General features: G+C 47.9%; 56 protein-coding genes and 2 pseudogenes (1 of these 58 running past the window's edge). 14 read left to right on the top strand and 44 right to left on the bottom strand.

The window, feature by feature from the left end:
* Positions 1–268: 268 nt before the first annotated feature.
* Positions 269–1,153, bottom strand: a complete 885-nt coding sequence (locus tag BXO87_RS18160; protein ID WP_038457378.1) for a nucleotidyltransferase-like protein — start codon at positions 1,151–1,153, stop codon at positions 269–271.
* Positions 1,154–1,355: 202 nt separating this feature from the next.
* Between BXO87_RS18160 and BXO87_RS18165 the strand changes: the two genes are divergently transcribed.
* On the top strand, positions 1,356–1,709 hold the full coding sequence (locus BXO87_RS18165) for a YgzB family protein (protein WP_007408568.1): 354 nt from the start codon (positions 1,356–1,358) through the stop codon (positions 1,707–1,709).
* Between the two features lie 34 nt (positions 1,710–1,743).
* Here the strand turns inward: BXO87_RS18165 and perR are convergent, their stop codons facing one another.
* Positions 1,744–2,181, bottom strand: a complete 438-nt coding sequence (gene perR, locus BXO87_RS18170) for a peroxide-responsive transcriptional repressor PerR (RefSeq protein WP_003155465.1) — start codon at positions 2,179–2,181, stop codon at positions 1,744–1,746.
* Positions 2,182–2,305: 124 nt separating this feature from the next.
* Positions 2,306–2,779, bottom strand: coding sequence for a thioredoxin-dependent thiol peroxidase (bcp, locus tag BXO87_RS18175; RefSeq protein WP_003155466.1), 474 nt, complete (start codon positions 2,777–2,779; stop codon positions 2,306–2,308).
* A 158-nt stretch (positions 2,780–2,937) separates the two neighbouring features.
* On the opposite strand from bcp, the gene BXO87_RS18180 reads away from it, so the two are divergent.
* A complete protein-coding gene (locus tag BXO87_RS18180; protein WP_038457375.1) occupies positions 2,938–4,227 on the top strand; it encodes a glutamate-1-semialdehyde 2,1-aminomutase in 1,290 nt (429 codons plus the stop codon).
* 210 nt (positions 4,228–4,437) lie between these two features.
* The gene (locus tag BXO87_RS18185) at positions 4,438–5,502 is read left to right on the top strand and encodes an aromatic acid exporter family protein (RefSeq protein WP_003155468.1); all 1,065 of its coding nucleotides are present in this window, start codon (positions 4,438–4,440) and stop codon (positions 5,500–5,502) included.
* Between the two features lie 79 nt (positions 5,503–5,581).
* Here BXO87_RS18185 and BXO87_RS18190 read toward each other — a convergent pair whose 3' ends face one another.
* From BXO87_RS18190 to fabL, 5 genes and pseudogenes are all read right to left on the bottom strand, one after another.
* A complete protein-coding gene (locus BXO87_RS18190; protein WP_032872417.1) occupies positions 5,582–7,324 on the bottom strand; it encodes an ABC transporter ATP-binding protein in 1,743 nt (580 codons plus the stop codon).
* A gap of 82 nt (positions 7,325–7,406) precedes the next feature.
* The gene (ntdP, locus tag BXO87_RS18195; RefSeq protein WP_003155475.1) at positions 7,407–7,937 is read right to left on the bottom strand and encodes a nucleoside tri-diphosphate phosphatase; all 531 of its coding nucleotides are present in this window, start codon (positions 7,935–7,937) and stop codon (positions 7,407–7,409) included.
* A gap of 135 nt (positions 7,938–8,072) precedes the next feature.
* Positions 8,073–8,339, bottom strand: coding sequence for a YgaB family protein (locus BXO87_RS18200; protein WP_003155476.1), 267 nt, complete (start codon positions 8,337–8,339; stop codon positions 8,073–8,075).
* A gap of 158 nt (positions 8,340–8,497) precedes the next feature.
* Positions 8,498–8,650: pseudogene (locus tag BXO87_RS18205) on the bottom strand (gamma-type small acid-soluble spore protein); the annotation flags it as partial.
* An 84-nt stretch (positions 8,651–8,734) separates the two neighbouring features.
* The gene (fabL, locus tag BXO87_RS18210) at positions 8,735–9,487 is read right to left on the bottom strand and encodes an enoyl-[acyl-carrier-protein] reductase FabL (protein WP_003155478.1); all 753 of its coding nucleotides are present in this window, start codon (positions 9,485–9,487) and stop codon (positions 8,735–8,737) included.
* 81 nt (positions 9,488–9,568) lie between these two features.
* On the opposite strand from fabL, the gene BXO87_RS18215 reads away from it, so the two are divergent.
* The gene (locus tag BXO87_RS18215; RefSeq protein ID WP_013351495.1) at positions 9,569–9,793 is read left to right on the top strand and encodes a hypothetical protein; all 225 of its coding nucleotides are present in this window, start codon (positions 9,569–9,571) and stop codon (positions 9,791–9,793) included.
* 6 nt (positions 9,794–9,799) lie between these two features.
* Here the strand turns inward: BXO87_RS18215 and mutY are convergent, their stop codons facing one another.
* Positions 9,800–10,897, bottom strand: a complete 1,098-nt coding sequence (gene mutY, locus BXO87_RS18220; protein WP_038457371.1) for an A/G-specific adenine glycosylase — start codon at positions 10,895–10,897, stop codon at positions 9,800–9,802.
* A gap of 225 nt (positions 10,898–11,122) precedes the next feature.
* Between mutY and BXO87_RS18225 the strand changes: the two genes are divergently transcribed.
* Entirely contained in the window at positions 11,123–12,106 is a 984-nt protein-coding gene (locus tag BXO87_RS18225) for a metal-dependent hydrolase (protein WP_003155481.1), read from the top strand.
* On the opposite strand, the gene BXO87_RS18230 is transcribed toward BXO87_RS18225, so the two are convergent.
* The 6 genes from BXO87_RS18230 to BXO87_RS18255 all read right to left on the bottom strand — a co-directional run bounded on the left by BXO87_RS18230 (position 12,103) and on the right by BXO87_RS18255 (position 18,118).
* Positions 12,103–14,688 (bottom strand): YfhO family protein, encoded by a 2,586-nt coding sequence (locus BXO87_RS18230; protein WP_038457367.1) that lies wholly within the window; start codon positions 14,686–14,688, stop codon positions 12,103–12,105. The two genes, BXO87_RS18225 and BXO87_RS18230, sit on opposite strands and share 4 nt — an antisense overlap.
* A 36-nt stretch (positions 14,689–14,724) precedes the next feature.
* On the bottom strand, positions 14,725–15,705 hold the full coding sequence (locus BXO87_RS18235) for a glycosyltransferase family 2 protein (protein WP_032872409.1): 981 nt from the start codon (positions 15,703–15,705) through the stop codon (positions 14,725–14,727).
* A 210-nt stretch (positions 15,706–15,915) separates the two neighbouring features.
* Complete coding sequence (locus BXO87_RS18240) at positions 15,916–16,776, bottom strand: alpha/beta fold hydrolase (protein WP_038457364.1); 861 nt, start codon at positions 16,774–16,776, stop codon at positions 15,916–15,918.
* Positions 16,769–17,104 (bottom strand): SdpI family protein, encoded by a 336-nt coding sequence (locus BXO87_RS18245; protein WP_017419152.1) that lies wholly within the window; start codon positions 17,102–17,104, stop codon positions 16,769–16,771. Before BXO87_RS18245 ends, BXO87_RS18240 begins: the two co-directional genes overlap by 8 nt.
* Positions 17,105–17,189: 85 nt before the next feature.
* Positions 17,190–17,717: an SH3 domain-containing protein gene (locus BXO87_RS18250; protein ID WP_038457362.1), complete on the bottom strand. Its 528-nt coding sequence runs from the start codon at positions 17,715–17,717 to the stop codon at positions 17,190–17,192.
* A 131-nt stretch (positions 17,718–17,848) separates the two neighbouring features.
* The gene (locus BXO87_RS18255) at positions 17,849–18,118 is read right to left on the bottom strand and encodes a YfhJ family protein (RefSeq protein WP_003155492.1); all 270 of its coding nucleotides are present in this window, start codon (positions 18,116–18,118) and stop codon (positions 17,849–17,851) included.
* Between the two features lie 123 nt (positions 18,119–18,241).
* Here BXO87_RS18255 and BXO87_RS18260 point away from each other — a divergent pair, with 123 nt between their 5' ends.
* From BXO87_RS18260 to BXO87_RS18270, 3 genes are all read left to right on the top strand, one after another.
* On the top strand, positions 18,242–18,394 hold the full coding sequence (locus tag BXO87_RS18260; protein WP_003155495.1) for a small, acid-soluble spore protein K: 153 nt from the start codon (positions 18,242–18,244) through the stop codon (positions 18,392–18,394).
* Between the two features lie 146 nt (positions 18,395–18,540).
* Positions 18,541–19,452, top strand: a complete 912-nt coding sequence (locus BXO87_RS18265; protein WP_032867735.1) for a trypsin-like serine peptidase — start codon at positions 18,541–18,543, stop codon at positions 19,450–19,452.
* Positions 19,415–19,804 (top strand): DUF2606 family protein, encoded by a 390-nt coding sequence (locus BXO87_RS18270; RefSeq protein ID WP_039062791.1) that lies wholly within the window; start codon positions 19,415–19,417, stop codon positions 19,802–19,804. The genes BXO87_RS18265 and BXO87_RS18270 overlap by 38 nt, the downstream gene beginning before the upstream one ends.
* Before the next feature lie 39 nt (positions 19,805–19,843).
* Here BXO87_RS18270 and BXO87_RS18275 read toward each other — a convergent pair whose 3' ends face one another.
* From BXO87_RS18275 to recX, 3 genes are all read right to left on the bottom strand, one after another.
* Positions 19,844–21,037, bottom strand: a complete 1,194-nt coding sequence (locus BXO87_RS18275; protein ID WP_025284446.1) for an MFS transporter — start codon at positions 21,035–21,037, stop codon at positions 19,844–19,846.
* A 144-nt stretch (positions 21,038–21,181) separates the two neighbouring features.
* Positions 21,182–21,496 (bottom strand): YfhH family protein, encoded by a 315-nt coding sequence (locus BXO87_RS18280; protein ID WP_007408553.1) that lies wholly within the window; start codon positions 21,494–21,496, stop codon positions 21,182–21,184.
* Between the two features lie 6 nt (positions 21,497–21,502).
* Positions 21,503–22,294, bottom strand: a complete 792-nt coding sequence (gene recX, locus BXO87_RS18285; RefSeq protein ID WP_015239427.1) for a recombination regulator RecX — start codon at positions 22,292–22,294, stop codon at positions 21,503–21,505.
* 91 nt (positions 22,295–22,385) lie between these two features.
* On the opposite strand from recX, the gene BXO87_RS18290 reads away from it, so the two are divergent.
* From BXO87_RS18290 to BXO87_RS18300, 3 genes are all read left to right on the top strand, one after another.
* Positions 22,386–23,285, top strand: coding sequence for a TIGR01777 family oxidoreductase (locus BXO87_RS18290; RefSeq protein WP_076851429.1), 900 nt, complete (start codon positions 22,386–22,388; stop codon positions 23,283–23,285).
* 57 nt (positions 23,286–23,342) lie between these two features.
* Positions 23,343–23,453 (top strand): YfhE family protein, encoded by a 111-nt coding sequence (locus BXO87_RS18295; protein WP_003155504.1) that lies wholly within the window; start codon positions 23,343–23,345, stop codon positions 23,451–23,453.
* Positions 23,454–23,523: 70 nt separating this feature from the next.
* Entirely contained in the window at positions 23,524–23,715 is a 192-nt protein-coding gene (locus BXO87_RS18300; protein ID WP_007408550.1) for a YfhD family protein, read from the top strand.
* Positions 23,716–23,754: 39 nt separating this feature from the next.
* On the opposite strand, the gene BXO87_RS18305 is transcribed toward BXO87_RS18300, so the two are convergent.
* The 3 genes from BXO87_RS18305 to mprF all read right to left on the bottom strand — a co-directional run bounded on the left by BXO87_RS18305 (position 23,755) and on the right by mprF (position 27,965).
* Positions 23,755–24,339 carry a nitroreductase family protein gene (locus tag BXO87_RS18305; protein WP_007408549.1) on the bottom strand — a complete coding sequence of 195 codons (585 nt, stop codon included), beginning with the start codon at positions 24,337–24,339 and terminating at the stop codon, positions 23,755–23,757.
* 76 nt (positions 24,340–24,415) lie between these two features.
* Positions 24,416–25,300: a PhzF family phenazine biosynthesis isomerase gene (locus BXO87_RS18310; protein ID WP_007408548.1), complete on the bottom strand. Its 885-nt coding sequence runs from the start codon at positions 25,298–25,300 to the stop codon at positions 24,416–24,418.
* 94 nt (positions 25,301–25,394) lie between these two features.
* The gene (gene mprF, locus BXO87_RS18315) at positions 25,395–27,965 is read right to left on the bottom strand and encodes a bifunctional lysylphosphatidylglycerol flippase/synthetase MprF (protein ID WP_007408547.1); all 2,571 of its coding nucleotides are present in this window, start codon (positions 27,963–27,965) and stop codon (positions 25,395–25,397) included.
* Between the two features lie 168 nt (positions 27,966–28,133).
* Between mprF and BXO87_RS18320 the strand changes: the two genes are divergently transcribed.
* Both BXO87_RS18320 and BXO87_RS18325 read left to right on the top strand, forming a co-directional pair.
* Complete coding sequence (locus BXO87_RS18320; protein WP_003155512.1) at positions 28,134–28,616, top strand: MarR family transcriptional regulator; 483 nt, start codon at positions 28,134–28,136, stop codon at positions 28,614–28,616.
* 108 nt (positions 28,617–28,724) lie between these two features.
* The gene (locus BXO87_RS18325) at positions 28,725–30,317 is read left to right on the top strand and encodes an MFS transporter (RefSeq protein ID WP_038457351.1); all 1,593 of its coding nucleotides are present in this window, start codon (positions 28,725–28,727) and stop codon (positions 30,315–30,317) included.
* On the opposite strand, the gene bstA is transcribed toward BXO87_RS18325, so the two are convergent.
* The 5 genes from bstA to BXO87_RS18350 all read right to left on the bottom strand — a co-directional run bounded on the left by bstA (position 30,277) and on the right by BXO87_RS18350 (position 35,489).
* Positions 30,277–30,819 carry a bacillithiol transferase BstA gene (gene bstA / locus BXO87_RS18330; RefSeq protein WP_038457349.1) on the bottom strand — a complete coding sequence of 181 codons (543 nt, stop codon included), beginning with the start codon at positions 30,817–30,819 and terminating at the stop codon, positions 30,277–30,279. The genes BXO87_RS18325 and bstA overlap by 41 nt on opposite strands.
* Before the next feature lie 25 nt (positions 30,820–30,844).
* A complete protein-coding gene (locus BXO87_RS18335; protein WP_007408543.1) occupies positions 30,845–31,117 on the bottom strand; it encodes a ribonuclease inhibitor Barstar in 273 nt (90 codons plus the stop codon).
* A gap of 22 nt (positions 31,118–31,139) precedes the next feature.
* Complete coding sequence (locus tag BXO87_RS18340) at positions 31,140–33,551, bottom strand: PEP/pyruvate-binding domain-containing protein (protein ID WP_038457347.1); 2,412 nt, start codon at positions 33,549–33,551, stop codon at positions 31,140–31,142.
* A 256-nt stretch (positions 33,552–33,807) separates the two neighbouring features.
* On the bottom strand, positions 33,808–34,896 hold the full coding sequence (locus BXO87_RS18345; protein WP_038457345.1) for an acyltransferase family protein: 1,089 nt from the start codon (positions 34,894–34,896) through the stop codon (positions 33,808–33,810).
* The gene (locus tag BXO87_RS18350; protein WP_032872373.1) at positions 34,887–35,489 is read right to left on the bottom strand and encodes an NAD(P)H-dependent oxidoreductase; all 603 of its coding nucleotides are present in this window, start codon (positions 35,487–35,489) and stop codon (positions 34,887–34,889) included. The genes BXO87_RS18345 and BXO87_RS18350 overlap by 10 nt, the downstream gene beginning before the upstream one ends.
* Before the next feature lie 233 nt (positions 35,490–35,722).
* Here BXO87_RS18350 and BXO87_RS18355 point away from each other — a divergent pair, with 233 nt between their 5' ends.
* Positions 35,723–36,274: a PadR family transcriptional regulator gene (locus tag BXO87_RS18355; protein ID WP_012117104.1), complete on the top strand. Its 552-nt coding sequence runs from the start codon at positions 35,723–35,725 to the stop codon at positions 36,272–36,274.
* Between the two features lie 37 nt (positions 36,275–36,311).
* Here the strand turns inward: BXO87_RS18355 and cyoE are convergent, their stop codons facing one another.
* From cyoE to BXO87_RS18445, 18 genes and pseudogenes are all read right to left on the bottom strand, one after another.
* On the bottom strand, positions 36,312–37,259 hold the full coding sequence (gene cyoE / locus BXO87_RS18360; RefSeq protein WP_038457344.1) for a heme o synthase: 948 nt from the start codon (positions 37,257–37,259) through the stop codon (positions 36,312–36,314).
* Between the two features lie 137 nt (positions 37,260–37,396).
* Positions 37,397–37,489: pseudogene (locus BXO87_RS21105) on the bottom strand (hypothetical protein); the annotation flags it as partial.
* A gap of 131 nt (positions 37,490–37,620) precedes the next feature.
* Positions 37,621–38,478, bottom strand: a complete 858-nt coding sequence (gene catE, locus BXO87_RS18370) for a catechol 2,3-dioxygenase (RefSeq protein ID WP_038457341.1) — start codon at positions 38,476–38,478, stop codon at positions 37,621–37,623.
* Positions 38,479–38,494: 16 nt separating this feature from the next.
* A complete protein-coding gene (locus tag BXO87_RS18375) occupies positions 38,495–38,899 on the bottom strand; it encodes a DoxX family protein (protein WP_007408534.1) in 405 nt (134 codons plus the stop codon).
* A 166-nt stretch (positions 38,900–39,065) separates the two neighbouring features.
* Positions 39,066–40,883, bottom strand: a complete 1,818-nt coding sequence (locus BXO87_RS18380) for an ABC transporter ATP-binding protein (RefSeq protein WP_038457339.1) — start codon at positions 40,881–40,883, stop codon at positions 39,066–39,068.
* A complete protein-coding gene (locus BXO87_RS18385) occupies positions 40,864–42,597 on the bottom strand; it encodes an ABC transporter ATP-binding protein (protein ID WP_038457336.1) in 1,734 nt (577 codons plus the stop codon). Before BXO87_RS18385 ends, BXO87_RS18380 begins: the two co-directional genes overlap by 20 nt.
* A gap of 294 nt (positions 42,598–42,891) precedes the next feature.
* Positions 42,892–45,219, bottom strand: a complete 2,328-nt coding sequence (locus BXO87_RS18390) for a peptidase G2 autoproteolytic cleavage domain-containing protein (RefSeq protein WP_038457334.1) — start codon at positions 45,217–45,219, stop codon at positions 42,892–42,894.
* Positions 45,220–45,395: 176 nt separating this feature from the next.
* Positions 45,396–46,982, bottom strand: coding sequence for an alpha-glucoside-specific PTS transporter subunit IIBC (locus BXO87_RS18395; protein WP_038457331.1), 1,587 nt, complete (start codon positions 46,980–46,982; stop codon positions 45,396–45,398).
* A gap of 16 nt (positions 46,983–46,998) precedes the next feature.
* The gene (locus BXO87_RS18400) at positions 46,999–47,760 is read right to left on the bottom strand and encodes a MurR/RpiR family transcriptional regulator (RefSeq protein WP_038457328.1); all 762 of its coding nucleotides are present in this window, start codon (positions 47,758–47,760) and stop codon (positions 46,999–47,001) included.
* A gap of 68 nt (positions 47,761–47,828) precedes the next feature.
* Positions 47,829–49,178 (bottom strand): maltose-6'-phosphate glucosidase, encoded by a 1,350-nt coding sequence (gene glvA, locus BXO87_RS18405; protein WP_038457327.1) that lies wholly within the window; start codon positions 49,176–49,178, stop codon positions 47,829–47,831.
* A 170-nt stretch (positions 49,179–49,348) separates the two neighbouring features.
* Positions 49,349–49,531: an H-type small acid-soluble spore protein gene (locus BXO87_RS18410; RefSeq protein ID WP_003155535.1), complete on the bottom strand. Its 183-nt coding sequence runs from the start codon at positions 49,529–49,531 to the stop codon at positions 49,349–49,351.
* Positions 49,532–49,596: 65 nt separating this feature from the next.
* Positions 49,597–51,405, bottom strand: a complete 1,809-nt coding sequence (locus BXO87_RS18415; protein ID WP_038457324.1) for a sigma-54-dependent Fis family transcriptional regulator — start codon at positions 51,403–51,405, stop codon at positions 49,597–49,599.
* 106 nt (positions 51,406–51,511) lie between these two features.
* Positions 51,512–52,891 (bottom strand): dihydrolipoyl dehydrogenase, encoded by a 1,380-nt coding sequence (lpdA, locus tag BXO87_RS18420; RefSeq protein WP_038457322.1) that lies wholly within the window; start codon positions 52,889–52,891, stop codon positions 51,512–51,514.
* A gap of 14 nt (positions 52,892–52,905) precedes the next feature.
* Positions 52,906–54,105 carry a dihydrolipoamide acetyltransferase family protein gene (locus tag BXO87_RS18425; protein ID WP_038457320.1) on the bottom strand — a complete coding sequence of 400 codons (1,200 nt, stop codon included), beginning with the start codon at positions 54,103–54,105 and terminating at the stop codon, positions 52,906–52,908.
* A gap of 14 nt (positions 54,106–54,119) precedes the next feature.
* A complete protein-coding gene (acoB, locus tag BXO87_RS18430) occupies positions 54,120–55,148 on the bottom strand; it encodes an acetoin:2,6-dichlorophenolindophenol oxidoreductase subunit beta (RefSeq protein WP_038457318.1) in 1,029 nt (342 codons plus the stop codon).
* 1 nt (position 55,149) lies between these two features.
* A complete protein-coding gene (acoA, locus tag BXO87_RS18435; RefSeq protein ID WP_003155540.1) occupies positions 55,150–56,151 on the bottom strand; it encodes an acetoin:2,6-dichlorophenolindophenol oxidoreductase subunit alpha in 1,002 nt (333 codons plus the stop codon).
* A gap of 256 nt (positions 56,152–56,407) precedes the next feature.
* The gene (locus tag BXO87_RS18440) at positions 56,408–56,908 is read right to left on the bottom strand and encodes a DUF6884 domain-containing protein (RefSeq protein WP_038457317.1); all 501 of its coding nucleotides are present in this window, start codon (positions 56,906–56,908) and stop codon (positions 56,408–56,410) included.
* A 144-nt stretch (positions 56,909–57,052) separates the two neighbouring features.
* Positions 57,053–57,671 carry the 3' portion of a tRNA dihydrouridine synthase gene (locus BXO87_RS18445; RefSeq protein WP_038457315.1) on the bottom strand. Its footprint extends 365 nt past the window's final position, so 619 of the gene's 984 nt are visible here — the last part of the coding sequence; its start codon lies off the right edge, out of view; it ends in the stop codon at positions 57,053–57,055.

The raw sequence follows: 57,671 nt of genomic DNA on the forward strand, positions 1-57,671 counted from the left end.
CAGCGTTCGTCCTGAGCCAGGATCAAACTCTCCGATAAAGTAGTTTGACTGACTACGCACATCGCTGTGCGATTTATTTAAAACTTTGAATTAACAGGTACGTTTTGTCTTGTTTAGTTTTCAAAGATCATTTCAACCTCATCTCGAGGCGACTTTTTTCAGTATAACATTTCAGCGAGTTGCTGTCAAATGTTTTTTTGTTTTTATTTCTCCGCCGCTGTGAGCTTTTTGTTGAAGCGCATCAGCGACGTTTAATAATATACCATGCCTATGATTCAGCGTCAACACTTTTTTTGAAAGAATATCCTCGATGATATACTTCCTGCCCTTTGGTCTCTATTTGAGATACTTCAACAAAGCCTTTTTCCGTCAGGTAATCAAGCATGACACCGAGATCTTGGGTGAAGTACACCAGTTCAGGGTGCTGAAGCAATTCTCCAAACTGCCACATTTCTTTTTCTTTCATCACTTGAAAAAGGTGCGCAGAACCGATTTCAGCTTTTGAATGGATGAGAAAATCATTTGCTAAGAATAATAATTCGAGCCTTTTCTCCAAACTTTCGTGACTCTCGACAAGTTCGGAATATAGCTTATATACCTGCGGCTCAATGTGACGGACCTGGTTCCAGACTGTCGTTTCGGGATAAAACCCCCGGTCAATCACTTCTATGCGGGCCAAGTGGTGAAGAGCATGCACTACCGCATAATATGCATCCAGAAAATGATCAGCTTCAAAAAACGCTTTTCCTTCTACAAATCTTCTGATCAGCTTGCCGTATTCCATTCCGATCTTTAATTTCCGCTCGGCGAAAGGAAAAGTGCTGAGCCGGTCATTGAGTTCAGATATATATTCATTGCGGTCAAAAAGTACTTTGCCGTTGATGATCCAATCTATGACTCTTCTATTGGTCCCAAGCAGAATCCATTCCTGAAGCAGAGCATCCGTTACAATATGTAAAGAAGCGGTTTTTTGTTCGAATTCATAATGCTTTATAAAAAGAGGTTCATCAGCCTGTTTGACAATGACAAGCATGACCGCATCAAAGTTATCCGTGATGGATGATGCTTTACTCCTTCTCTCAATCATAAGGACGGCCAGCGTATCGGGATGACTTGCTCTTTCTTGGTAAATTGGACGGAGAAGATTGTCCATTACGATTCCTCCAATGCGATTGTTTCACTAGCTATTGTTTCTACATTTCTATGATAAAACATGAAAGTCCTTTTTTCTAAACACATTGCACTATTATAACAAATTTCCTTTCAGGTGCCATATTTATTCTTCCCTTTTCTTACGAAAACATGAAGAATATGCCATCTGTTTTGTGCTATAGTTAAACGAGAGGGGGATGGACATGGCGAAATACTCAAGCAAAATTAATAAGATCAGAACGTTTGCGTTAAGTTTGGTTTTCGTTGGGTTTATCATTATGTACATCGGGCTGTTCTTTAAGCAGTCTGTTTTGCTTGCCAGCTTGTTTATGATTCTCGGCCTGCTGTCGATCGGGCTCAGCACCGCCGTTTATTTTTGGATCGGCATGCTGTCCACAAAAGCGGTCCGGGTGATGTGCCCCGCTTGCGAGAAAGAAACGAAGATTCTGGGCAGAGTGGATATGTGCATGCATTGCAGAGAGCCGCTCACATTGGATAAAGGATTGGAAGGCAAAGCGTTCGATGAGTCTTATAACAGAAAAAACAGTGTAAAATAAACGAAGCTGACCGTATCAAAGCGGTCAGCTTCGTTTAGTGGTTTTCTTTTTTGGAACATTCTTGGCAGACGCCGTAAATCTCCAAACGGTGGTGGCTTACCTTAAACCCCGTAACGTGAGCCGCAAGCTGTTCCACTTCGTCAAGCCCGGGATAATGGAAGTCTACGATTTTTCCGCAGCTTTCACAAATGGCGTGATAATGGTCAGAGGTGACAAAGTCAAACCTGCTGGACGCATCTCCGTACGTCAGTTCCTTTACAAGCCCCGCTTCCCGGAATACACGCAAATTGTTATACACTGTCGCAACACTCATATTAGGGAATTTCCCTTCCAAAGCTTTATATATATCGTCCGCTGTCGGATGTGCCATAGAATCCACGAGATATTCCAGAATGGCATGACGTTGAGGAGTAATCCGGACTCCCGTATCCTTCAACGTGTCTAAGGCTTCTTTTAATTCATGTGCAGCCATCCGTCATGCACCTCTCTTCTAAAAAAGATTCTTACTTTATAATGTTTATAATTAGTGTACATCTTTTTCCGGTCTCCTGTCAAATGTAATCTGAAGAAAACCCCGTGAGTTCAGCATTTGTCCATTAATTAGACGCAATTTGTTCCAATTCTCGAAGCGCCTCGGCAACGTGATCTTTCACTTTTACCTTTCTCCACTCCTTCACAAGACGGCCTTCTTTGTCTAACAAAAAAGTGGATCGCTCGATACCCATATATTCTTTCCCAAAATTCTTCTTCAGCTTCCACACATCAAAAGCTTCCGCCAATTTGTGCTCATCATCAACGAGGAGCTGGAAAGGAAGATCGTGTTTTTGCTTAAATTTTTCATGTTTGTCACGGCTGTCAGGGCTTACTCCGATGATAACGGCATCAAGTCCCGCGAAACTTTCGTGCTGATCACGGAAATCACATGCTTCCGTCGTGCATCCTGGTGTCATGTCTTTCGGATAAAAATAGAGAACGACATACTTCCCTTTAAAATCCGTCAATGCTACTTCTTCACCGCTGTCATTCACTAATTTCATATCCGGTGCTGTTTGTCCGATTTCAATCGTCATTTCTTATACCTCCGGGTTTTTTATTAAGCGTATCCAATTCACGTTAAGATTACAACCGTTATCCCCCCGCTCTTTTCTGGAAGCATGAACCCGTTGTGCTCGCAATGAAGCATGCTACAATAGAACATGATGTAAGGAGATATTAGGAGGGTCATTTTTTGTATACAAAATCAGTTGAACTTCATAAGGAAGCATTAGAGCATATCGTCGGAGGCGTGAACAGCCCGTCCAGATCCTATAAAGCGGTAGGCGGCGGTTCACCCGTTGCGATGGAAAAAGCGAACGGCGCTTATTTCTGGGATGTAGACGGGAATCAGTATATTGATTATTTAGCGGCTTACGGCCCGATTATTACCGGACATGCCCACCCGCATATTACTGAAGCGATTAAAACAGCGGCTGAAAACGGTGTGCTGTACGGGACGCCGACCAAACATGAGGTCACTTTCGCCAAAATGCTGAAGGAGGCCATTCCTTCACTTGATAAAGTACGATTCGTAAACTCAGGCACTGAAGCGGTAATGACAACGATCCGGGTTGCACGCGCTTATACAGGCCGGACAAAAATCATTAAATTCGCAGGCTGCTATCACGGCCATTCTGATCTCGTACTTGTCGCTGCGGGTTCCGGTCCGTCTACGCTCGGCACCCCTGATTCCGCCGGCGTGCCGAAAAGCATCGCCAATGAGGTGATTACCGTTCCTTTCAATGACATTGAAAGCTACAAAGCCGCGCTGGATAAATGGGGTTCGGAAATTGCAGCGGTTCTCGTCGAGCCGATCGTCGGCAACTTCGGCATCGTTGAACCTGAAGAAGGATTTTTAGAACAGGTAAATGAATTGACCCATAAAGCGGGTGCGCTCGTCATTTATGATGAAGTGATCACGGCGTTCCGTTTTATGTACGGAGGCGCGCAGGATCTTCTTCAAGTGAAGCCTGATTTAACGGCGCTCGGTAAAATTATCGGGGGCGGCTTGCCGATCGGCGCTTACGGAGGCAAAAAAGAGATCATGGAGCAGGTTGCTCCGCTCGGCCCGGCATATCAAGCCGGCACGATGGCCGGAAACCCGGCATCTATCCTATCAGGCATCGCCTGCCTGGAAGTGCTGAAGGAAGAAGGCGTTTATGAGCGGCTTGATGAGCTCGGCGCCAGACTTGAGCAAGGCATTCTCGCCCATGCGGAGACACATGGCATTACCATCACCGTCAACCGTTTAAAAGGCGCGCTCACGGTTTACTTCACTGATGAAAAGATCGTCAATTACGAGCAGGCGGAAAATACGGACGGAGAAGCATTCGCCAAGTTCTTCAAACTGATGCTTGAGCGCGGCATCAATCTCGCTCCATCGAAGTATGAAGCTTGGTTTATCACAACCGCACATACTGAAGAGGATATCGACACCACTTTACAAGCCGTTGAAGATGCGTTCAGACATATGAAAAAATAACTGCTGAAACAAGCGGGAGCCCGGGGCTTCCGCTTGTTCTTTTTGTCCGATTTGTGAGATAATGGTTTTTTCAAAAAAAAGACCTTGAATAATTGGTATGATCCCTGTATATTACTTTATTGTTTAGCAAATCAGCCGACAGGGAAATGTAAGTGTCAGCCGTTCGTTCGGCACATAATTTATTAGAGAAAGGAATGCACGCACAAACCAATGAAACTTGGTGCCCGCATTTTTAAAACAGGGATTGCGATTACGCTCGCGCTCTACTTAGCATCATGGATCGGACTTCCGTCGCCGATCTTTGCCGGGATTGCAGCTATATTTGCCATACAGCCCTCTATTTACAGGTCTTTTCTTATTATTATTGATCAGGTTCAGGCAAATATCATCGGCGCTGTCATCGCTACGGTATTCGGACTGATTTTCGGACCGAGTCCGATTATGATCGGATTGACCGCAGTGATTGTCATCACGATCATGTTAAAACTGAAAATTGAACACACCATTTCGATTGCACTCGTGACGGTTATCGCGATTTTAGAAACACCGGGAAACAGCTTCCTGACGTTCGCTCTGATACGAACAAGCACCGTTATTTTAGGCGTGCTGTCTTCTTTTATTGTGAACCTTGTGTTTCTTCCGCCGAAATACGAAACGAAGCTGACTCATCATACGGTTGAATATACCGATGAGATCATGAAATGGATCAGGCTGACGATGCGCCAGTCCACGGAACACTCGATATTGAAAGAGGATATTGAGAAGCTGAAGGAAAAGATGATGAAGCTTGATCATACGTACCTTCTTTATAAAGAGGAGAGAAGCTACTTTAAGAAAACGACGTATGTAAAGTCGCGCAAGCTTGTTTTATTCAGACAGGCGATTATTACGGCGAATCGGGCGCTTGATACGCTGAAAAAGCTGCACCGCTATGAAAACGAGATTTATCATATGCCGGAGGAATTTCAGGAGACGCTGACAGAAGAAATTGATTATCTGCTTCATTGGCACGAAAGGATTCTGATGCGGACGGTCGGCAAGATCAAACCGCATGATGACGATGCTGAAGAAAGCATAAGATATAAACAGCTTTTGACGAAGTCTTTCTTGAAAAATCAGCAGAACTGCGAGGATGAACTGCTTGATTACAATATGCTCAGCATTATGGCTGCGGTTGCGGAATACCGCGAGCAGCTGGAGCATCTCGATACATTAATTACGAGTTTTCAGACGTACCACCCGAAAGACAGCGAATTAGAAACAGACGAAGAGTAACCCGGTGCTTCCGTAAAACCGGGTTTTTTTGCATTCAAAAAAACTTATGCCGCCCATTCGGACGGCATAAGTTTTTGTATCAGTTCAAATTCTGAATCGTAAATAAGTGTCTGTACTGGCCGCCTTGGGCCATTAATTCCTCGTGCGTGCCGGTTTCGACGACGGCGCCGTTTTCCATGACGACAATTTTATCCGCATGCGTAATCGTGGACAGCCTGTGGGCGACGATAAATGTCGTCCGGTTTTTCGCAAGCTTTTCCATCGCTTCCTGAATGTAGTGTTCACTTTCAAGATCAAGAGCCGATGTCGCTTCATCCAAGATTAACAGCGGCGGATTTTTTAAGAATACACGCGCGATGGAAATCCGCTGTTTCTGCCCGCCTGACAATTTGACGCCCCGTTCGCCGACTTTGGTTTCGTAGCCTTCGGGGAAATTCATAATAAATTCATGGGCATTTGCCGCTTTCGCAGCCGCAACCACCTCATCCAGAGACGCTCCCGGTTTACCGATGGCGATATTTTCACGAATCGTCTCACTGAACAGAAACGTATCCTGAAGCACCATTCCGACTTGATTGCGGAGGCTCCTCGCTTCATACTCGCGAATATCCGTGCCGTCAATCAGCAGGCTGCCGCCGGATACATCATAAAAACGCGGTATGAGGCTGACAAGCGTCGATTTTCCGCCGCCGCTCATCCCGACGAGCGCGACGGTTTCCCCTTTTGTCACCTTTAAGGAAACGTCCTGCAAAATCGTTTCTTTTCCTTCCTCATAACGGAACGAGACATTTCGGAATTCGACTTCGCCCTTAATGTCGTCAGCTTTTAGTGCATTCGGTTTATCAGTCAGTTCATACGGCTCGTCGATAAATTCAAATATGCGATCCATTGAAGCGATCGACTGGGTCAGCGTCGTCGATGAATTGATCAATCTTCTGACCGGATTGTACATTCTGTCAATATAGCCGACGAACGCAACCATCGTCCCTACCGTCAGCGGACCGTTTATGACAAAATAACCCGCAAACGCGATAACAAGCAGCGGCGCCAAATCCGTAATGGTGTTCACGACTGCAAACGTTTTTGCGTTCCAATTCGTATGACGGATCGCTCTGTCCAGAAAATGTCCGTTTTTTTCATCAAAATTGGCTTGTTCATAATCTTCAATGGCGAAACTTCTGATAACGGGCATCCCCTGAACTCTTTCGTGCAAATGTCCTTGAACTTGGGCGAGTGCCTGAGAACGCTCACGTGTCAGTTTTCGGAGGCGGCCGTAAAAATATTTCACTGAAATTCCGTATAACGGAAACAAAATGACAGATATCAATGTCAGCTTAACATCGAGTGTAAACATAATGCAGATGACGATCAGCACCGTCATCATATCAAGCCAGATATTCATCAGTCCCGTTATGACAAAGTCTTTTGTCTGTTCGACATCATTTATCACCCGGGAAATGACTTCGCCCGTTCTCGTGTTGGCATAAAACCTCAGGCTCAATTTTTGAATATGATCAAACAATACCCCCCTGATATCGTAGAGCACCCGGCTGCCCGTCCATTGAGCGAAGTATTGCCGATAGTACTCTACCGGGGGACGCAGAATTAAAAACAGCACGAACATGATGCCCATTATCGTGAATAGCGATGATGTTTTAGCGCTTGCCGTTCCGCTCCCTTGAATAATGTCATCGACCACGTATTTTAACAGAAGCGGGAGAGCCAGCGGGATGGAGAATTTTATGATGCCGATTAACACTGTGATAAAAATTTGTTTTTTATAAGGTTTTACAAATTGCATATAGCGTCTGATTACGCCCACACTTTATCCCCCTCTCTCTTTAAGGCGTGTGAGCCCATGTGAAAAACCTGTTGACACCCCAACAGGTTTTTTATTGTATTCTTTATTTTGTATAGCGCAGATACCGTTCATACCACATATCAACAAATTCCGGAGCAAACGGTCCTTTCCGCTGATGAATCCAGTGCAGCAGCGTATTCAGATACTCCTTCAGAATGCTGTCGATCTCTTTAGGGTAATTCATTGATTTGCGGTGGTCATCGTATTCATCCTCGTCAAGAATGTTATACGTCATATCCGGAAACACCTTGACATCCAAATCGTAATCAATATATTTGATGGCCTCTCCGTCATAAGCGAACGGCGAGCTGATGTTGCAATAATAGTGCACCCCGTCATCTCTCAGCATTCCGATGACGTTAAACCACTGACGGGCATGAAAGTAGCAGATCGCCGGTTCTCTCGTCACCCACGTCCGTCCGTCGGATTCCGTCACCATTGTCCGGTCGTTGGCTCCGATGATACACAATTCCGTACTTTTTAAAATCGTCGTTTCATTCCAAATTCGATGAAGCAGCCCGTTATGCTTATAGCTGTGAATTTGAATGGTTTCTCCTTCCTTGGGATACCCCATATTTCTCCCCTACTTTCTGTAAAGCCCTGCAGTCAATGCAGCCGCAATTGCTTTCCGACAAGTCTTTTCACTATTATAACGTTACGAATTAAAAAATGAAAATAAAAGAACCACTCCGCTTCCGGAATGGCACATTCATTTCTGCACATAGGAAGACGGCTTTTCCGTGCTGCGATAAGACTGGATGACTTGCTCTGTCTGCCTTTGGAATAACTCCTGTATGCCGGCCAGGTCTTTTCGCTTTGTCGCAATTTCGTCCTGTACATTGTCCAGCTTTGCATCTCTTTCCAGACTGATGAGTTCCGCTTCCACCTGCCGGCAGCGGTCAAGTTCTGACTGCAGCTCGAGAAGCTGATCCATGATTTTCATCTGTTCACTTACAAGCTTTTCAAACTCTGACATCGGGTTCCTCCTTAGGCTTTTAGGTTGATACTCCTTACCATTTCGATTTTCCGCCGGAAAACCCTTTGACTCATTCTGTAGAGGAATCACAAGTTTTGTCGTTTTAGCAACAAAAAAAGCACTTCATCCGAAGATGAAGTGCTTTTTCGTTTCAGTGATTAGCTGTTTTGTTGTTTGTTTTGTTCAGCAGATTGGTTTTGCTTTCTTACCTGCTGCACATCAGTTTCACTGCCGAATTCAGTGCCGAATTGACCCTGACCGGAAGCTGATTGCTGGTTTTGTTTTTTCACCTGCTGAACGTCTGTTTTGCTGAATTTTGAGTTTGCCATTGTTATCACCTCCACGCACTTTAGAATGCGCAGGAGACGATAAGGCTATTCATCTTTTTTTAAAACTTATACGAGCAGAGAACGTCCGCCGTCAATAATGATGGTCTGGCCGCGGATCATGTCCGCTTTTGAAGAAACTAAAAACTCCACCGTATCAATCATATCTTTAATTTCGACCATTCTGCCGGCCGGCGTATTTTGGCGGGCATCTTCCAGCAGTTCATCTCTGTTAGGGAAATGCTTCAGCGCGTCCGTATCAATCGCTCCGCCTGACACCGCGTTTACGATGATATTTTTCGGAGAAAGCTCAACCGCCAGATAACGGGTTAACGATTCTAAAGCGGCTTTTGAGACACCGACCGTCGTATAGTTTTCAAGATAGCGGATGCTGCCTAGCGAGCTGATGCTGACGATGTGGCCGCCTCCGTTTTTCTCCATCATCTTTGCCGCTTCCTGGGCGCAGAAAAGCAATGCTTTCGCATTGATATTCATCGTCCAGTCCCAGTGTGTTTCTTCGAGTTCCATAACCGGTCTCAGCACGCCTGAAGCCGCATTATTGACGAACACGTCCAGTCTGCCGAATGTTTCGTCAATCTGGCGGAACATGTCTTTGATTTTTGCCGGCTGGCCGACATTGGCTTTAATGACGAGCGTTTTCACGCCGAGTTTTTCAATTTCTTCGGCGGTTTCTAATGCGGCTTTTTTACTGCGGGCGTAATTGATGACGATGTTGTATCCTTTTTCCGCGAGTCTGATGGCGGCTGCTTTCCCGACACCGCGGCTGCTTCCCGTGATCAGTGCGCATTTATTTTGTTCCATTTTTCCTCAGCTCCTTGCTGTGTATAGTTCTTTTCATTCAACAAACAATAAAAGCAATATGTGTTGAAAGGGGTCTTTTATATGTATGTCGGACGTGATATGGGCGAATTGGCCATGATGCCCAAAAAAGATTGGAAAGATTCAGAGCTCGCCTATTTTCATCATGCCTTCCAGCAAATTATGCCGTATTTAAACGAAGAAGGCCAGTCCAAATACCGGGAACTGATTCAGGAAATCGAAGCCCGCGGCGGACTGAAACGGAATGAAGCGGATTACGGCCACGGCACTCGCGTCAGCTATGACTGACGCTTTTTACAGGCGGCCGCTTTCTTCCGCCATTTTCCATATCTTTTGATGGGAAACGGGAAATGCGTATTCCTTGAGCTCCTCTTTTGTGACCCGTATGAATTCCGTTCTATCCGACACTTGTTTTACTTTACCGAAAAAGACCGAAATATTCCAGACGAGATGGGTGAAAACATGTTCTACTATGCCTTCCAGCTCCCCGATTTCAGCGGTTGTTCCCATCTCTTTTTCTAAATAGGCTTCAAGCTGCTCTCTTTCGGTTTTGATTCCTTTCTGGGTTTCGGTATTCGGAAACTCCCACAAGTTGGCGAGCAAGCCTTTTGGCGGCCGTTTATGAATATAGACATCGCCTTGATCGTCTGTCAGCACAACGGCTGCCATTGTTTTTATTCCGGGCTTTTTCTTTTTGCTTTTAACGGGCAGCTCCCGCTCGGTCCCTTCCGCAAATGCCGAACAGTGCTTTTGTACGGGGCAAAGCAGGCAGGACGGCGATTTCGGGGTGCAGATGATCGCGCCGAGCTCCATTAAACCCTGATTGAATTCAGATGGTTTTTCATGAGAAATGAAAGCTGATACCGCCTGTTCGAAAATGGTTCTGGTTTTAGGTTTTGCGATATCGTCCCATATGGAAAGAATTCTCGACATGACACGCATCACATTGCCGTCAACGGCGGGAATCGGTTTGTTGTATGCGATGCTGAGCACGGCGCCTTTTGTATACGGGCCGACGCCTTTCAGTCCGCCAAATTCCTTTTCCTCGGCAGGGACGACTCCCCCGTATCGCTCATGCACTTCTTTTACGGCGCTTTGCAGATTTCTTACACGGGAGTAATAACCTAGCCCTTCCCAGGCTTTGAGCACTTTTTCCTCATCGGCTTCAGCGAGCGCTGAAACGGTCGGAAATTGCTCAACAAACCGCCGGAAATAAGGAATGACGGTATCTACGCGCGTCTGCTGCAGCATCACCTCTGACACCCACACCCGATACGGGTCCTGATTTTCTCTCCACGGCAGAATTCTCTGTTCTCTTTCGAACCATGTAATTAAGTCCTCGCGAAATTTGTCTATATCTTTTTGTTTCATTTTTTCTTCAAGTGCGTTCATATCTTCTCCTCAGATGTTTCGGGTTCCGCTTTTCTTGACACCGTATTTTGGTGTAAACTTAGGGCACGTTACGATAATATGTTACATTAAATAGTGATAAAGAAAAAGCGGAAACATATGAGAACGGCGGATAAACGCCATGATTGGGCAAACAGAAAATGGGGAATATCTTATAATGCGAAATATGCGGGCGACTGATTGTTAACGCCTGCTAGGAGGTCAACAATGGATACTGGCACTCACGTTGTCATGGGTATCGCGCTTGGCGGAATCGCAACTCTTGATCCTGCCGTCGGCATGCACACCCCCATGTCTCAGGCAGTTATGATCGCCGCTCTTGCCGGCTCTCAGGCACCTGATATTGATACCATATTGAAACTGAAAAATAATGCCGTTTATATTCGAAATCATAGAGGGTTCACGCACTCCATTCCCGCCGTTTTATTTTGGTCCGTTCTGATTCCGGGTATTTTGTTTATGTTTTATCCGGAAGCGAACTTTTTGCACCTGTGGCTGTGGACGCTCCTCGCTGTCGTGTTGCATGTGTTTGTTGACATTTTTAACGCGTACGGCACACAGGCCATCCGCCCGTTTTCGAGAAAGTGGATCGCTCTCGGTTTAATCAATACCTTTGATCCGTTTATTTTCGTCAGCCATTTGGCCGCGATTGCTGTGTGGTATATCGGAGGTCATCCGGGCGTGACCTTTCTGATGCTTTATATCATCCTCGCAGGATATTACGCCGTCCGTTTTTTGATGCAGCTGCGGATAAAGCGAAGGCTGCGCGAAATGATTGAAGAGGAGATTGAAACCATCATTATTTCGCCGACGATGAAATTCAGGCAGTGGCGTATCGCCGTGACGACGGCGCATGCCTTTTATGTCGGCAGAAGCCTTGACGGCCATGTCGTGATATTGGATACATTCAACCGCGTGCCCGTTCCGGAAACCGATGTGATGAAGGCCGCGAAACAGGACGAAAATATTGCAGCCTTTCTTTCATTTTCCCCCGTTTACAGGTGGGAGGTCGATACCTTTAAAGATCATTATGAGGTGCGCTTTATTGATTTGCGCTACCGGAGCAAAGGCCACTATCCTTTTGTCGCCATCGTCCACCTCAGTCATGATTTAGAGCTTCTCTCTTCTTACACGGGCTGGATTTTCAGCGAGGAAAAACTGCAGAAAAAATTAAAGCTCGGCTCTGTTTAAGAGCCGGGCTTTTTTTGTCTTCTCACATATATAGCCGCAAACACGAGGCTGATCACCGATAGAGCGGCCGCGGGTTTAAAAAACGGCGGGTAATACGTTAATTGAATATCGTTTTTTCCTTTTTGCGCTTTAAATCCGATGAAGGAATAATCCGCTTTTTCAATCTGCTCCTGTCTGCCGTTTATCTTCAGCTCCCAGCCTTTTTCATATGGAATCGGGAGCATGATATACGGCGCGCGGGTTTTGTTTTCATACGAGATATGAAGCGTATTCCCGCGCCAGCTGAGATCGGCCGGCGGTTCTTTTTCCGCTTTTCGGTATGCGTTTTTCAGCGTATTGTACCGTTCTTCATAAAGCGCCAGTCTGTCAAGCTGATACGATCCTTTCGGCAGACGGATTTGGATGTTTTTTGTTTTCGGCACTCTGACAGTAAGATCGTTGACACCTGTTTTGTAAATAGATTGATTCGATTTTCTCGTTGTCGTGTAATCGTTCACTTTTAATGTAAAGCCCTGGTCCTTCGCTTTATTCTTCAAATAAAAGCTGACGTAATAATCGCCGCCGTCCATCTTAGCGGCTTGCGGCGTAATGATCAGGCCGCCGCCGTCTTCGTTTACCGTCAGGATGCCGTTATGATAATCGCCATGTTTGGCCGCTACCTCTGCATGGCGGATCATATTTTTCGCCTCAGGCGCTTTTTTCGTGTTGATTGTGCTTGATTCCATGACGATCCCGTCAAGCATCGCCCGTTCCCTGGCAAGGGCGGGCGCTTTTTTCAGGCCGCCCTCGTTATATACGCGATCGGCTATCCGTACGAACGGAAGCATATATTGATTTTGATAAACCGCATAATGGGATGATTCCATGATTTTTTTGAACCCGTACGGCACGCCGGCCTCGTTTGTTTTTTCCGTCATATAATATTTTCCGTAAAGCAGGCTGTATAAATTAGCCCTGTTTCCTAATGTCGCATAGCGGCTGACGCTTTCTCTGCCCATGTCAATCTGGAGGTCGTTCCAGTAAAAGGACAGCAGATTACGGTTCAGTATGCTTGAGTATACGCTGAATCCGTTGAACCCGTATATGATCGGGGTGTTATTGAAAACACCGTTCATCCAATCTAAACGGGCAAACGGATCAGGGTCTTTTTCTTTCAGACGCTGAATGAGCTCCGATTGTTCTTTGCCTTTATAGCCAGCACCCGTCATAAATGTATGCGATACCGTATAAATCTTCCCGCCTTCTGATAAAGCATATTTTTCATATGTATTAGCCGTAAGCACAGCCGTAAGCAAAATGACGGCATAGACGGCGGGCACCGCGCCTTTCAGTCTTGTCTTTGCTGCAAAGAAAGCGGCTATGCTCAGCACCAGAAGAAGGATGACGGGCAGGTTGGCGTGATCAGAAATATCCAGACTGTACCGCCTCACCTGGCTCCAATAGAGCAGAACGACGAGTACGGCGGACATCAGCATACTCTTGATGCTGATGTCTGAAAGCTTAGAAAGCCCGGCTGAAACCGTTCCGGCAATCGTGAAGCACAGGACGTATTCAAACCTGTTCTGCGGAGCTGAAAAACCGTTAAAGGCACTTGCCGCGAACGGACTGAAGTGAAACAGAATATACAGCAGACTGATTCCCGCAAACAGCCGGAACAAGCGGTTTTTATATAAAGTAAATGTAAATAGAAAAAGCAAAAAAGCCGCCGGCAGGATGATAATCCGGCTAGAAAATAAAATGTTATCGGAAAAATCAAGCCATGCAATATGCTCTGAATACGGCGGCCGCAGATTATGAAGGTATCCGTATACGACAGGAATAAAGGAAACTGCGCTTATGCCGAACCCGAGAAGACCCGACAGAATAAATATCCTGCATTGAGTGAGCCTTTTCGCCTCATTGCCTTCAAGGGGGATCACCCACCTGAATAAGATATAAATGCCGATGAAAATCAGATTAATATACGCAAAATAAAAGTTGTTGATCAATGTCAGCGCACAGGCGAAGATAAACCACGCCGGCTTTTTTTCCCGGATGATTTTTTCCGCGCCCAACACAAGCAACGGCAGCCACACCATACTGTCAGTGAAAAAGTCCCAATATACCTCATGCCGGAAGTAGATAATCGAGACCCCGTACAACACGGCGCCGGCAAAAGCAGGCACCGTCCGTTTGACGAAATAACGGAACACACACGCCGCCGTGAATATGATAAAACTCTGCTTGGCAATGCTGATAAAAACGGAGGCCTGCGCCCAAAACAGCGCATCAGCCTCACCCGTCAGCTGAATAAGCTGCAAAAAGCGGACAGCGGCGGAGATAAACAGGAATAGAAAAGAAGTAGAGAAATAATAGCCGAGCTGACTGTACACTCCCCCGCCCAGTCCGAACGAATAGCTGTAAAACAGCCTGCCGTTCATATATTGATCAAACAGCAGCTTTTTGAAGACCGCCATTTGGGCGATCCCGTCTCCAGACCCCGTCATATAGCGGCCTGCCGACCACTCTTTCAAGAAAAAAATATGAGCGGCTGCCGCAGCCAGCACACAGGCTGCCGGCAAGATCCATTTATTTTTTTTCATACAACGTCCCCAGACCCTGCGCACAGCGGCGGCTGTTTAATGGTTCCACTTGCGCTTTTTTGTATAATTCGTTTCATTTTGTTCTCCGTATGTTATATTCGCTTCTTTAATTAAATAGTGCGGGCGTTTTTTTGTTTCATAGTAAATCCGGCCGATGTATTCTCCGATGATGCCGAGACTCAAAAGCTGGATGCCCCCTAAGAACAACACGGCGGAAATAATGGTGAAATATCCGGGTACGGACACGCCGTGTGTCAGAATCTGAACAAAGGTCGTTACAATATAAACCATCGACAGAAGCAATATCAGAATACCGGTGAAAAAGCATACCCTCAGGGGCTTGTTGTTGAAGGAGACGACACCGTCCATTCCGTAGTTGAACAGATTGCTGAATGACCATTTGGACGTGCCGTTCTTCCTTTCGACATTTTCATAAAATACGATTTTCTGGTCAAACCCGATCCAGCAGAACAGCCCTTTCGAGAAACGGTTCCCTTCACTCAGCTTCAAAAGGGCATCAACGGCCTGCCGGCTCAGCAGGCGGAAATCTCCGACCCCGTCACGCAGGTCCACTTCGACGGCTTTGTTGATAAATTTATAATACAGGGAAGAAAGCACGGAACGCACAGGGCTGTCCCCTTTTCGGTTGCGCTGCGCGATGACTTGGTCATACCCTTCTTCATAGCCTTGAATGAAGTCTTTCAGCAGATGGGTCGGATGCTGCAGATCGGCGTCCATCACGATTACCGCTTCGCCCTGCACGTGTTCAAATCCTGCCAGAATGGCCGCTTCTTTCCCGAAGTTGCGGGAAAAAGATATGTATTTGACGCGATGGTTTCTGGCGGCCAGTTCTTTAATCTGCTGAAGGGTGTCATCCGCGCTTCCGTCATTGATGTAGAAAATTTCATAGTCATAATGAATCGTCTGAAACTCTTTTTTTAAAGATTCATGGATGAGCTTGACATTGTTCCCTTCATTGTAAGACGGAATAATAATTGAGATTAACCTTTGTTTCATGAAGGCACCTTCTTTGTATTATTCTTTTTTTAGGACGGCCTTAAAGGAATTGTCCGCAAAACTTCAGTAAGGCTTTTCCTTTTTTTAATGACGTTTAAACCCTTTTTTTGTTACACGGGCAGAAAATTTTTTCTGCATATGATTTATATTTTGTCATGTTTTTCGGCAGATATGAGAAAAAAAAGAAAAAGTCTGTACGCGGGACAGACTTTATTGCTGAAGGTATTCATGAATCAAATGGCTGACGATGCGCGGTTTTTCGTGAATGACCCAATGTGAGGCATCGTCTATAAAGATTAAGTCGCCGTTTGGAATCATCCGTTTTGTTTCCTTGGCGAGCTTTTTGCTCAGCGCGCGGTCATTGACGCCCCATATTAATCGGTACGGAACGGGCATTTCAAGCGGAACGGCAGGGCCTAAACCGCCGGCTCTGATCGCCCGGTACCAGTTCAGCATCGCCGTGAGCGCTCCTTTTCTGCCCCATGCCTGTTTGTAGCTGTCGACATCTTCCCGTGAAAAAAGCGCCGGGCGTTCGGATAAGCCGATCGCGTGATCCAATACGCGGTAATCGTCTTCAGATAATCTCCGTTCCGGCTTTTCCGGAAGCTGAAAGAACGCGATATAAGAGCTTTTCTTCCACTGCGGCGGGTAGAACGGTGTGACCTTCCGCATAACCGCCGGGTGCGGGATATTGACCGCGATCAATTTTTCAACGTATTGCGGCCGCGTGGATGCCAAATGCCAGGCCACGGCTCCTCCCCAATCGTGGCCGATGACGACGGCTTTGTCATCTGTAAAATGAGTGATCAGCCCGATAATGTCGTCTCTGAGCGTATCAATGGTATAGTTTTCAAGGCCCTCCGGTTTGTCACTGAGATTATAGCCGCGCTGATCAGGCACGACAACATGGTATCCGGCATCCGCCAGCGGTTTGATCTGGCTCTTCCAGCCGTACCAGAATTCCGGAAACCCGTGCAGCAGCACCGCCAAAGGACCGTCTTTCGGACCGGCTGAAGCCGTGTGCAGCGTCACTCCGTTTGTTTCGATCATGTGAAACGTAATGTCATTCATCGATTCTCCTCCCCGTTTGTTTCAATCTTCTTTCTGTTAAGACGATGATCAGTACGCTGATCGCAATCAACAATACGGCCTGAACGATCAGGGCGAACGGCTGAGTCAGCCGGATAAGCAGGCTGCCCGCAAATCCAGCTGCCGCCGAAATAAGGCCGAACAAAATCATGAGGAGCGCACTGAATCGATTGCCTTCTCTCCACTGCGACTCATCCGCCATAGAGCGCTTCGTCCGATATCCGTACAGGCTGTTGATCGACTTCGGCGGAAAAAATGTGACTAAAATGCCGGCCGCAGCCATCAGAAGGCCGCCGATTACCATTATCATATCCGTCACTCTCCTTTTCATCTTTTACGAAAGGAAAGGCGGAAGGTTTCAGAAAAAAAGCCGGCTCATTCGCCTGCCTGAATCTTTATTTTTGAGTTAAGTCGGCCGTTTTCACATAACCTGCTTTCCCGCCGTATGTGACGTACGCCCATTTACGGTCAAACCCTCCGTCTTGGCTGAACCCCCAGCCGAGCACATTGACGGTTTCACCCGCTTTAACGGACCCTTTTTTGCCGGTTTCCAAAGTCGGCGTATAAAAAGCGGTTTGTTTCGCGGTCACCGCCTTCACCGGCTGCTTCATCAGAAAATGCGTGGAAATATAGGCTTTGTGACCTTTGTAGTCAATTTCAGCCCAATCTGCTCCTTGAAGCCGTTTAACCTTTACGGAATCCTCTGAACGAAGCGTGCCGATAATCGACCCTTGTTTATTTGGTTCTTTGCGGACGTTAAGTTCTCCTGCTTTCACGATATATGTATCTGCTGCAGTGTCTATTTTTGTCTGGTGAACTGCTGCGGCATTCGCTGCCGGATCGAAAAAAACGGTGCCTGCGGCTAAAAATAAGCAAAGTCCTGCGGCCGGAATAAATGCGGTTAACCCCTTTTTCATGTTCATTGTGGTTCCTCCCCGCTATTTTATAAGTTATTACACATTTCCACATTCCGCCGGTCGCCAAACATGATTTTTCTATTTCTTTTATAAAAAGTAAAAACCGCCGGACGATATCCGGCGGGCGAACTGCTATGTTAATGCAGGAGACCCCTGCTTTGATCCAAATAATGAGAAACGTCTTCCCGAACGCTCTGGAACATATGGAGCTTGCTGCCGTATGATTCGATCCATTCCTTGACGACGCGTTCCGTCATTTGCTCTCCTTGATACGGGCGGCCGGCTTTTGCGTAAGTCGCTTCGAAATCTCCCCATAAAAGCTCAACCCAAGTTCGCGCTTGCAAATAGCTGAGCATGTCATTTTTCTCAAGCAGCAAATTCGTCAGTTTGTCGATATATGTATTCATCTCTCTGTCTCCTTTCCTTGGGAAAACCTGCTGCTTTTACGCAGCTTGTCACAGGCATATACTAACTTTACGTCTTCAGTCCAGAAGGCGCAACCTTTTGATATTGGCCGAGGGGGAAAACAAATGGTCCGGAACAAGGCAAAAGGATTTCCTAATCAGAACAATAATAAGTTTGAAGGCGAACCGCGGGCAAAGGATGACTACGCTTCTAAACGGGCGGACGGTTCAATTAATTCGCACCCGCAAGAACGCATGAGAGCTTCAGGCAGACGATAACACACACACCGTAAGAGACCGGGAATGACCCGGTCTTTTTTTTGCGGAAAAAAACATCCTTTTGCGGTCATAACGCTAAATAAATTCCATAATATGTTAAATGTTAAAACGAAAGCCGGTAGACAAAAAAGGAGGGGTTTTATAAAATGAAGACAGTTTCAAAACGATTGCTGAGCCTTACCGCATTCTTACTGTCAGTTTCATTATTTGCTGTTTCAGCTGAAGCAGCGGGCAGCCCGCAGACATCTGTATCAAACAGCGGTGAGGAGTTTGACGCACATCAGAATCAGCCTGTACAAACAACACAGACATCCCCCGCTTATGAAGGAACGGGCCTCATCAAAAGACAGCTTGCACAAAACAGCAAAGCTGACATCAAGTCATTAAAGCCTTCCAGTATTATTGGGACAGACGAACGAATCAGAATTTCTCCTACAACATCATTTCCATATCGAGCGACAGCACAGCTGACCGTTACATACAGCGGCAGCACAAGCACCTACGGATGCACCGGTTTTTTTGTCAATGCCGACACGATCGTTACGGCGGGACATTGCGTGTATGACCAGAAAAACGGCTGGGCATCAAAAATTACGGCAGCTCCCGGCCGCAACGGATCATCGTACCCGTACGGCTCTTATTCAGGCAAGACATTCTACAGTGTCAAAGGGTGGACAGAAAACGGTGACACAAACTACGACTACGGCGCAATCAAAGTAAACGGGTCGCCCGGGAATACTGTCGGCTGGTACGGCTACCGGACGACCAACAGTTCCAGTCCGGCCGGGCTTTCCTCAACCGTGACAGGATATCCGTGCGACAAAGTGTCCGGTTCCATGTGGTCAGACAGCAAGCCGATTCGTTCTGCCGAGACATATAAACTCACTTATACGACAGATACGTTCGGCTGCCAGAGCGGATCGCCCGTTTACCGCAATTACAGCGACACCGGCCAGACCGCCATTGCCATTCATACAAACGGCGGGTCGTCTTACAATCTGGGAACAAGGGTGACAAACAGTGTATTCGACAACATTCAATATTGGTCAAATCAATAAAGCTTTTGTTTTCTTTCTCGCGGCGGCCGTTTTATGCGGATGCGGCAAAGCGGATGATTCCGCCGCCAAAAAAGCATTGCCCGTTACGCTCCATGTTGAGGATGCAGAAGGCTCACCGGCGGCCGGTGTGACGGTCACCGTGATGAAAGCGGCGGAGTCAGATCATCAGCCGAATATAGACCGCGGAGAGATAATAGGCAAGACTGATCACCACGGCGAGATTGCATGGAAAAGCGGCGCGAAAGGAACCTATGCCGTCGTTTTTGAAAAAGACGGAGTACCGGAAACCCGGAATATTTCCTTAGCTGAGAGTGATAAACATACGGTGATCAGCATTACATTGAAACACTGAAAAAAGCTTGCAGGCGGAATATCCCCTGCAAGCTTTTTGTTATCCTTTATGCACTTGGTATTCATAAACATCTTTCTTCTCAGACAGATGAGCGAACGTGGAAAGCACAAGGCCGAGAGCCGTCATCAGCGCACCGCCGGCAAACAGCCATGAGTAAGATCCCGTTCCCCCGAGAATCAATCCGCCGATCCAGGCGCCGAGCGCGTTTGCCAGGTTAAAGGCGGAAACGCTCACCGCAGCGGCGATTGTCGTGCCGTTTTCTGAGGAAGAAATAACCTTGGTCTGCAAAAGCGGCGGCGTGCCGAACGCACATGCGCCGAATAAAAATGTCGCTGAAACCGCGGCGGCGGGAAAAACAGCGATATAAGGGAAAATCGCCAAGACGCCGATCAAGCCGATCATCACACCGATCATCGTGCGTGTCAGCAGTTTGAGCGGCACTTTCCCCGCGAAGAAATTCCCCGCCACTCCGCCGAGACCGTAGGCAAATAATGCGCCTGTGATGCCGACTGTGCCGAACCCCGCTGAATCTCTTAAAATCGGCTCAATAAACGTGTAAGCGATAAATACGCCTGAGTAGCCGAGAATGGTGATCGCAAAGGAAAAAATCACTTGCTTATGCTTAAAGACACTCCATTCATTCATCAGCATCGGAATCACTTTCGGTTTCCGGTTCGGTACGACCAGCATCAGTCCGATCAGCCCGATCATGCCTAAAACGGAAATAATGAAAAAGACGGCCCGCCAGTTAAGGGCATCTCCTAAATAAGAGCCGAACGGGACACCGAGCATCAGCGCCACGGTTAATCCGCCGTTCATGGAAGCCGCGGCGGCGGAACGTTTTTCAGGCGGCACCATTTCACTCGCAAACACCATGGCGATCGCAAAAAAAGCTCCGTGGATGGATGCGGATAAAATTCTGGAAATCGCCAGCACGGCGAAGTTTGGCGCAAAGACGCTCATCAGGTTGGCAAGGACGAAGATGCCCATTAACCCTAGCAACACCGGCTTTCTTGGCAGCTTAACCGCGATAATGGTTACGATCGGGCCCGTCAGGCAGACGCTCGCCGCGTACGCCGTAACAAGCATGCCCGCTGAAGATACATGTATATGAAAGTCATCGGCAATCGACGTCAGAATACCCATGACAGCATATTCCGTATACCCGATGGAAAATGTGCAAATCATTAACACAAAAATCATTAATTTCACAGATGGCTGTTTCATTTTGATATTCAACGCAAATCGCCTCCTTTTTATTTAAAAAACAACGAATTCCATCTTAAAAGATATCAAAAATGAATTCAATCATTTTTTACTGAAAGGTTGAAACGAATGTGCCCGAAAAGAAAAAGAGGCCGGAACCGGCCTCTTTTGTTATTTTTTTTCTTTTAAAACGGAAATCGGCAGTGCTTCTTCCCCGTCAGACGGGGAAGATCTGTGTCCCCAGGCGAATACGCCGTTGATGTAATCAATGCGGAAAGTGTCATCAGAACCTTCTATCTGATACACCCCGCCGGGCCGAAAGTCTTCCGGGTTCAGCATGTAAGCTTTGGCCATCGTAATTTTCCGTTCAAGCACGGCCAGTTCATTTACAATGCCCATCTGTTCCGCTTTTCGCGCTTTTTCCGTCAGTCCCGCAATTTCTGTCTGTAGTTCATGAGGCGTCATTTGACTGTATCGTTTGTCCATTTCAGTTTACTCCTCTTCCTGCAAGAATTGATCAATATCGTCAATCGAGAATCCTTTTCTGAATAAGTACTGTTTGACCTTCATTCCGCTTTCATAACTGCCGTCATAGCGGTATTTCCTGATCGCTTTTTCCGCATGAGCCTTCAGAGCTTCCATCTCGGCTTCATCATCATTTTCATACTCCGTCTGTTCCAGAGCGGCATTGATGACGTCGAAAGGGAAACCTTTTCGCTGAAGCTGCATCTGCGCCCGCTGTCTGATCTCTTTTGTGGACAGCTTTTTGTCTTTTTTCAGGATTTTGCCGATATGTTTCAGCGCTTCTTGTATCTGCTCATCAAATGTAAACGCACTGAGCGTCTCCTTGATGGTATCGTCGTCTATTCCTTTCGCTTTCAGCTCGCGGAACAGGACGTCAGGGCCTTTGCCGTTTGTTTTTTTGTGGGTGCTCGCATAGGCTTCGGCAAATTCTTTGTCATTTAAGTAGCTGTAATCGTACAGTTTATGGATGACTTCAGAAATGACCATGTCCGGTGTTTCTTTTTTCTTCAGATGATCCCGGACTTCTTTTTCAGAGCGCATCCGGTATGATAAAAATTCTACGGCGCGGTTAAAGGCTTTTTTCACGTCATCGCCGTACTGGATTTCAAGAATGTCAAGCTCGTCCAGTTCTTTCCCTTTTTTCAGGTCAAAACGCACAAGCACGTCGGCGTCGACGCTGAATGCATATTTCTCATCAAGAAAGATGTTGAAGCGCTCGGTATTTTTCTTTTGGGTCGATATTTTTGTAATAAACGGCATCCCGGTCTCCTTTCCCGCCCCGATGTTCAGGCGTTTTTCTTTTTGGCAAATGAGGTACAGTATATGTATCAACGTGTAAGGAGAGATGGATATGAATATCGCGATGACAGGCGGCACTGGTTTTCTGGGCCGGCATCTGACAGGTGTGTTTACCCGCCGGGGACATCATGTCTATATTTTATCAAGAAAACAGAGAGAAACCGAACAAAAAAATGTGACATATGTTCAATGGCTGGCCGAAAACGCGGCGCCTGAGCGCGAGCTTCCCCCTATTGATGTATGGGTGAACCTCGCCGGCAAATCCATCTTTGACCGCTGGACGGACACAACGAAGGAACAAATCATCTCAAGCAGAATAGAAGCGACGAGAGAAGTCAGACGGATTATGAAGCAGCAGCCGAAAAAACCCCGGGCTTTAATTCAGGCAAGCGCCGTCGGCATTTACGGCACAAGCACAGAAAAAACGTTCACCGAACAGTCAGATACGTCAAATGAAGATTTTCTCAGTCATACGGCTCATATGTGGGAACGTGAAGGCCAGAAAATTGAAGCGCTCGGCATCCGGACGGTATATGCCAGATTCGGGGTGATGCTCGGTGAAAAAGGCGCCCTGCCGCTCATGGTTCTCCCTTATAAGCTGTTAGCCGGAGGCACCGTCGGCTCTGGACGGCAATGGCTGTCATGGGTTCATGTCGATGACGCCGCGGAACTTATTGCTTTTGCGGCGGAGCATGATGACTTGTCCGGTCCCATGAATGTGACATCGCCGAACCCCGTAGAAATGAAGCAATTCGGAAAGACGATCGCAAGTGTCCTGCACCGCCCCCATTGGATTCCCGTACCGGAATTTTTTCTGGAGAAGGCCTTGGGAGAAATGAGCCTGCTGATCGTAAAAGGCCAGCGCGCCCTGCCTAAGCAGGCGCTGACATCCGGTTTTCAATTTACGTATGAAGAACTTGATTTGGCTTTAAAGGATCTCTTATCTGCATAAAAACGGAAATAAAAGCCAATCCTATTGGTATTCTGTTTTGAAGGAGGGTCTTCTTTTATGGAAAAGAAGCGCGAAAAACATCAGCAGGGAGCCAATCTGAAAAAAATGCAGGAAGTCCTTTATTCCGGTGAATTCAAAAAAGCGGAAAGAGCAGCCAAACGGAAATAAACTGAATAAAGATCGGGACCGGGCAGATACTATGTTTGTTTGATATCACTTTTTTCAGGGGGCGATTGATATGGGCAGAAATCATACTCACAAAAACCGTGATAAAAACAAACAAAAACTTCCTCAAGTTCCGGATGCTTTGAAACACGAAACAGACGGCACGTACGAGGAATATTCAAGCGAGCTTGCTGATTCCGCTGACCGCGAAGCGCAGGCGCGGATGAAAGCCGCTGACAACAGAGCTAAAAGCAAAACCCGTTAATACGAAATCCCCGCCTCTGTATAGAGACGGGGATTTTTTTTACAGTTCGGTAAACAGGCTTTTTGCCGGCGTCCGTTCTTTCGCCTTAGGCTGTTCATCCGGATAGCCCGTTTGAATGATGGCGGCAAAGCGCTCATTGTCAGCAAGGCCGAAGTCTTGGTGCACCTGTTTGTCATACATAATGCGGCCGCTTTTCCAGACCATGCCGATGCCGTTTTCATGTGCGAGAAGCTGAAGGTTTTGAATCATGCCGCTCAGCGCCGCGAAATCATCGTTTCTCGTAAATTCATTTTCATCTTCTTTTAAGACGACCAGCAAAAATCCCGGAACGGCGCTGAGATTTTTTCTCATGTTCCGCTCTTTTTCCTCGTTGAAATCATCTTTTATCTTTTTGAAAAATGAGACGTAGCTGTCCGCAAGCTTTGCTTTTCCCGCTTCGCTTGCTGCGTAGATAAAACGCCATGGCTCCGTCAGTCTGTGGTTCGGTGCGTAAACGGCCGTTTCAAGCATATCTAATATGACTTCAGAAGGTACGGTTTCCGGTTTAAACGACCGGATGGATCTTCTGTTTCTGATTGTATGTGCAAGACTTTCGTTTTGCTGTAATTGTTCGGTTTTCGGCATGCCGATTCACCTTCCTATCCAAATGAAAATGATTATCATTTATAATATAACGGATACGACCGGCATTTGTAAACCGTTACGGAAGCTGAAAATTGATTGTTTCGGCATACACGGCCGTTCCCGTCATCTTGATGTTCATCTCTCCGTTTTCCTCCGCGATCCTGATTTCCACTTTTCCGTCTTTCCCGATTTCCTGGCCTTGTTCAATCGTAAGGCATTCGGCTTCGGAGCCTCCGTATTGCCGCATATAGGCTGCCATGACGCCTGAAGCGGTTCCCGTGACGGGATCTTCGGTCGTTCCGGAGAAAGGGGAAGAAAAATGGCGTCCGTGCAGATCACTTTCCGGATGAACGGTTTCCAGAGAAAACGGATGAACGCTCGCTTTCGGAAGATCGCGCAAAATAGCGGGAAATTGTGCGTTGTCCGGCACCATATTCCGTGATGCTTTAAGTGATCTCAGCGGAACAATCAGTGTCCAGATCCCCGTTGATCCGTAAACAATCGGCAGCCCGCTGTGAAAATCCTCAGCCGTAATCCCGAGCGAGGCGGCAAGCTTTTCTTTGTCGCCCGTAAACGGCAGAAATTGCGGGGGAGCCTGTTCGAGTGTGATGTATACCCGGCCGTTTCGTTCAGCGGCTTTTGCGGGAAGAATGCCGGCTTTTGTTTCAATTTGATATGTCTGATCAGCCTGAAGCCTTCCCTTTTCAATTAATGCGTAAAGAGAGGCGACGGTAGCATGTCCGCATAAATTCATTTCGTGGCCGGGTGTAAAATAGCGGATGCGCAGATCGGCTTCTCCGCTTTTACAGAGAAATGAGGTTTCATTGTACCCTGCCATTTCGGCGATCATCTGCATCTCTTCATCTGAATAATCATCTCCGTTAAAGACGATTCCCGCGGGATTTCCCAAATCAGGAATATTGGAAAACGCTTCATATTTAAACACGGTTGCCTGTTTCATTCATCAGCCTTCCTTTCACCTTATGATCATGTTATTCAGTATAACAGAGTGAAATTAGAATTTTTAGTTAATTCTTCGAAAAAAAAGACGCCTTTTAACGGCGTCTTTTTTTGGTTTTTCCGATCAGGCGGGTGACGAGAATCATCGTGACGGACAGCGATCTGTTTTTGCGGTACGCCAAGTATTTCCCGCGCCACTCCGGTTTGTATTTTTCTTTAAAGGCCCGCAGCCCGCTGAAGCTGTACATATACCGGACGTTGTTGAAGATGACGGCCGCGATTCTTTCCGACCAGAAAGATGTAAAAGCCGTTCCTACGTTTGACAAAGGCGCCATGCCCATATTGAAGGTGGTATAGCCTTTTTCCTGCGCCCAGAGAAACAGACGGATGAAAAGCGCGTCCATAATACCGTTCGGCGCGCTTTTCCGATAACGCATCAAGTCGACGGATATCTCGCCTTCCTGATACATCGGCATCAGGTTGGCAAAAGCGATGATCTCCCCTTCCGCGTCTTTCACGTAAGCAATCGGCGCCTGTTCCAAATAATCCCGGTCGAAGAAACCGAGAGAAAAACCTTTCTCTTTTTTCGGTCCGAGCCATTCGTCCGAAATGTCTTTCAGCTTGGCGATAAACTCGGAGGAAAACGGCGGTTCCCCGACATGAAATGTGTAGCCTTCGCGGTCAAATTTGTTGTTAATCGCCCGCAGCCCCGCTTTTTTCTTACCTGAGAGCGTAAAGGCCTCCATATCCACGAACGCTTCTTCTCCAAGCTTGAAGAAGTTATAGCCGAAGTCATGATACAGCGCCAGATCTTCACGTTCGATCTGATAAAACATGACACTCAGCCCCTGCTTATGCGCTTCATTCAGAAATTCTTCAATCACAAGCGGAAAAGAGTCTCTCTGTCCTGACGGATCACCGAGCACGACAAGCCTTCTGGAAATCTGGCTGAACAATAAAAGCGCTTTGCCGTCGCTTGAGAAATAAAACCGCTTATCCCCGAGAAAGCCGAGATGGCTGAGTGCGTTTCCGCCTTCTTCCGCCAAAAAGGACTTCAGCCGTTCAGGATCGGCCTTTTCTCCGATCGGCTTCGATCTTTTATGATAAAAGAACGTAAACAAAAGGAAAAACAGCGGCACAACAATAATGGCCGTCATCGTGGCATATGTAATGTGCGAATTGTTATGGACGAAATAATCGTGGCGCAGCAGCCGATTCATTTTATCCCAAATAAAGCCGGCAATGAGATTGTAGTTAAACAAGGCGATAATAAACAGAGCGGCCGCAAAAATCATCTGGCCGAGCGTATACGAAGCCTGCTCTCTGATAAACTGCCGCTTTAACAGCACAAGCAATACGATGACGACAGGCAGAATAAAGATCGCGCTGATGTTCAATCCTTTTAAGAAACTGAACACAAAACCGCCGACCAGCGCGGCAACCGCCATTGAATAAGAACGTTTCGTCCGTTTGTATAATTCAATCGGCAAGATTAAAAGAATCAAAGCCGCGCTTAACGATAACGCGTTAAACGCAAGGAGCGCCGGGCGCGGAATATGCGGGATGACCGTCTCCCTGTCAATCGGCAGGGCGACGGACGCCAGCACGACCACTCCCGCCATGAAAACCAAAAGCGACAGCGAACCGTAAAGCACCCTGATTAAGATAGCGCGCTGGAATACGAGAAGCACGTTCGTCGTTTCCACGGCGGGCGCCATCTTCGGATTTGATTCCAGCCGTTTAAGCGTATTTTCCGTTAAATCGCCAGCCGCAAAGAACAGCCCGAACACAAACGGAATAAATGAATACACAATCCGGTAGATGACGATGGATGTCACAACCGCCTCCTGCGGAAAGCCCATATTCTGCATGCCGAGCAGAAACAGAAGGTCAAACGAACCGAATCCTCCCGGCACAAGACTGATGATTCCCCCGATAGCGGCAATGGCAAATACACCGAATACATGGCGGACATCCGCGTGAATTCCCATGACATACAAGGAATAATACATGACGACAGCCGCCGCAAACCATTCAGCAAACGATGCCCCGATGTAAGAAAAAACCGGATGCCTCGGTTTTGCTTCACCGTCTTCTGCGCCAGCTTTTTTATTGTTGATCCCAGCGGCGATTAAGGCTGCCGGCACAATAAGCGCCACTCCGGCGATAACAGCCCACAGCCACGGTTTCTCACCTGTAATCTCTCCAACCGGCAGAACGCGGGCGATGGTCAGGATACTGAAGACGGACAGCCCGAGCAGCGCTGAGGACGTAAGCCAGGCGATGCCTGCGACGAGGCGTTTTACGTCATTCGTATGTTCTTTGTAAAGCATCGTCCGCAGCCCGACACCCGCCAGACCGCCGAATCCAAGGACATTGTTAAAGGAATTGGCGATAAAAGAGACCCTGAATACTTTCCAATTCGGAATGTTGAGGCGAAGCGTCCGTTTCAGCACAAAGTCATAAAAGGACATTGCGCTGACGGCAAGAAGGCCGAGCAGAACGAGAATAAATAAATCGTAACGCTCAATCCCGTTAATAATGTACAGCGTTCGTTTAAAAGAAAGGTCTGTCAATTCCTTTTTGGACTGATAAATGACTAAAAGCAAAACTGCAATAGGAAATAATACTTTTAATATCGATAAGGCATTCTTTTTAGTCAGCAATGTTCTCTCCAATCATCATAAAATAGCTTATTTATTATAATTCCCCCAATAATCTCCAACATATTATACACTACCACCTCACATTCAAACAAAACTCGTCTGCAACTTTCTTTCTCTGATTAAAATCAGTAATATGGTATGCAGGAGTATAAATGAGGAAGTGAGACGATGGATTATAATCTGCATGATACAACGGTATTAGGCGGCGATATTTTTTCTCCTGAGGAACGGGATATTTGGGTGCTGTACATGAAAGTGATGACATCGGCGGGGCTCGGCGATGTGTCGGAGTGGATGAAGCTTGATATGAGCATGCCGCAAATGAAGGTGCTGATGCTTCTGAACAACCACGGGACGCTTAAGGTGAGTGACATAGCGGAGAAAATGGGCGCTTCTCTTTCAAATACGACGGGGCTCCTTGACCGTTTAGAAAAATCATGTTTCATTACACGCGCTCCGTCAGAAGAAGACCGCCGTTCAGTCGTCGTTCAATTAACGGAAAACGCGAAAGATATTTTCCGCAGCCTTTATCAAAAAGGACATGTAAAATTGAAACGTTCATTGGAAACGCTGACCGCTGAAGAAAAACAAACGGTCAATCAAGGGCTTGCCATTTTGGCAAGAGCGCTTGATTCTTCCAAACAGGCATAGAGATGAAAAAGGCCTGCCGGTATCGGCGGCCTTTTTTTGTTTGACATTTAATTCACTTGAAGTGAATAATATATTCGAAGTGAATTAAAAACGGAAGGATTGATCAGTATGCCGGAGCCATTGCAAACAGAAAAAAACCAGAGCTGGGCCATCACTCTCTTTACGATCGGTGTGTTCATGGCGGCGCTGGACAACGGAATTATTTCCGCTGCTCTGACGACGATTAACAGCTCTTTTGATGTTTCTCCTTCATGGGGATCGTGGGGAGTGACCCTTTACACATTGGGACTCAGTGTCAGTGTGCCGATTGTCGGCAAGCTGTCGGACCGATACGGGCGGAAAAAGCTGTTTATGATTGAAGTCGGGCTGTTCGGACTCGGCTCTTTGCTTGTCGCACTCAGTCAGAGCTTCCCGATGTTTTTGGCGGCACGGCTCATTCAGGCCCTTGGCGGCGGCGGAATTTTTATTATCGGGAGTTCGCATGTGCTGGCCGTGCTTCCGAAGGAGAAACAGGGGAAAGCTCTCGGGCTTTTAGGGGCGATGAACGGTATGGCGGCCGTCCTCGGACCGAATATCGGGAGCTTTTTGCTTGATGTAACCGGGTCGTGGCATTGGCTGTTCTTGATTAACCTGCCGATTGCCGCCGCTTTGGTTGTGTGCGGCGGTTTGTTTATCGCTGAAACGAAAGAGCCTGAGGCGAAACGGCTTGACCTCGCCGGCACAATGCTGCTGTCTCTTGCGATCTTATCTTGCATGATCGGTATCACGAATCTCGATGGGGCGAAGCTGTCAGAAAGCATAATGAACGTAAAGGTGTACGGGTATCTTTTGGGAGCGGCACTTCTCTTTCTGGTGCTGCTTAAAGTCGAAAAGCGGGTTGAAAACCGAGGGGGCGATCCGATTCTCGCCTACTCGCTGCTGCAAAATAAAGTGTTTCAATGGACGCTCGTCATCGGATTTTTATCGGGAGGGCTGCTCGCTGCGGTCATTTTTATTCCTTCTTATGCGGAGCAATATTTGCACGTATCGGCGGAGAAAGCGGGTTATTGGATGACGCCGCTCGCGTTGGCGTCAGGAATCGGAGCGTGGCTCGGCGGGGCGATCACGGATAAAAAAGGGCCGGTCTTCTCCGCGGTTGTATCAGGCGCCATCGCATTTGCAGGCTTCAGCCTGTTTCCGTTATGGGTGACGGATAAATGGGAATTTGTCACAGCGAGTGTCATTGCGGGGATCGGTTTCGGATTTCTGCTCGGGGCTCCGCTGAATGTGCTTGTATCAGAAACGGCGGGCCAAAACAAAGGAACAGCGCTCGGCACGCTGTCACTCGTAAGGCAGGTCGGGCTGACGCTCGCTCCGGCTTTATATGCCGGCTTCATTACAGCGGGCTTTGACCGGATCGGAGATGACATCAAAAACCGTTTAGCGAAAAGCGGCATTCCCGCTGATCAGGCGCAAATGCCCGATATCGGCGGCGGACTTTCTTCGTTGCAGGAGCAAGTGAGCCGAATCCCCGTTCCCGCCGTCAAAAAAGCGGTTTCTGATGCAATTGAAGCGGGCATTTCCAGCGGCTACCACCATCTTTATACGGCGGCCGCCGTCATTTCATTATGCACGATTGTGTCTGCGGCGGTTTTGGCGTTTTTCCGAAAGCCGGCATCCTCTAAGACAGATGCCAGCCCATCCGCCGGGAAAGCTCAGTAATATGGGCGATGTGATGTTCAGAGTGCCAGACATATAGCCCGAGCGCTTGTTCCAGCGTAACCGTCTCTTTAGATACAGGATGGAAGTATGTCCGTTTGAATTGGGCTTCCGTCATGGAGCGCAAAAGAGCGGCCCATCTTCTGTGCAGGATCGTTAACAGCTCAAGCGCATCCCCGCAAGCGGCGGTTTTGGAATCATGAAGATCGGCCCAGCCTTTTTCATCATAAGGACGGATTTTTGGTTCATTCTCCGTTAAGCTCAATTTAAACCGGGTATAGCCGTTCATGTGGCTGTCCGCCAGATGGTGAACCACTTGGCGGACAGTCCATCCCCCTTCTCGGTAAGGCGTATCAAGCTGACTGTCCGACATCGCTCTGACAGCTTGTTTCAGTTTGGCCGGAGCGTGTTCCAGCGCATTGATCCATTCTTGTTTCTGTCCGGCCGAAATCGATTCAGCCGGCTGATATTCTCCAATCGGATAGCTTAGGGTTTGTTTTTCCATTTTTGTCTCTCTCCCGCTGATCGTATTATGAAAGTATGATGGTGATGTCGCAGCCTTCCGCTTTCGCTTCACGAAAGACCTGAAGCACACTCTCGGCGCCATTTTCTGTAAGCTGCTTGCTTTGTTCAAACTGTCGCCATTCTAAAACGAGGGGGTATTCCACCCAGCCGGTCAGACAATCCCATAAAGCGTCAAGGTTTTCACCGTAGTATTCAGGAAGGGCAAGTTCCTTTTTCAATGTCTGGTGCAGGTCGCTCATACTTCTGATTTGCTCCCCGTTAATAACTGCTTTATTCATGCGCGACTCCTTTCCCATGTTTTTATTCTATCAGTTTACCATTTTCCTCTTCAGAAGTGGCCGGAGTCTGCCGCGGTTCCAGCTGGACGATGCCTTGCCCGCCGTCAACGGCCACCCTGTCCCCCGTTTTCAGTTTTGACGTTGCATTTCCGCACCCGACAACGGCAGGAATCCCCAGTTCCCGGGCAACGATCGCCGCGTGGGACAAAGGGGCGCCGACGTCCGTTATGATAGCAGCCGCTCTTGGAAAAAGCGGGGTCCAGCCTACATTGGTTGTCGACGTCACTAAAATTTCCCCCGCCGCAAAAGAATCCCCGTCTTCCGGAGCATCAAGGACACGGACAATGCCCTCCACTCTCCCGGCCGCTCCCGCGAAACCTTTTAAAGTATGCGCATCATCAGTTTCCGCAGGCATAAAAGCATCGTAATAATCCGCTCTTCTGTCAGGATCCTCAGCCCATTTAAACGGATTGAACCTTCCGTTAATAACGGATGGGAACGGCGGCAGTTTTTTATAGGTTTCATAGTTTTGCTTTCTCGCTTGAATCGACGCAACCGCCGGCTCTTTTCCTGCGAGCAGATCGGTTATTTCATGCAGATACAGGAAGAAAATATCATCCTTCATGCCGGTCATTTCCGCCGCTCTGAGCGCGAATGCTCTGGCTGTCCGGTACACCCTGACAAATTTGGATCTGGTTGTTTCTCTAATATTCGCGTATTCTGACGCTTTTTCCATTTTGGCTTTGAGCCATTTGACCTTATGAGGATACTTTTCTTCAAATCTTCGGAAGGCCTGTTCATGCGCCCGCTGCTGTTTCAAAAGCAGTTGTTCGGCATCAATACCCGACTCCTTGTGTTCTTTGATCTGCTTCGTCAGCCAATCCCGATTTTCTCCCGGATGCGGTATGGAAAGTTCGTATTCATGCGGGCCACGGTGGCCTTGGTTCCTGAGGTATTCTTCCTCGCTCATACGGCCTTTCATGACTTGATCAATGCCGATAATCGGCTCCAGGCTGGCCAGTCCGCCTTTTCCCCTCAGATTGGAGAGCAAGAGATTCGCATCTTCTATCCCTGCGAGTTTTGTTAATTGAGAGGTTAACGACGAAGAGGATTGCGCAGAATCACGCCCGCCGGATATTAACGCAAACCACGCGTTGCATAAATACGGATAGATCTCATTGTTCCATATCGCTAATAATGCCCGCTCCGTTTCGGCACGTTTCAGCTTTTCCTCAATATTCCGGCACCACTCCGGCGATTCGTCCAAGTAGGAGGACATGTTTTTTTTCGCTTGCTTCATTTTCGACAGATACGGTTTCAGTTTTTTCGGGATGATCTTCAAAAGTTCATACTTTGAGAACGGATATAAAGGAATCTTCATTTCCGCCGGGATTTCACCCAATGTATCGCTCATCATTTTTCCTATTTTTCCGCCTTTCGGATTCAGACCGAAAGCGGCAAGAACGGAAAGAGGCTGGCTCATATTGTTATAGGCTCTGCCGCAAATATTGCCGGACCAGACATAATAGCCCGGAATAATGCCCGACTCTTCATCCAGATTCCGGAGGAGCGACCATGTCAGCGGCGTCATCACATCGGGAATCGCTTCTCCTATATTTGTGTTTGTCCATAAAAAATCACCGCTGAAAGAATCATTCCATTCATAGGTTTCCAGATTTCCGGCTTGTAAGGTCGTAATCGGGCGGGATTGAAGAATATACAATGTCCCGCCCGCGGCAGCCCATTCAATATCCTGCGGCCCTCCAAGATCTTTTTCCAGCTTTTTCGCCAGTTTATAGAGCTTTGACGCATATTTGCGAAATTCCCCGGGACCGTCATATTTTTTCTTGGGCCGTGCCAGTTTAAAAGAATAGGCATCGGCTTCCCCGGAAACAAGCTGCTCCCCGAGACCGTAGACGTAATTGCCTGTCATCTCCCGCCTGCTCCCCGTAATCGGATCTGCGGTAAACAGCACTCCGGATATCTCAGACGGTATCATCAGCTGGATGACGATTGCGATTTCATGCTCATCTTCCATTCCCTGAACGGCGCTGTACGCTTTTACTCTTTCTGACTGTGTCGATCGGCGGACTTCATCAATCGCCCTGAACATGTCTTGATCTGTTTTGACATTCAACACCGTATCGAATTCTCCGGCAAAGGAAGCCTGAGCGGAATCCTCGCTCAGCGCGGATGAGCGTACGGCAAACAACGCAGATGCATGGCGGTTGCGGATGGAATTCACATATTGATCAACAGCCTCTCTCGCCTGATGGCGGAGCTGTCCGTCCTGAAAGGCAGACGGCAAAATCACAAACCCTTCAGGCACAGGATACCCGCTTTGATACATTTTAGAGAGAATGCTTCCTTTTCCTCCCGCAAAGGAATAAAGTTCGGCCGGAAGTTCTCCGAATGTTTTGACACAGTCATTCATAATGTCCCCGCTCCTTTTTAGTCGTTCATCCAAGCTCACAGTTTTTCTCTTTTTCACTTTTTTTGAAAGTATTTCCTATAAGTATACAATATATCGGTCTTCACAAGGGAGAAAATCGATGGCGTTATTTTGTCATAAATGCATCCGTCAAAACGGCCGCAGGCGGGGGCTTTGTTTGCAGGATGTACAACTATCCGTCCTCGTGCCGGATAAGGCGGACCCGTATCAAAAAGGCGGCCGAAACGCCGCCTTTTTTTCAGACTGTGCGGCCTTGATGCGCCGCCGTATTTCTTTTGGTCTGCTTCGGCTGATACACTTTCCCGACAAACAGGTATCCGTATCTGAAATGGTTGCATCCCCAAGATACGAAAATGGGGCCGAGCGTGCAGATCAAAAATAAAAGAAGGATGGCAGCCGGCAAAGGCATTGACCGCAAATAGCCTTCCAGAAGATATCCGCTGATTAAAAAGTAGGAGTGCAGCAGATAGATTGAAAACGAATAGTTGCTGATCATCATCACAATCGCGGGCACTTTTTTGAGCTTTGAAAACAGATGAAAACACAGAAAGATCATACTGACCGCGTAAATCATAATATCCGGACGCTTAGAGGAAATGGAGCCGCCGCTGATATATGAAACGGCCACAATCAATATTGCCGATACGGCCGCACTGAAGTAAACCGCATAACGGTACTGATTGATGAGCGATAAAAAACGCGGATATTCCTTTCCGCAATAAAATGCCAGACAGAAATAAAACACCCAGCCCGGAAACGGAACCCAAAAGAACGGAAAAATAGAATCAAGCCCCGATGATGCCGGCGGATGAACGATGGAAAAGTAAGCCAGATAGACGGCGTTGATGATAAACGAAACAGACAGCACCCACACGGGAGATGTGTTGTTCAGCCAGCGGTGCAGCAGCATATGGAGAATGTAAAATTGAAAGATCACAAGAATGAAGTAGCCGATGAAGTTTCCTAAAAACACATTTTCTAAAAATTTACCGATCACTGAAACGAATCCGGCTCCTTCTTCCGCCACGCTTTTCATTAAAATGGCATCCACCGCGGCAATAAACAGAAACGGCACGAAAATGACTTTGCCCCTTTTCTTTAAAAAACCCGCGGGAACGCCTCCCGCGTATGACCTGGCAAGCAGAAATTCCGAAATAAAGATAAACGCCGGCGTGCTGAACATCAACAGGGTACGAAAAGCATCAACCGTATGGGCGGCACTGGCTAAGGACTCTTCCTGAATCATCAGCACCATTGAAACTGCATGAAGCAGAACCACACTTAAACAGGACAGGCAGCGAATCACGAAAATTTCTTTTATCTGCATGCGGCCGCTCCTTTTTCACAAGCGCGCCGGACTTTAGCGTATGCTTGGCGCAGCCATTTTTCCCGCAGCTCGGGTGTGCTCGTTTTGACGACAGAAAAAAGGTTCCGCTCGGCTTTTTGAATGCCGCAAAATTGCAGAATGCCTTTTTTCAGCGTAATCCAGTCCGAGTTTTTCCGGAACCACTTTAAGTACCAGCCCGGGGAATCCGCCGTATAAAAGACCTGTGCCGTCTCTGCCCGGAGCAGTCCTTTTACGCGGCCGTTTTCATATGTGTAGGCTTCTCCGGCGACAAGCACTCTGTCAAAAAAGCCTTTCATAATCGCCGGAACGCCTCCCCACCACAGCGGGTAGATGAAAATGAGATGATCCGCTTCTTTCATCAGTTTCCGGTATTTCTTCGTTTCAGCGTCCCGGTTCATGTCAGAGCGCTTTTTTTCGCCGCCGTACTTCAGCACGGGATCAAATTGGTCGGCGTATAAGTCAATGACCGTATAGCTTCGGCCGCTGTCCTTTAAAGCCATGACGACGTATTTTACGAGAGCCGCGTTGAAACTGTTCTCATCCGGGTTTGCATACACAATCACCGTCTTCATATGTCCCTCCCAGTATTTCTTAATTTTTACAATGATTATATCATGATGTCATATGAATGAGGCAAAGACATGAGAAAGGCTTTTTCCAATTCCGCTGCCGTTTCAATAACCCCTTTCTGCATATTTTCGCTGATTTTGCCGCCGCAGATTCAATTTCAAGCATCCGGCACTTCTCCGTTTTTGAGCGGCCGTATGGTATACTAGCTGTCAAATGAATGGGCTTGGAGGACAACATGAGAATTTTAAAGTACGCGATTTTAGGGCTTTTGCGAAAAGGCGAATTGAGCGGATATGATATATCGAGCTATTTTAAGGAAGAGCTCGGCCAGTTTTGGAGCGCAAAGCACAGCCAGATTTATCCGGAATTAAAAAAACTGACGGCTGAGGGATTTATTACGTTTCGCACTGCGATTCAAGGAACAAAGCTTGAGAAAAAAATGTACACGCTGACTGACAAGGGAGAGCTGGAGCTTGCTGCCTGGCTGACGAAAAAAGACCCGATTCCGGAAACGGTGAAGGATGAATTTATGCTGAAGGCTTATTTCATCTCAGCTTTGACGCAGGAAGAAGCGGATGAGCTATTCACCGATCAGCTCGTAAAGCGGAAGGAGAAATTGTCCGATCTGGAAAACAGTTATCAAGAACTGATGACATCGTCCGCGGAGGCGGATTCATTTTCTTCTCCTGATTTCGGCCATTATCTCGTGCTGACAAAAGCGCTTGAGCGGGAACGGAATTATATTTCCTGGCTTGAAGATATTTTGGCTCTCATCAAAAAAGCATAAACAAAACGGGGCGGCTCTGTATCTGCAAGCCGCCTGTTTACGTTCTGAGAACCGCATTGATAAACGAATCAGCCATTAAAATAAGAAAAAGCAGACTGAAATACACAATCGAATAAAAAAACATCCCCTTCGACCATTGCGTGTCATCCGCCGCCTGAAAGCCTTTGACGCTCCGGTACAGCCAGATGGCCCCGAGCAGGAGAGCGGACGCGGTATAAAACGGGCTGACGTCTATATATAGAGGAACGAGCAGCGAAACCGCAGTCAGAACGGCAATATAGCGCAGCATTTTTATTTTTGTGACGCGATTGCCTTTTATAATCGGCAAAAGCGGAATGCCGGCGGCACGATACTCTTCCTTTCGCCTGATTCCGATCGCCCAGAAATGCGGCGGCTGCCACAAAAACATAATTGCGTATAACAAAATCGCGGGCATATCAATGTACCCGGTCAGCGCGCAATAACCGATTAAAGGCGGAGCCGCCCCCGGAAAGCTGCCGACAAATGTGCTCCAGACGGATTGTCTTTTAAACCAAAGCGTATAAACGATGGCATACAGCAAAAATGCAAGCAGGCCAAGAACGGCGGTCAGTACATTAAGCGAAGCAAGCATGATGAATCCGCATGCGCCGAGACATGTGCCGTACAGGATCATGACCGGCGGCGGTATTCTCCCCGTGACGCTTGCGCGGGTGCGGGTTCGCGCCATCTTTGCGTCCATGCCGCGGTCAAAGAAGTTATTAAAAACAGTGCTTGATGCCATGACTAACGCCGTTCCGATCATAGCAACCGCCATGGCGGCAAATATACCGGGCCCTCCGCCCGTCCTTTCCGACTGAAGCCATGCGATCCAAAATCCGCCCAATGCGGCGAGTGAATTTGAGATGATAATCCCCGGCTTGGCTAGAATGATAAAGTCCTTAACCGTCACCCGGTTTCCGTTATGCTTCATCGGCTGTTCCGTCTGTGCTGCATTTGAATTCATTTGTTCAGGTTCTCCTTTTTCGGCTTATCATATCAGGAAGAATCAGGAAGAACAATTTATTTTGGACATTTTTCACACAATTGTAAATTGTATATGAAAAGCCGCATCTTGTGACCGGATGCGGCTTTTGCCTTTTTCTATTCAAATTCTGCCCATACAACACCCTGATCCGCCGAACGGACACAGTTTTCAATCCAGCGGATGCCCTGAGCTCCGGCCGGCGATGGCGGGCTCTACACGTCATTTTTGCGCCTCACTGAGATGTTCGCTCTCTTCAGTCACAGACGTTCTTTCCCGAGCCTTTTCAAGAAAACTTCAGAAAAATAAAAACCCTTGCCGGTTAGACGGCAAGGGTTGTTTCTTACAGTGTAAATGCGATATCAGCCCCTGATACAGGGTCTTTGACGAATACGCCCTCTTCTTTTTCTTCGATCTCAAAGCCGGCATCGGTCAGCGCTTTTGTCACACGTGACAGCTCTTTTTGATGCGGCAGCTCGATGGTGTAATAATCCAGCCCGCTTGCATTTCCCGGTTTCGGCGGCGCATGTTTTCCGGCCCATATATTCAGACCGATGTGATGGTGATACCCTCCCGCCGAAACAAACAGAGCAGACATGCCCGCGTAATTGCCGACAATGTCAAAACCTAGGATATCGGTGTAAAACGCTTTGGCTTCCTGTAAGTCCGTCACATGAAGATGGATGTGGCCGATAACAGTTCCTTCTGGGAGACGGCTTTTCCGTTCGGCTCCGGCTTCTTCCAAAAGCCCGTCCACATCGACGGGCGCCGTTTGCATGACGTAATTGCCCTCTGCATCCCGGCGCCACGTGCTGCGGGGACGATCGGCGTATATTTCAATACCGTTGCCGTCCGGATCAGACAGGTAAAGGGCCTCACTGACCGCGTGATCCCCCTGACCGAGCGCGATGCCGTTTTCAATCAGCCTGGCCAATGCGATGCCGAGTTCTTTCCGGTCAGGCAGAAGTATCGCGAAATGGTAAAGGCCGGTGACAGACCGCTCCGGCAGAACGACGGCGCTTGGATTTTCTTCAAGCACCAGCAGGACGCGTTTTCCGTCTGCTGACAGTCTTGCTGAACGATCTGTCTGCGAGATGACTTGAAGGCCGATTACATTCCGATAAAAGCCGAGCGAGCGTTCCATATTTTTAATGGTCAATTTGACATAGCCGATTGCCGTATCTTGATGAATACCGGTCATTTGAACGCCTTCTTTCTTATGCTGAAAAAGTTTCTCCCTTTTTTGATTTGAAAAGGAGCTGATCCAATGAAAGCAGACGGCTTCCTGAAAGCGCTAAGTGAATTGACGCAACCAGTAAGATGAAATCAAATTCCGAGCCGCCCATAAATGGTGAGGAAAGCTTCGCCGTGAAGATGGCGCCGACTAATGTGACGGCAAACAGAACGCCGATAATGCGCGTTGCCAAACCGAAAAAGATCAGAACCCCGCCGACAAGCTCAATCGTCGCGATGACATAGACCATAAAGGCCGGAATCCCGATGCTCTGGAAAAATTGCGTAGTTCCTTCCAACCCTTGAAACTTGGATAAACCGTGAACAAAAAAGATAATACCTGTTACAACCCTTAAAAGCAGTGTTCCTGTTTCGAATGATTTATTCATAAAATCCTCCTTGAAAATTATTATCACTTACTTTATGTAAGCTAGTATATATACATAACTTATTTACGTCAAGTAATTTTGTTACATTTAACGAAAATAACTTAAAAGTACTATTTGCCTTCGCAAAAAAAGACCTCCGCACTCTGTCGGAGGTCTTTTTCCCTATCTATGATTCCCGGAACTGGCTTTCATATAATTCCCGGTAAAACCCGTTCTGGCTGAGAAGTTCGGCATGGGTTCCTTTTTCAGCCATTTCGCCGTCTTTCAGCACAAGAATCTGATCGGCTTTTTGAATCGTGTTCAGCCTGTGAGCGATGATGACGCTTGTTCTGCCCGCCATTAAACTGCCGAGCGCTTCTTGTATTTTCACTTCCGTCACCGTATCAATGTTGCTCGTCGCTTCATCCAAGATGAGCAGCACCGGGTCCGCCAGCACAGCTCTCGCGATGGAAATAAGCTGTTTTTGTCCTTGGCTGATGCCCGCGCCGTTTTGGGTAAGGACGGTATCGTAGCCTTTCGGGAGCCGTTCGATGAATCCGTGGGCATTGGCGGCTTTTGCGGCTGCCTCCACCTCTTGATCAGATGCGTCCAGACGGCCGTAACGGATATTTTCCCTGATGGTGCCCTGAAAGAGAAAGGAATCCTGCAGGACAAACCCCATATTTTTTCTCAAACTGGACCTTGTCAGTTTTTTGATGTCCGTTCCGTCGATGAGGATGTTCCCGTTATTCGGCTCGTAAAAGCGGGCAATCAGGCTCGTAACGGTTGTTTTACCCGCTCCGGTCGGTCCGACGAAGGCGATTGATTGTCCTTTCGGAACGCTGAAGGACAGGTGTTTTAAGATCGGGCTGTCTTCCTGATAGCCGAAGGAGACATCTCGGAATTCAATCTCTCCCGTTTTGATCGGCTGGTACAGCGCATGCTCTTCATCTTCCCGCTCCTCTTTTTCATCCAGCACGTCAAACACCCGTTCAGCCCCGGCGATGGCCGATAACATCGTATTGAACTGATTGGCTAAATCATTTAAAGGGCGCGTGAACTGCCGCGAGTATTCGGCGAATACGACGATAGATCCGATTGAGATCCATCCCTTCAGCGCAAACAGCCCGCCGACCGCCGCTATAATCGTAAAGCTTAAATTGTTTAAAGAGTTCATGACTTTCGGAATGAATCCCGAAATTGTCTGCGCCCAAAACCCCGATGATTGTAACGCCGCATTTTTTTCTAAAAATTGTTCCATGACGCGGTCTTCCCTCGAATAGGCTTTAATGACCTTCGCCCCTGATATCGACTCTTCAATAAAACCGTTCAGCTCGCCGAGGTTTTTCTGCTGCTGTTTAAACAGCAGTCCTGTCCGGTTGGTGATCCATTTAATGCTCAAAAGCATGATCGGAATAATCAAAAGCGTGATCAATGTTAAAAGCGGACTCATGTACAGCATGACGGAGATTGTGCCGATGAATGTAATGACGCTCGACAGCACTTGAATGACGGATGTATTTAAAGTGGAGCTGACATTTTCGATATCATTGGTTACCCGGCTCATTAAGTCCCCGAGCCGCTGTTTATCAAAAAACGGAATCGGCAGCTCATGGAGATGGGTAAACAGCTCGCTCCGCATTTTAAACACGGTGCTTTGCGAGATATTGATCATCCAATAGTTTTGAAACCATAAGGACAATGATTGCACGAGGTAAATCCCAAACAGGATGAACAGCACCCCCGCCAATCCATCTGTCGTCTGTCCGACGATAAAATGATCAATCGCTTTCCCGATGACGAACGGTCCGAGCAGGCCGAATATGGCGCTTATGACTACCATGATGATCACAAGGGTTAAAAGCCCTTTTTTCTCGGCTACATAAGACCAGATTCTGCGCAGCGTGCCTTTTGTATCTTTTGCTTTCGCGCGTTTTCTGCCGCCTTCATTTGATTTGAGCGGTATTTTCGGATATCGGAAAGGTTTACGAATGTCTTTTTGCATTGTCAGCTCCCTCCTTTCCGAATTGTGATTCATAAATCTGCCGGTACAGATGAGACTGTGCCATCAGCTCTTTGTGCGTGCCTTTGGCCAGCAGTTCGCCGTCTTCAAGCAATAAGATGGTGTCAGCCTTCATTGCAGTCGTTATTTTCTGCGTAATAATCAGTGTCGTGCATTCATAGGATCTGATCGCTTGTAAAAGCTTCGCTTCCGTCTGAAGATCAAGCGCGCTCGTACTGTCATCTAACAGCAGGAGGGACGGCTTTCTGATAAAAGCGCGCGCGATGGAAATCCGCTGCTTCTGCCCGCCTGACAAATTGACGCCCCGCTGTCCCAGCACCGTGTCGTATCCGTTTGACAGCTTCATAATTGTGTCATGGATTTGCGCGTCTTTGGCTGCTTCCATTACTTCATCTAGTGAAGCATCCTCCCGCCCCCAGGCGATATTTTCACGGATTGTTCCCGAAAACAGAAGCACTTCCTGCGGAACATAGCCGATTTCCCTGCGCAGCCCGCAAGCGGAGAATTCACCGATCGGTTTGCCGTCTATGAAAATACTGCCCGAATCAGCCGTGTACAGGCGCGGAATCAGCTGAAAAAGCGTTGATTTTCCTGAGCCTGTCGCGCCCATAATGGCAACCGTCTCTTTTGGGCTGGCAGAAAAGGACACGTGATGCAGCCCGTCTTTTTCCATGCCCGGATAGCGGAAGGACACTTCGCGAAACTCAATCCCGCCTGCAAGTGCCCGTGCCGGGTCCTGCCCCGTTCCCTCGCCGCCTTCTGTTTCCAGCACCTCGCCGATTCTTTCCCCGGAAGCCTTCGCCCGGGAAAATACCATGATGAGAAAAGGAAGGACGGACAGCGCGCCTGTAATCCGCGTCGCATAGTTAATGACGGAAACGACATCGCCGACCTGCGCTCCGCCCTGAGCAATGCTTTTGGCGCCGAACCATAAGATAAACAAAATGCAAATGTTCATCAGCAGCATTAAAATCGGCATCGCCGCTTCCACGAGACGAAAAGCGGAGACCGTTTTTTCCATCAGCTTCGTATTCGATTTCAAAAAACGTTTCACTTCGTGGTTTGCACGGAGGAGCGCTTTAATCAGTTTGATCGCCGTCAGGTTTTCCTGCATGATCGTGTTGACCTGATCAAGCCGCTTTTGCACAGACCGAAACAGCGCGCCGCCTCTTTTCAGCACCCACAGCAAAAACAAAAGTAAAATCGGCACCGTGATCAGCAGAAAAAAACCGAGTTTCGCATTGACGGTCAGCGAGAGAATAATGCCGCCCGCGATCATTAACGGCGCGCGAAGCATAAACCGGAGACTCATGAAAAGCATATTTTGGACCTGTGTCACATCGTTTGTCAGCCGGGTGATAAACGATGTGGATGAGAATTGCGCAAACGTCGAATAAGAGAAGGATTGAATTTTTTGAAAAAGCCCTTTTCGCGTATCATACGCATAGCTCTGGCTGATGTGGGCGGAGTAGAATGAATTTAAAATGCCCGATGCGAATGAAACAGCGGTCAGTCCGATCATCACGCCGCCCCACAGCCAAACCGTACCGAGATCCTGCTTTAAAATTCCTTCGTCAATGATTTTCCCGATCAGCAGGGGCTGTATCAGCTCTACCGCAAGCTCGATGAGCATGAAAAACAGAGCGATTCCCGCCAAAAGAGAATACGGTTTTACATATGATAAAGCCTTTGACATGTGTAAGCCTCCAAATCCTTTGTTCAATATGTATGTATATTTATTTTATTTGTTTGTCTTAAATGAATAAAGGATTAACCCTTGAACCCGTACTTTTATTATGTACTTTGTGTAAAAAAACGGAAATCATTGAGGATAAAAATTGAGGGAATGAGGGGTGCAGATATATGGAGGCTGTCTTATCTTTTCTTATTACCAGCTCCTGAACCGGAGCCTTGATTTTAAAATGAATTAGCGGAGCCTTTAAAAAGGCGTCCGCTATTCAGGATGGTCATTTATGCTTTGTCATTTCATTTAACGAATGAAAACGAGAGCGACCCCGAATCCTTTATCAGCATCAAACTCATTGATCACTTTCATGACCTGCCAGCGCTGGTTTGAAGCATCAGATTTTGTTGCAATCCCGTTATGAGCGTGAATAAAATCTCCCGGTTTCACAGTCTCATCGCATCTGACATATACCTGGCCGATGAGTCCGACAATGTTCCACTCGTCTCTCTCTTCTCTTGAAGCGTAGTCTTCTTCAGGCCGAAAGTCCGGATTTTCCTTTGGCGCCATGACCGTATGGCCGTTCGCATCTTTCTGTTCTTCATAAACATAGCCGCCAAATTCATTCTTTACGTATCGTCCCGACCAGTGAAAACTCGACTCGCCAAGAATCACTCCGGCGGTCTCGGAAATGACCCCAAGCATGAGGTCACCTTTTTCAGCCTGCCTGATCTTATCACCTTCAAGTGTGACAAGTGTTCCCGTCGGAATCTTTTCCCCTCTCAGGCTTTCAAAATACTCGGCGTAGTCAGAGAATGTCGAGGAACCTGTTACGCCTCCCGCAACCTTAATTGTTCCTTCTTTTGCGTGAAGCTCAATCTTTCTGTTGGCTGATGACGGAGTGCTGCCGGCACCCCAGCCAAGTGCTACAGAATCTGAATTCGGATTAATTGTATTGTACGAAGAAAGCACTGAAGATTGAGCCGCTCCGGTTGCTCTTCCCCGAACAGAACCAGCCACAAAATTATTATTGCCTGTAGCGTGAGATTCACGGGAGCCAATGACTCCGCTTCCTTTATGTTTGAATAAGAAATAAGGAGTGACTGCTCCTCCAATGTTAAAGTCAGTTTCATAACCTGAAAAATCACAATTGGATACATTAAGATCTGGATCTGAGGAATAAATTCCAACTGTCCCGCTATTATTTTTTGGAGATCTCTGTCCCCAAACATTACTAACAACAGACTCGTACATTCCGCTGCCAAATGCAACTCCTTTTTTTCCGGAGTCAATCAAGGTGACACCATCCACCATTACTTTTCCTACTGAGTTATCCCCGCCGACAATATATAAGTCATTGTCTGCAGTCTTAAATCCGCGAATGGTTATATTCTTTAAGCTAATTAAGCGTCCTTTATAAAATACGCTGACTACCGAATTACCCTTATAATCAATTGAACTATCATCACAAACAGCATGGAAATTCACAACACTCACACCATCATATCCGGAGATTTGCAACGCGTTTGGACCCGCCCCTTTGTAAAGATCATTCGGTTTAGGGTTATATGCGATACAATTCGCAAGCTGCACATCATGGGCTGTCGCTGACTGAGGATCGCTTGCTGTGTGGTGACCGATATGGCGAATGCTATATCCAATGGCATTTTCGTATGCGCGACAGTTAACAAGCTGCACTCTCTTCGCAGCCGGTGCATAACCGTGTGCCTTAATCTCAAAGCCTCGGACTCCTCCAATTGAGATACAACTATCAATCATTACGTCTTGAGAGCCGTCATCAATTTCAAAACAGTTCGTGTTAGAAGTTCCATCGTTTAGCCCCATAGGATGATAAGAGAGGCAATGACTGAAAGTCGTGTGTTTCCCAAAGTGACAAGTAAAGTTATCATCGCCGGACCCTGTTGCTTCACAATGTGAAAACGTTACAAAGTTACAGCCGTTGGGCTGATAATAAGTTGGATCATCTTTTTCTCCATGTCTGTTATAGTTCGGGCTCGTGGAATCAAAGCCGTGCAGGCCGGCGTTCTTCGCAAACACATGCTCAACAAAAGAATAGTCAACATTCGCAAAAAGCAAACAGCTTGAAGTGGGACCTTTCGGAATCTTCCAGCCGGCAGGACGCGTATCCTTGTTCCAATCCAAAGTGAGATGGCCGACATAAATATTTTCATTACCGTTCGTATAATCACTGTTGGTCAGAACAGAATGGCCGACCGGTGTTTCGTCTAATAATTTAATGACCGTTCTTTTCTTGCCTGCTCCGACAAGCATTGTATTTGACGGAACAAACAATCCCGATGTTCTGAATACACCCGCGGGAACTGTTACGACATAACCTCCGTCGGCCATGGCATCATGAAATGCCTGCGTATCATCCGTTACGCCGTCACCTTTAGCTCCAAAATCCATAACGTTCCGCTCTGTCACATGTTCAAATCTGTTTTCATACATTTTAAGTCTTTCGTTTAAATTTTCATAAGTTGACGTGCCATTGCTAAGCGCAGCACCGATTTTGCTGTCAATCGCTTCAAAGTTTTGAGCAATGCTTTCAACCTCAATCCCCTCCGTCTTATCGGGTTTGTAAAGTCCTAAAAAAGTCGTATAGTTTGTCATTGCCTTGCCTCCTATTTTTGAATTGCTGTTTAAAACACCGAACACCACAGAAGTCTTTCGTTTTCACTCCTGCATGTACAGGTGGCAAAGGTATGACAAATTCATACATTTCTTCAAAACATAAAAAGAGCGCCGGATTAACAAGCGCTCTGCACATAGTCTGCTGCTGCAGTATTTTAACCGTTCAATATTTTCTCGACACGCTCCCGCATTTGCGGAACGCCTAATCCGACAATGACCTGAAGCGCCCTGCCTTTTCTGACGACCCCGTGGGCTCCCAGCTCTCTGAAATCGGCGTCACTTTTGACCTTTGATTCATCAGCGACAGTGACGCGGAGACGGGTGGCGCAGTTGGTGACCTCCGTAATATTGTCCTTTCCGCCCAGCGCTTCAATATACAAAGCGGCTGTATCCCGCTGTGTTTCGTCTGCCGCCGCTGTTTCTTTTGAAGCCTGCTTCCGTTCTCTGTACTCCTTTTTCGAATAGAGCTTTGTTTCCTGCCCTTCCTCTTTTTCTCTGCCCGGTGTGGCGATGTTGAATTTGAGAATGAGGAAACGGAAGACGAAAAAGTAAACAGCGGTAAAACACACCCCGATGATGATCTGGTATACATACGTCAAGCCGTGGCTTGACGCCAGCGGGATCCAGTTCAAGGTCGCAGCTTCGATCAAACCGCCTCCCATATTTCCGACGACGCCGGCCATATACATGACGGTTGCCATGGAAGCGGCAAGCAAAGCATGAACCGCAAATAAAAACGGCGAGATAAAAAGGAATGTAAATTCAATCGGCTCTGTAATCCCCGCGACAATGGACGTCAAGGTGACCGGGATCAATAGGCCGGCGACGATTTTTTTCTTTTCCTTTGAAGCCGTGGCGTAAAAAGCGAGCGCGATTCCCGGAATGCCGAAGATTTTCGAGTTTCCGTGAAGCGCGAAGCCCCCCTGCGGGAACAATTCTTTCAGCGGTTTGACGCTTTGAGAGTATTCCCCGAGATGCTGCGCCCAATAGGTGACGATACCGCCTTCAGCCACAGCCGGACCGTAAATAAACGGCGAGTAAATAAAATGATGCAGGCCGGTCGGAATTAAAATCCGCTCCAGGAACGTGTAAATCCACACGCCGATCGCCCCGGAAGAAACGAGAAAACTTTGCAGCGAGCCGATTCCGGACTGAACCATCGGCCATACGTATGCCACCGCAAGTGAAATCGGTATCATAATGAAGAAAGAAATGATAACGATGTATGAAGATCCTTGAAAAATCCCCAGGAAATCCGGCAGTTTTTTATCAAAATAACGATTGTGCAAATACACGACAATAGATGAAATAAAGATGGCGCCGATAATATTCGTATCAAGCGTTTTGATGCCGGCGATCATCGTCAGCCCGCTCGTTCCGCCGGCTTCCTGATTCATATCGACGTGAAAAGCCCCGCCCCAAACCGTCAGAATCGCATTGATAAAGTAATTGAATGTCAGATAAACTGTAAGCGCTTCCAAACAAGCTCGTGCCTGCGCTTTTTTCGCTAAAGCGACAGGTATGCCGATCGCAAACAGGAGCGGCATTTGATTAAAGACGGTCCAGCCGCCCTGTTCAATGACGTACCAGCATTGATACCAAAGCCCGTCAGGATCAGCCAGCGGCCCCATCAGCGTTTTATTTTTAAACAGCGTACTCAGACCGACAATAATACCGGAAAATGCAAATAATAAAACAGGCACAAACATCGCGCTGCCGAAGCGCTGGACTTTTTGCATCATTTCACGTGACCTCCCGCTATTTATCAAAATTTTCGAGCTCTTTATAATCAACATATGCACGGAATAACGCTTCGCCCACCAGAAAAAACGGTGCAAATGCGACGATTTCCGTTTTATCGCTTAACATCACCGGCTTGCTGGTCGCATAAAGATTATACGGCGTCATTTGCGCCAGTACGTTGTTTTTCAGATTGGTGATTGAAATAAACGGAACTCCCTTTGCGGACAGGGTCCTTACCTGCGGAATTAATTCGGGTGTTTCGCCTGATAAAGAAATAATGATGAATACGTCATCAACCTTAAAATCATCACACATGATATCAAACTCTGTGATGTCCTGAATTAAAATCAGATACTTCCGCCGGGATACAAACATCCGCTGCAGCTCACGGGCGCACACCCTCTGAGCCGTCCCCGATCCGTAAACGAAAATCCGTTTTGCTTCATCTATCAGCCGGCACATCTCCGTCATATCTTTTGACTTCACATATTTTACATTGGCTTCAATATCATCCAGCAGCTTTTCAAACGTCATATTCTCGCCCTCTTCAGGCTGATCCTCCCATTTCAGAAAAACCCGGAATTCACTGTAGCCGCTGAAGCCCAGTTTTTGGGCGAGCCGCAGGATGGAAGACCGAGAGACATTGCAGGCTTTCGCCATGTCATTGATCCCGAGATGGTAGCACGTATGTTTATGATTCAATATATATTTTAAAATATAAAAATCGTTGTCATTTAATTTCGCGTAATGCTGGTTAACCAGTTCTTCAAGACTCATCCCAAAAATCCCCCCGTTTTCTTTCTATTATATAGAATAACAGATAAAGAAAACGGGGAAGATTGTCATCAGGAAATAGGAGACGGACTCACATCAAGCTCAGGCCAGTAGTCCTTATTAGCCTCCATCAGATCTTCAAGAATCAGTCTTGCCACACGGGCATTCGGCACTGTTTTTGACAGGATCAGCGCCTGCCACAGCTTTTGAAATGACCGCTCTTCCCACGCTTCAGCCGTCAGTTTTTCGACAGACACCTGCTGTTCCATCAGGCCTTTTTGAAATTGCGGTATGTTCCCGACTGAGAGGGGTTCCGGTCCGTTTGAGCCTACGAGACAAGGAATCTCAACCATGGATGATGGATCAAAGTTTGCGATCGCGCCGTTATTTTCAACGATTAACAGCATTCTCTCCCCGGTGTTGTAAGCGATGGCCCGGGCAAGGTCGACGATATAGGAAGCATGATCATCAATTTTAATTTCACTGTTCTCCGATGATTGTTCGCGCGTAATCATATCGCATTGGCTGAAAATGAAAGCTTCGCGCCCTTCCATAACTTCATTGGCTCTCGTATGGTTCGGGTTTGATTTTTTCACCATATCATCCGGGAATAAGTAATATTGCAGATATGTGTTCGGGAGCGTATCCGGATCAGCCGCCTGTACGTCGCGCGCTTTTTTGAATGTGTCATTCCAGCTTGCTTCAGTCTGTTCGGCCTCCGTCTTCGGAACGTAGCCGTATTCACGGACATGCTCTTTCAGCTTCGGCATTAAATCATTGCCATGCCGGTCTGTGATGGACGTCCACCAGCCAAAGTGGTTTAAGCCGTAGTAACGGACGTTCATTTCTTTTCGTGAAGATAATCCGAGGATGTTCGCCATGCGATCCTCAATTCCGACCGGCATGTCGCAGATGTTCAATATTTTTGAATTCGGTCTGAGGCGCCGTGTAGCTTCGGCCACAATCGCCGCCGGATTGGAGTAATTCAGCATCCATGCGTCAGGCGAGTACGTTTCCATATAATCAAGAATCTCCAGAACACCGCCGATAGAGCGCATGCCGTATGCGATTCCGCCCGGCCCGCATGTTTCCTGGCCGACCACGCCGTACTTCAGCGGGATTTGTTCATCAAGCGCGCGCATCGCATATTTTCCGACGCGGATATGCGCCATGACGAAGTCAACATCCGTAAAAGCCGTCTCTGGGTCATCAGTCGCCAAAAATTCAATGTCCGGCGCTTTTTCTTTTATGAATACCTCACACGCACCCGCAATCCGCTCCTGCCTTTCTTTATCATTGTCATAAAGTTTCAGCTTTCTGATCGGAAACTCTTCCAGGTGATTCAAAAGCATTAATACAATTCCGGGGGTAAATGTGCTGCCGCCGCCTGCAATAACGATTGAGAATGATTTGTCTGTCATGTGAAGCCCTCCTCTGATAACGTTTACATTTTATTTATATCATGAGAAGGTCCGATCTGTACCGGGTTTGGAGGAGTTAGATCATTTAATCATTTTTAGTTATTTTTCTCAAAAAGCGGGAAAGTTCCCACAGGTACGAAAGAGGCCTGCTGTCATCAGCAGACCCATTCTCAAAAATGCTCTTGTAAATCAGAAAGCAGCACTTCCTGCTCAAATTGAGGATTTCCGATCGGAAAAATCCTGGCTGTTTCCTTGTCTTCGTTGACATGCTGAATATAAATCGGAACTCCTTCATACGTCACATACGCCATGGCGGCGGATTCCGAAATGTCTTTCGCACGCTGTGTATTCACGTCTCAAACCTCCTTTAGGCCTCACACATAACGTGTCCGGCAGCCAAGAGAAGTATGCTTGTTTCTTACAATTGTCCGGCGGTGAGTTTGAATTTTTTGAGACGTTTGTAAAACGTGCTCCGCGGGATTCCGGCCATTTTGGCGGCCAGCGTGACATTCCCCTTCGCCGATTCAAGCGCGTTTACGATGATGTTTTTCTGAATGTGCTCCCGGATGGAGACGGGGGGCGCTTCTTCCTGTTCATAAGACTCGGCCGCCTCTTTAAGACCTGACGCTTCAAGCAGGGCTGCGATGGGGCGCCCCGACAGCCGTCCGTCCGGGAACATGACGGAAAGACGTTCAAATACATTAAACAATTCCCTGATATTCCCCGGCCATTTCCGGCTCTTTAATAGGTCTAAAAAGTCATCAGGAAGCTCCCCGCGCCAGCCGCGGTTTCGCTGAAATTCAAGGAAGAGTCCGGGAATGTCTTCGGTGCGTTCTCTTAATGGAGGGAGATGGATCGGACAGACGTGAAGCCGGTAAAATAAATCTTCTCTCAGCTTTTTGCATTCGACAAGCTGTCTCAGATCAGCGTGGGTGGCAGTGATGATTCTGATGTCAACGGGAATCTCTTTTGTCCCGCCGATCGGGGTGACTTTCCGTTCCTGCAGCACCCGTAACAGAGCGACCTGCATGGAGTGTGATATTTCTCCGATTTCATCGAGGAAAAGCGTGCCTTTATCGGCTTTTTGCAAAGCGCCGTTATGTCCTTTCCGTTTGGCCCCGGTGAAGGCGCCTTCCGAGTAGCCGAACAGTTCGCTTTCAATCAGCTTTTCGGGGACCGCTCCGCAATTGACGGCGATAAACGGGCCGTTTTTCCTGGAGCTGTTGTTATGAATCGCCCGGGCGGCAACCTCCTTTCCCGTCCCGGTTTCTCCCGTAAGACAAACGGTTGCGTCCGTTCGGGCGACAAGCTCCAGCTGCTGAAGCATATGTCGGGATGACGGGCTTTTGCCTGCCGCACCATGGAATATAAAAGACGGCTTTTCTTCTCGTTTGGATAAATAAACGCATGTGCAGCCGTTCTCCTCCCGCTTCGCCTGCTTGATGTGATAGCCCTGTTCCTCAAGCTCGCGCAGCATATGTCCGGTAAAATGCTGAACGGGACGGCTTGCGGCGATAACCCGGCTCATTTCATTGCAAAGCACGATCGGATCGTAAGACTGGGTCAGCCCGGCGAACTTGCTGATCATGTCAAGTTCTGTCATTTTGATCTTTAGGGCAAGCTCCCGTTCCGCCGTATAAGCGATGGAGGAGGCAATTCCGAGCATAAACGGCTGAGCGCGGGCGGCGGGGCAGGAAATATCAATGACACCCGCCAGCCGCCCGTCTTCATAACGGATCGGCGCGGCGGAACAGCTCCAGTGATGAGAAGCGAGCGAATAATGTTCAGAGCCGTGTATCATGACCGGCTCATTTGTATAAAGAGCCGTCCCGATCGCATTCGTGCCGACGACCGTTTCCGTCCAGCGGGCGCCTTTTAAGAAATTGATGCGGTTCGCTTCATGAATGGTGCGCGGGTGGCCGTCAACTGAATGGACAACGCCGTCTGAATCAATCAGGAGAACCATCATTTCCATTTCCCGCATCGCTGTTTTCATTCTTTCTGCATATGGCGTTGAGGCCGCTAAAAATAACGCATGCTTTTCGGCCTGCCTTTCTAAATGATCTGCCGGCATTACATTCGGCCCCTTTTCGAGATAAGGGTTGACGTCGGCTTTTTTACAGCGGTGCCATGAGGCAGCCACCCGCTTCTGAATACGGGATTCATCAAGCACGCCTTCTTTCACAAAGCGCTTCCAGGTTTTAAAATCATTCCGAATGACATTCATTGTATTCGCTCCCCCCTGTTCAGACCATCTTTTCATATATTGTAGGGGAAAAATAAAGCGCTTTCAACGAAAAACACCCCTTCTCATCTGAGAAAGGGTATTCCGGTTATACGGAATGCACCGCAAGTCCGGTGACATTCAGCAGGGCTTCCTGAAGCGTTTCTGACAGAGTCGGATGCGCCGCGATAAAGTGCTCCGACATATCCGCCGTCATTTCACCGTTCATCATCATGACCGCCTGACCGATCAATTCCGTCACGTCCGGCCCGATCATTGACACGCCGACGATTTCTCCGAATTCCGGTTCGGCAATGATTTTCATTTTGCCGCCATGCTGATGTTTAATTAACGCTTTTCCGTTAGCAGAAAATGAGCATTCTCCGATTTTCACATCTCCGTATGTCTCTCTCGCCTGTGTTTCCGTCAGCCCGACAGCGGCCATTTCCGGTGATGTATAAATACAGCGGGGCACCGCCCGCATATTGACTTTGCTGTCCTTTCCCGAGGCATGCGCGGCGGCTGTGATTCCTTCATGAATGGCGGCATGCGCGAGCTGCATTCCTCCGGCCGCATCGCCGCATGCGTATATATGAGGCACATTGGTCTGCATATGGTCATTGACTTCAATGCCGCGCGGAGAGTACCGGATGCCGGCCTGCTCCAGATTTAAGCCATGCAAACGCGGTTTTCTCCCGATTGCAACCAAAACGTGATCAGCCTGAGCCTCAATTTCTTTGCCGTCTTTTGTCCACACGGCGGTTTTCCTTTCTTTGTCAATCCGCTGAAGGGCGGCTTTTGTCTGAATATCAGCCCCGCTGTCTCTTAAAGAGTCTTCAAAAACGGCGGCGATTTCCCCGTCTTCTGCCGGGAGCAGCCGGTCAGCCGATTCAATCACCGTCACTTTCGTTTTAAACCGGCTGAATAAAGAGGCAAATTCACAGCCGATCACACCTCCCCCGACAATTAGCAGGGAAGAAGGGATTTTCTGTAAAGAAAGCACGTCTTTGCTGTCGATCACCCAATCGCCGTCAAATGGGGCAAACGGCAGCTCCGCCGGTTCAGATCCGGATGCAATTAATATCCGATCCGCTTCCAGAATGTCTTTTGCGCCTCCTTCTCCTTCAACAAGCAATGTCTGCTCTGTGAGAAATGAAGCTGTCCCGCTGATGACTTTAATCTGATTTGCTCTCATTAAGTATTGAATTCCCTGCACGAGCTTGCTGACGATTTGCCGTTTGCGCCCCTGCATGCGGGCCCAATTGAGTGTAATGTTTTGCGGCAGTTCGATGCCGAATGTATTTGCATGCCTGATTTTATCGAGCACATTCGCGCTTTCCAAAAGCGACTTTGTCGGGATGCATCCCTCATTGAGACAAGTGCCTCCGAGCGGCCCTCTGTCGATCAGAACGACTTCTTCTCCCCTCCGCGCGGCAGTCACGGCAGCTGCATATCCGGCAGGCCCGCCGCCGATAATGGCTAGTGTCAATCTCTTCACCCTCTCTATAAAATCAATCCGGCCGGCTCTTCAAGCAGCGCTTTGACCGTTTTCAGGAAGTCCGCAGCCGGTGCGCCGTCACATACTCTGTGATCAAAGGTAAGGCTCAGCGGCAGCATGGTGCTTTTGACAAGCTCATCTCCTTTAAACGCAGGCGTTTCATAGCTTGCGCCTACTCCGAGAATACCGGCTTCAGGCGGATTAAGAATCGGGGTGAAATGCTCAATTCCGTAACCCCCGAGATTTGTAATAGAAAATGTCGATCCGTGCAGATCATCTCCGGAAGCATTGCCTTCCCGCGCCCGGCGTGCCGATGTGCTGATGTGATCCGCAAGCTCAAGGAATGAAAGCTTTTCCGCATCCCGGATCACCGGCACGACGAGACCGTTTTCAAGAGAAACCGCCATCCCGAGGTGGACATATGGATAGGTGATGATCCGCTCCTCTTGATAAGAGCTGTTCAGCTCAGGATGCTGTTTCAGCGCAAGCACCGCGGCCCGGGATACGAAATGTGTGACCGTCAGTTTAACACCGCTCCGCTTTTTCGCGCTGTCGGCGAGCTGCTGCTGCCATTTTACAAGCTCCGTAATGTCCGCTTTCATCGTCAGCGTCAGCTGGGCGCTGTTTTGCAGGCTTTTGTGCATTCGGTCTGCAATCACTTTTCTCATCGCTGAAGCCGGTTTTCCCTCCGGCTGTGCCGTCTGAACCGAAGACTGCGGTTCAGATTCCGTCTTCATTGCCTTGATGACGTCAGCTTTTACGATCCTGCCTCCGGGCCCCGTCCCGTTCAGCGTATCAACTTTCAACCCGGCTTTCTCCGCCATTTTTCGGGCAACGGGAGATATTTTCACGCGGTGTTTACGCTTTTGCACGGCTTTGGGAGCAGGAATATGTTCAGATTCAGGTTCAGATTGCGGTTTCCCTGCATTTTCAGGAGCCGGCGCCTCCTTCTCCCGCACTTCTTCGCCGTTTTCCCCGATATAACAGATGGGCGTTCCCGGCGGGACTCCTTCTCCCTCTTTGACTTTAATGTGAAGAAGCGTGCCGCTTTCAGGCGCTTCTATTTCCATTTCTATTTTTTCCGAGTTGATGCTGGCGATGCTTTCTCCCTTTTCAACCGGGTCGCCGACTTTTTTATTCCAGACGGATACTTCACCTTGCTTCATCGCCATTCCCAGCTTCGGCATTACTACTTTTACAGCCATTCTATATCCCTCCTTTAATTCATTGCCGGCTCGCCAAGCAATTCAAGCGTGACGCTGACAATTTGGTCTGGTGTCGGCAAATATTGATCTTCAAGCACCGGCGAAAACGGTACCGGTGTATGCGGCGCTGTAATCCGCTTAATCGGCGCATCAAGCAAATCAAAGCCCTTATCGGCGACAATCGCAGCAATATCCGTGGCGATGCTGCAGCGCGGATTGGCTTCGTCAATGATGACCAGCCGGTTTGTTTTTTCTAACGATGTGAAAATCGCTTCCTCATCTAAAGGAGACAGACTCCGGGGATCAAGCACCTCGGCGTCGATGCCTTTCTCAGAAAGCTGTGCAGCCGCTTCAAGTGCGGTGTTGACCTGCTTGCCGACCGCAAACAGCGTGATGTCGCTGCCTTCGCGTTTGATATCCGCTTTTCCGAGCGGAATTGTATAATAATCTTCCGGCACCTCGCCCTTCATGTTGTAGGACGTTTTGTCTTCAAAAAAGAATACCGGATCATTGTCTTCTATTGCCGAAAGCAGCAAACCTTTGGCGTCATATGGATTGGACGGCACAACCGTCTTCAGACCCGGGATGCTGGTGAACAGACCATACAGCGCCTGCGAATGCTGAGCGGCGGCCCGGAACCCGGCTCCGTATGTGGTGCGGACGGTGATCGGCACTTGCGCTTTACCGCCGAACATATAGCGGAATTTCGCCCCTTGGTTGATCACTTGGTCAAAGCACGTTCCGATAAAATCGTTAAACATCAGTTCCGCAATCGGTCTCAGCCCCGTGGATGCCGCAGCCATGGCCGCACCCATGTAGCCCGCCTCAGAAATCGGTGTATCCAGCACTCGGCTGCGCCCGAATTCCTGTACGAGCCCCTTTGTGACCCCGAGTACACCGCCCCATGCTTCATCATCCTGCAAATGATCGACCGCCGCTCCCCCGGCGACATCTTCACCGATTACAAGCACATTGTCGTCTTTTCTCATCGCAAGCTTCATTGCTTCATTGATCGCGTCCGACATGCTTATGACTCTCGCCATCTCACATTCCCCCTTTTTCATATGACACGTAGACGTCTGTCAACAGCTCTGACTCTTTCGGATATGGACTCTTCTCGCTGAACGAGACGGCTTTTTCAATCGATTCGCTGACACGCTGTTCGATGTCTGACAGTTTATTTGCATCTGTTTCTTTTAGAAGATAGTTTTTAAAGCCTTGAATGGCATCCTTTTCTTCAAGATGCTCAGTCTTTTCATCCTTTGTTTTATAAGTTTGGGCATCCCCTTCGAAATGGCCGTAGTTTCTGTAAGTCATACATTCAATCAAAGACGGTCCTCCGCCGTTTCTTGCTCTTTCTATCGCTTCTCCGGCTGCCTGATAAACCGCTAAAATATCTTTTCCGTCCACCGTGACCCCCGGCATGTTATAGGCAGCCGCCCGATCGGCGATTGAATCACAGGCTGACGCGTACTCAAATGTCGTCGCTTCGCCGTAGCCGTTGTTTTCGGCGATGAATACGACAGGAAGGTTCCATACTGCCGCTAAGTTCAGCCCTTCATGGAAGGTCCCTTGGTTATTGGCTCCGTCTCCAAAGAAGCAAACGCTTACATTTTTAGTTTGTTTATATTTAGCCGTGAGCGCTGATCCGCATGCGAGCGTAAAGCCGCCCCCGACGATTCCATTTGCGCCTAACATGCCTTTATCAAGATCCGCAATGTGCATAGAGCCGCCTTTTCCTTTACACAGTCCGGTCGCTTTTCCGAATATTTCCGCCATCATGCCGTCCAGATCACAGCCTTTAGCGATACAATGGCCATGTCCCCTGTGCGTGCTTGTAATGCTGTCGCCATCATCTAAATGAGCGCACACGCCTGCAGCTACCGCTTCTTCACCGGCATACAAATGGACGAATCCGGGAAGCACTCCTTGCGCGAACAGTTCATGCACTTTGTCTTCAAAGCCCCTGATTTCCAGCATCTTTTGGTACATCCACAGCGCTTTCTCCTCAGTTAATGACAAGCCTTCTCGTTTTAACAATTCCATTTTGTGCGCCTCCTTCTATTTAGGGTTCACATATATAAATGCAAGAAGTGTGCCAGCCTTTGGAGCCCGGAAAATGAATGTTTTTATTTTTACACCGGAGACAGTTTGAGACAGGTGTCTCATTTTGTCTCGATCTGTTCCCTTTGTCTCGTTTTATGGCATACAAAAAAGACCGGGCATCACCCTGTCTTTGACAATGATCGACGTATTTATTTCCTCGGAAATCTTTTAACTGCTTCATTCTTCTGCATACAGTCTATCGCGGCGTTTGAGTGGTTACACTCTTTTTTTCATATCCGCGTGCTTGCAGTTCATGCTTTTCTTCAACAGCCCGATTCAGCGCTTGAAGCATGTAGCCAATGCCTTTATACGATGACAAAGGCCAGGTGATATGCTGATGCTCTCCGATGACGGCGTTTAGGACGCTTCGGTATTTTTTCCCGCCAAGCATGACAAGCTCTTCGATGTCGGAAAAGCCTTTTTCATGAAATTGACGGCGCAGCTCGTCCGCTGCCATGATCTCCGGATGACCGGTTCCAAAAGTGACATCGTAATTTCCGGGAACAATATCATCCGGACGAAGGAATCCGTGCTTCGCCGACAAAATCACCCACTCATCGAAAAATGCTTTCGCATATTGCTCGCACGCCTGATGAAACGGGCTGAGATAAGCGTCTTCCGCCCTTACCGGCCCTGTATCTGAATGGACATCCCAAATTTTTTTCTTGCCGCAGGGGATGATGCACAGTCGTTTCATTTTTCTCTCCCCCTTTATGATGTATCTCCTATCAATGTACCATTATTCGTTTATTTCTGCATGACGGATATGTCTGGGTAAAAGCTGCACACAAAAAGACCCGGAATTCAAACCGAACTCCGGGCCGGATGAAGAGTTGTTATGTCACTCTTGCTCCATCCCCTCAAGATACTTTCTCTCAAAGTCATCGAGCAATGCACGCACTTCATCTGTTGACTTTGTATTCATGCATTGATTTCTTAATTCACTTGCTCCCCGGAATCCGCGGAGATATATCTTGAAAAAGCGAGGGAGCGGTTTATATGCTCGAGCTTCTGCTTTTGAATATTCATCATGAAGATCCAGATGCAGTCTCAAAAGATCAAGCAATTCCTTACTGCTATGCTCTCTCGGCTCCTTTTCAAAGGCGAATGGATTAGTAAAAATGCCTCGTCCAATCATAATCCCGTCAACACCGTATTGTTCAGCGAGTTTCAAGCCGGTCTCCCGGTCAGGAATATCCCCATTGATCGTCAAAAGGGTATCTGGCGCTATCTCATCACGAAGTTTCTTAATGTCCGGGATGAGCTCCCAATGCGCATCTACTTTACTCATTTCCGCTCTTGTACGCAGATGAATGGAAAGATTCGCAATGTCCTGTTTCAGTATGTGTGTCAGCCAGCCGCGCCATTCGTCTATATCCGTGTAGCCGAGTCTGGTCTTCACACTTACCGGCAGACCTCCTGCTTTCGCCGCCTGTATTAATTCGGCTGCAACTTCAGGA

This window comes from Bacillus sp. GZB (genome assembly GCF_001975995.1).
Lineage (GTDB): Bacteria > Bacillota > Bacilli > Bacillales > Bacillaceae > Bacillus > Bacillus velezensis.

Bases quoted from the DNA above. Each gene is read 5' to 3' on its own strand.
- BXO87_RS18335 (WP_007408543.1), bottom strand. From the start codon at position 31,117: ATGAATAAAGCAGTTATTAACGGGGAGCAAATCAGAAGTATGAGCGAC.
- bstA (WP_038457349.1), bottom strand. From the start codon at position 30,819: ATGGAAAAACAAACCCTAAGCTATCCGATTGGAGAATATCAGCCGGCT.
- BXO87_RS18310 (WP_007408548.1), bottom strand. From the start codon at position 25,300: ATGAAACAGGCAACCGTGTTTAAATATGAAGCGTTTTCCAATATTCCT.
- BXO87_RS18395 (WP_038457331.1), bottom strand. From the start codon at position 46,982: ATGATGCAAAAAGTCCAGCGCTTCGGCAGCGCGATGTTTGTGCCTGTT.
- catE (WP_038457341.1), bottom strand. From the start codon at position 38,478: ATGACCGGTATTCATCAAGATACGGCAATCGGCTATGTCAAATTGACC.
- perR (WP_003155465.1), bottom strand. From the start codon at position 2,181: ATGGCTGCACATGAATTAAAAGAAGCCTTAGACACGTTGAAGGATACG.
- BXO87_RS18255 (WP_003155492.1), bottom strand. From the start codon at position 18,118: ATGAATACATATATCGACAAACTGACGAATTTGCTGCTTGAGAAAAAT.
- BXO87_RS18260 (WP_003155495.1), top strand. From the start codon at position 18,242: ATGGTCCGGAACAAGGCAAAAGGATTTCCTAATCAGAACAATAATAAG.
- BXO87_RS18240 (WP_038457364.1), bottom strand. From the start codon at position 16,776: ATGAATGACATTACGTTTCACATGATCGAAACAAACGGAGTGACGCTG.
- recX (WP_015239427.1), bottom strand. From the start codon at position 22,294: ATGCCGTTTATTACAAAAATATCGACCCAAAAGAAAAATACCGAGCGC.
- mutY (WP_038457371.1), bottom strand. From the start codon at position 10,897: ATGAACGCACTTGAAGAAAAAATGAAACAAAAAGATATAGACAAATTT.
- BXO87_RS18375 (WP_007408534.1), bottom strand. From the start codon at position 38,899: ATGAATAAATCATTCGAAACAGGAACACTGCTTTTAAGGGTTGTAACA.
- BXO87_RS18160 (WP_038457378.1), bottom strand. From the start codon at position 1,153: ATGGACAATCTTCTCCGTCCAATTTACCAAGAAAGAGCAAGTCATCCC.
- glvA (WP_038457327.1), bottom strand. From the start codon at position 49,178: ATGACAGACAAATCATTCTCAATCGTTATTGCAGGCGGCGGCAGCACA.
- BXO87_RS18200 (WP_003155476.1), bottom strand. From the start codon at position 8,339: ATGTCAGAGTTTGAAAAGCTTGTAAGTGAACAGATGAAAATCATGGAT.
- BXO87_RS18280 (WP_007408553.1), bottom strand. From the start codon at position 21,496: ATGGACAAACGATACAGTCAAATGACGCCTCATGAACTACAGACAGAA.
- BXO87_RS18290 (WP_076851429.1), top strand. From the start codon at position 22,386: ATGAATATCGCGATGACAGGCGGCACTGGTTTTCTGGGCCGGCATCTG.
- BXO87_RS18300 (WP_007408550.1), top strand. From the start codon at position 23,524: ATGGGCAGAAATCATACTCACAAAAACCGTGATAAAAACAAACAAAAA.
- BXO87_RS18415 (WP_038457324.1), bottom strand. From the start codon at position 51,405: ATGAATGTCATTCGGAATGATTTTAAAACCTGGAAGCGCTTTGTGAAA.
- acoB (WP_038457318.1), bottom strand. From the start codon at position 55,148: ATGGCGAGAGTCATAAGCATGTCGGACGCGATCAATGAAGCAATGAAG.
- acoA (WP_003155540.1), bottom strand. From the start codon at position 56,151: ATGGAATTGTTAAAACGAGAAGGCTTGTCATTAACTGAGGAGAAAGCG.
- BXO87_RS18215 (WP_013351495.1), top strand. From the start codon at position 9,569: ATGTATGTCGGACGTGATATGGGCGAATTGGCCATGATGCCCAAAAAA.
- BXO87_RS18235 (WP_032872409.1), bottom strand. From the start codon at position 15,705: ATGAAACAAAGGTTAATCTCAATTATTATTCCGTCTTACAATGAAGGG.
- BXO87_RS18295 (WP_003155504.1), top strand. From the start codon at position 23,343: ATGGAAAAGAAGCGCGAAAAACATCAGCAGGGAGCCAATCTGAAAAAA.
- BXO87_RS18185 (WP_003155468.1), top strand. From the start codon at position 4,438: ATGAAACTTGGTGCCCGCATTTTTAAAACAGGGATTGCGATTACGCTC.
- BXO87_RS18265 (WP_032867735.1), top strand. From the start codon at position 18,541: ATGAAGACAGTTTCAAAACGATTGCTGAGCCTTACCGCATTCTTACTG.
- BXO87_RS18245 (WP_017419152.1), bottom strand. From the start codon at position 17,104: ATGATAATGGTAATCGGCGGCCTTCTGATGGCTGCGGCCGGCATTTTA.
- BXO87_RS18440 (WP_038457317.1), bottom strand. From the start codon at position 56,908: ATGAAACGACTGTGCATCATCCCCTGCGGCAAGAAAAAAATTTGGGAT.
- fabL (WP_003155478.1), bottom strand. From the start codon at position 9,487: ATGGAACAAAATAAATGCGCACTGATCACGGGAAGCAGCCGCGGTGTC.
- BXO87_RS18390 (WP_038457334.1), bottom strand. From the start codon at position 45,219: ATGACAAACTATACGACTTTTTTAGGACTTTACAAACCCGATAAGACG.
- BXO87_RS18250 (WP_038457362.1), bottom strand. From the start codon at position 17,717: ATGAACATGAAAAAGGGGTTAACCGCATTTATTCCGGCCGCAGGACTT.
- BXO87_RS18385 (WP_038457336.1), bottom strand. From the start codon at position 42,597: ATGTCAAAGGCTTTATCATATGTAAAACCGTATTCTCTTTTGGCGGGA.
- BXO87_RS18380 (WP_038457339.1), bottom strand. From the start codon at position 40,883: ATGCAAAAAGACATTCGTAAACCTTTCCGATATCCGAAAATACCGCTC.
- BXO87_RS18325 (WP_038457351.1), top strand. From the start codon at position 28,725: ATGCCGGAGCCATTGCAAACAGAAAAAAACCAGAGCTGGGCCATCACT.
- BXO87_RS18425 (WP_038457320.1), bottom strand. From the start codon at position 54,105: ATGGCTGTAAAAGTAGTAATGCCGAAGCTGGGAATGGCGATGAAGCAA.
- BXO87_RS18340 (WP_038457347.1), bottom strand. From the start codon at position 33,551: ATGAATGACTGTGTCAAAACATTCGGAGAACTTCCGGCCGAACTTTAT.
- BXO87_RS18230 (WP_038457367.1), bottom strand. From the start codon at position 14,688: ATGAAAAAAAATAAATGGATCTTGCCGGCAGCCTGTGTGCTGGCTGCG.
- BXO87_RS18345 (WP_038457345.1), bottom strand. From the start codon at position 34,896: ATGCAGATAAAAGAAATTTTCGTGATTCGCTGCCTGTCCTGTTTAAGT.
- bcp (WP_003155466.1), bottom strand. From the start codon at position 2,779: ATGACGATTGAAATCGGACAAACAGCACCGGATATGAAATTAGTGAAT.
- BXO87_RS18165 (WP_007408568.1), top strand. From the start codon at position 1,356: ATGGCGAAATACTCAAGCAAAATTAATAAGATCAGAACGTTTGCGTTA.
- cyoE (WP_038457344.1), bottom strand. From the start codon at position 37,259: ATGAATTCAAATGCAGCACAGACGGAACAGCCGATGAAGCATAACGGA.
- BXO87_RS18320 (WP_003155512.1), top strand. From the start codon at position 28,134: ATGGATTATAATCTGCATGATACAACGGTATTAGGCGGCGATATTTTT.
- BXO87_RS18225 (WP_003155481.1), top strand. From the start codon at position 11,123: ATGGATACTGGCACTCACGTTGTCATGGGTATCGCGCTTGGCGGAATC.
- BXO87_RS18305 (WP_007408549.1), bottom strand. From the start codon at position 24,339: ATGCCGAAAACCGAACAATTACAGCAAAACGAAAGTCTTGCACATACA.
- ntdP (WP_003155475.1), bottom strand. From the start codon at position 7,937: ATGGGGTATCCCAAGGAAGGAGAAACCATTCAAATTCACAGCTATAAG.
- BXO87_RS18355 (WP_012117104.1), top strand. From the start codon at position 35,723: ATGAGAATTTTAAAGTACGCGATTTTAGGGCTTTTGCGAAAAGGCGAA.
- BXO87_RS18400 (WP_038457328.1), bottom strand. From the start codon at position 47,760: ATGAGTCTTGAAGAACTGGTTAACCAGCATTACGCGAAATTAAATGAC.
- BXO87_RS18350 (WP_032872373.1), bottom strand. From the start codon at position 35,489: ATGAAGACGGTGATTGTGTATGCAAACCCGGATGAGAACAGTTTCAAC.